Origin of the sequence: Roseateles saccharophilus, assembly GCF_004342485.1 — a bacterium.
In the GTDB taxonomy this organism is placed as follows: Bacteria; Pseudomonadota; Gammaproteobacteria; order Burkholderiales; family Burkholderiaceae_C; genus Pelomonas; species Pelomonas saccharophila.
On record NZ_SMBU01000036.1, the window covers coordinates 1 to 52,900 of the forward strand.

The following is a 52,900-nucleotide window of genomic DNA, read 5'->3' on the forward strand; positions in this document are numbered from 1 at the left end:
GCCATCAATAAATTGATCGACCTCTACCCGCGCTGGCCCGCACACCCCAGTGTCTTCCATCATCCAGGGTGCTCGCCTGGTTCATGCCACTTAGATCGGTGTCGGCAGCGCCTCGCCGCGCTGCAGGGCCTCGACGTTGGCGATGAAGTTCTCCACCGTCGCGCGCACCGACTGCGGCGACCAGCCGGCGATGTGGGGCGTCAGGATGACGTTGCCCAGGCCCAGCAGCTCCTGCGGCGGGCGCGGCTCGCTCTCATAGACGTCCAGGGCCGCGCCAGCGATAAGGCCGGCCGCCAGCGCCGCGGCCAGTGCCGCCGTGTCCACGCAGCTGCCGCGCGCGATGTTGACGACATGGCCGCCGGGGCCGAGGGCCGCCAGCACCTCGGCGTCGACGATGTGCCTGGTGGCCGCGCCGCCCGGCGTCGCGACGACGAGGTCGTCGGCCCATGCGGCCAGGCCCGCCGCGCTGTCGAAATAGGCGCCATCGGCGTCCTCGCGCGGGTGGCGGTTGTGATAGCCGATGAGCATGCCGAAGGCCGTTGCGCGGCGGGCGATCTTGCGGCCTATGGTGCCGAATCCGAGCACCCCGAGGCGCCGGCCGCGGCAGTTGGGGTACAGGGGCAGGTCGTCGCGCCAGATGCCGGCGCGCAGCGCGGCGCCCTGCTGGGGCAGCGCGCGCAGGCTGGACAGCAGCAGGGCCAGCGCATGGTCGGCCACGCAGTCGTCGTTGGTGCCGGCGCCGTTGCAGGTGGCGACGCCCTGGGCTCGGGCGGCGGCCAGGTCGAGGTTCTCGTAGCCGGCGCCCTGGGCGGCCAGCAGTTTCAGCCCGGTGCAGGCGGCGATCTCGTCGGCGCGAAAGCCGGTGCTGCCATTGGTCAGCACCAGGTCGACCTCGGCCGCATGGGCGGCGATGGCCGCGGCGCGCGCGGCGGCGTCGGTGGCCTCGATGACGCGAAAGCGCTCCAGCAGCAGGGCCTTGTGTTCGGCGGCGATGGGGACGAGCAGCAGCAGCGTGAGCATGGCGGAACGGTTGCGAGGCGCGAAAGGCGCCCATCATGGCCGAAGGCCCGGTCCTGCATCTCCGGGAACCTGATTCGGGGGGCATGCCGAATGGCCCCGGGGTGGGCTGCGCCCACAATCGGCGCCACTTCAAATTCCCCTGCCCGCCATGAAACGACTGCTACTGCCGGCCCTGCTGGCCGCTGCGCTCAACGCCCATGCCGCCGAGCCGGCCGCCCCGGAAGGCCCGCTGGACGCGCTGCCCTACACGCCCAGCCTGGACCTCACGGCCATGGACCGCAGCGCCGACCCCTGCGAGGACCTCTACCGCTACGCCTGCGGCGCCTGGAGCCAGCACAACCCCATCCCGGCGGACCAGTCGCGCTGGTCGGTCTACGCCAAGATGGCCAACGAGAACCAGCGCTACCTCTGGGGCGTGCTGAACAAGCTCGGCGACCCCGCGGCCGAGCGCAGCGCGACGCAGGCCAGGCTGGGCGACTACTTCGCCGCCTGCATGGACGAAGGCGCCGTGCAGGCCGCCGGCCTGAAGCCGCTGCAGCCGACGCTGGAGCGCATCGCGGCGCTGGCGGACAAGCAGGCGCTGCCGGCCCTGCTGGCCGAGCTGCAGCTCGCCGCCGGCAATGAGCGCCTGTTCTTCGGCTTCAGCGCCGGCCAGGACTTTGCCGATGCGACGCGCCAGATCGCCTTCGCCAGCGCCGGCGGCCTGGGCCTGCCCGACCGCGACTACTACCTGAAGCGCGACGACAAGACGCTGAAGATCCGCGCCGCCTACGAGGCCCATGTGGCCCGCATGTTCGAGCTGCTGGGCGAGCCCGCAGCCGCCGCCAGGGCCGCCGCGCGCAGCGTGCTGGCCACCGAGACGGTGCTGGCCCGCGCGTCGCTGAGCAAGGTGGACAAGCGCGACCCCTACAAGACCTTCCACGTCGTCGACGCCCGCGGCCTGCAGGCGCTGACGCCCGGCTTCGACTGGGCCGCCTTCCAGGCCGCGCTGGGAACGCCGCCGGCCCAGGCCCGCTACAACGTCACCGAGCCGGCCTTCTTCAAGGCCTTCGCCGCGCGCCTGAAGGCCATGAGCTTGGCCGATGTGAAGACCTATCTGCGCTGGCAGTTGGCGAGCAGCCTGGCCCCGGCGCTGGACAACGGTTTCGTGCAGGCCAACTTCGACTTCTATGGCCAGACGCTGACCGGCCAGCCACAGCTCAAGCCGCGCTGGAAGCGCTGCGTGCAGCTTGTCGACGCGCAGATGGGCGAGGCCCTGGGCCAGGAGTTCGTCGCGCGCAACTTCACGCCCGAGCTCAAGGCCGCCGCCGTGCAGATGACCGATGAGATCGAGGCCGCCATGTCGCGCAGCATCGCGTCCCTGAGCTGGATGAGCGCCGAGACCAAGGCGCGCGCCCAGACCAAGCTCAAGGCCATCGTCAACAAGGTGGGCTACCCCGAGCGCTGGCGCGACTACGCGGCCCTGGCCGTGAAGCGCGGCGACTTCCTCGGCAACGTCGTCGCCGGCAATGTGTTCGAGTCCCGGCGCCGCCTGGCCAAGATCGGCCAGCCGCTGGACCGCGGCGAGTGGAGCATGACGCCGCAGACGGTGAACGCCTACTACGACGCGCAGATGAACGACATCAACTTCCCCGCGGGCGTGCTTCAGGCGCCGCTGTACGACGCGCGCCTGGACGAGGCGCCCAACTACGGCAACACCGGCGGCACCATCGGCCACGAGCTGACCCACGGCTTCGACGACGAGGGCCGCCAGTTCGACGCCCAGGGCAACCTGAAGAACTGGTGGACGAAGAAGGACGGCAAGGAGTTCCAGCGCCGCGCCGCCTGCGTGGTCGGCCAGTACGCCGGCTACACCGTCGTCGACGACATCAAGATCAACGCCAGGCTGACGCTGGGCGAGGACCTCGCCGACCTCGGCGGCCTCATCCTCGCCTGGGAGGCCTGGAAGGTGCACATGAGCGGCAAGACGCTGGAGGCAAATGGCCCCCACGCGGCGGGTACGCCGCTGCCCCCCGAGGGGGCTGAGCCGGCTCGGGGCGGCCCGTCGCCGGCTCTCCGCGACGGCCTGACGCCCGAGCAGCGCTTCTTCGTCGGCTTCGCGCAGTGGGACTGCGCCGATGCCCGACCCGAGGCGCTGCGCGTGCACGCCAGGATCGACCCGCACTCGCCGGCCAAGTGGCGCATCAACGGCGTCGTCGTCAACATGCCGGAGTTCGAGAAGGCCTTTGCCTGCAAGCCCGGCGCCGGGCTCGTGAAGCCGGCGGCGGAGCGCTGCAAGGTCTGGTGAAGGCCGCCGGCCGGCGGGGTTAGCGGCGGCCGGCCCTGCGCTGCGCCGCGGCGGCGGGGCGGCCCTGCCCGCCCGCCAGCTCCTTGCTGCTGAGCACGTATTCCGCGTTGTCGCTGAGCCGCTGCACCGCGAGGTCGATGAAGGCCCGCGCCCGGTCGGGCTGCGAGGTGCGGCTGCCGAAGTAGACGAAGTAGCTGGCGTAGTCCGACATGTGGTCCACCAGCAGGGGCACGAGCTGGCCCGCCCGGATGAAGGGCGCCGCCGTCACGCCCGCGAGCTGGCCCAGCACCTTGCCCGCCAGCACGGCCTGCAGCTCGAACACCTCGTCGTTGCAGCAGATCGCGGGCACCACCGGCTGGTCGGCCGGCTGGCCCCCGAGCTTCACGCGCCAGGGCACGACCTGGCCGGTGCCGGGGCTGCGGTAGGCGCTGCAGCGGTGCGAGGCCAGCGCGGCGAGCGAGTCCGGCCTGCCGTGGCGCTGCAGATAGGACGGCGCCGCGCAGATCACCAGCTGCAGCGGGAACAGGCGGCGCGCGATGACGCCTTCATGCGGCGACGGCCCGATGCGGAAGCCCACGTCGACGCGGTCCTCCACCCAGTTGCCGATGCGGTCGTCCAGCAGCACGTCGGGCTGTATGCCCGGATGCCGCTCGCAGAACTCGTCGACCAGGCGCCACAGGACATGCTGGAAGGCTGTCCGCGGGCCGACGATGCGCAGCGGCCCGGCGAACTCGTCCTTCGCGGACCTGGCCTTCTCCAGCGCCCTCTGCATGCCGAGCACCGCCGGCTGCACATCGTCCAGCAGGCGCTGGCCCGCATCGGTGAGCGACATCACGCGCGTCGTGCGGTGGAACAGCCGCGCGTCGAGGTGGGTTTCGAGCTGCGCCAGCGCCTTGCTCGCCGCCTGCGGGCTGATGCCCAGCGCCAGCGCGGCCTGCCTGAGGCTGCCCAGCTCCGCCGCCTTGATGAAGGTCGAGATCGACCGGAGTTCATTGATCGCCACGCCGGCATTGTCATCAATTCGATGTCAATCCAGCAACCTTGCCGTCACTATCGGGATGCGAGTCGCCTGCCTAGAGTTCGCTGCATCGAACCCGGAGCGGCCACCATGCAGCATGTCACCCTGAACAACGGCATCCAGATGCCCATCGCCGGCTTCGGCGTCTTCCAGATTCCCGACGCCAAGGACTGCGAGCGCAGCGTCATCGACGCCATCGAGGTCGGCTACCGGCTCATCGACACGGCCGCCTCCTACATGAACGAGGAAGCCGTGGGCCGCGGCCTGAAGGCCAGCGGCCTGCCCCGCGAGCAGCTCTTCGTGACCAGCAAGCTCTGGGTGCAGGAGACCGGCTACGAGCGCACGCAGGCGGCCATCGACAAGTCGCTGCGCCGCCTGGGCCTCGACCACCTGGACCTCTACCTCATCCACCAGCCCTTCGGCGACGTGCACGGCTCCTGGCGCGCGATGCAGGACGCCTACCGGGCTGGCAAGCTGCGTGCCATCGGCGTCAGCAACTTCCACCCGGATCGGCTGATGGACATCAAGGTCTTCAACGAGATCGCGCCGGCCGTCAACCAGGTGGAGGTCAACCCCTTTCAGCAGCAGTTGGAGGGCGCCGCCTTCATGAAGGAGATCGGCGTGCAGGCCGAGGCCTGGGCGCCGTTCGCGGAAGGCCGCAACAACCTGTTCCAGAACGAGGTGCTCGCCGGCATCGGCGCGCGCCACGGCAAGTCGGTGGGCCAGGTGGTGCTGAGGTGGCTGGTGCAGCGCGGCATCGTGGCCCTGGCCAAGTCGGTGCGCAAAGAGCGCATGGCCGAGAACATCGCCATCTTCGACTTCGCGCTCGACGACGCCGACATGGCCCGCATCGCCGCGCTCGACACCGACACGAGCAGCTTTTTCTCGCACCGCGACCCGGCCATCGTCAAGTGGATGTCCGAGCGCAGGCTCGACATCTGAGAGATAGCGGCATGGGCAAGTCCGACCGCCACGCGCCGGCCGCTGGAAGCGGCACGGTGCTGGCCATCATCGTGGCCAGCTATCTGATGATCGTGGTGGACATCTCCATCGTCATCACCGGCCTGCCCCGCATCCAGGCCGAGCTGGGCTTCAGCGCGGCCCGGCTCTCCTGGGTCAGCAATGCCTACACCCTGGCCTTCGGCGGCCTGCTGCTGCTGGGGGCCCGCGCGGGCGACATCCTGGGCCGGCGGCGCATGTTCATCGGCGGCCTGTCGCTGTTCACGCTGGCGTCGGTGGCCATCGGCCTGAGCCCGTCGGCGGCCTGGCTGTTGGCGGCGCGCGCCGTGCAGGGGGCGGGCGCCGCCGTGCTGGCGCCGTCCACGCTGGCCCTGCTGTCCACCCATTTCGCCGAGGGGCCGGCGCGCACCCGCGCACTGTCCCTGTACGCCGCTGCGGCCGGCATCGGCGCCACGCTCGGCCTTGTGCTGGGCGGCCTGTTCGCGGACCTGCTGTCCTGGCGCGCCGGCTTCTTCGTCAACCTGCCCATCGGCCTCGCGCTGGTCGCCGCAGCGAGGAAGCACGTCGCCGAGACGCCCGTGCAGGCCGGCCGCTTCGACCTGGCCGGTGCCGCCAGCGCCACGCTGGGCATGACGAGCCTCGTCTACGGCCTGGTGAGGGCCGCGGAAGCCGGCTGGCAGGAGCCGGCGGCGCTGGCCGCCCTGGCCGGCGGCGCACTGATGCTGGCGGCCTTCGTCGCGATCGAGCGGCGTGTCGGCCAGCCAGTGCTGCCGCTGCGCCTGCTGGCCCACCGGGAGCGCGCCGGCGCCTACGCCGCCCGCATGCTCTTCATGGCGGGTGCGGTGGGCTTCTGGTTCTTCTCCACGCAGTTCCTGCAGGGCGTGCTGCAGCTGCGCCCGCTGCAGGCCGGCCTGGCCTTCCTGCCGGTCACGCTGCCCAATTTCGCGTCGGCCATGGCCGTGCCGCGGCTGGCGCGCCGCCATGGCGGTGGCAGCCTGCTGCTGGCGGGCCTGCTCCTCGGCGCCATCGGTCTGCTCTGGCTGGGCCAGGCCGACACCCATGCAAGCTACTGGCTGGACGTGGCGCCGCCGATGGCCCTCATCGGTCTCGGCCAGGGCCTGCTGCTGGGGCCGCTGACCGCAGCCGGCGTCGCCGGCGTCGCGCCGAGGGACGCGGGTGCGGCGTCCGGCCTCGTGAACGTGGCGCACCAGCTGGGCGGCGCGCTGGGCCTCGGCGTGCTGGTGCTGATCGCTGCCGCGGCGGCGCCGGCCACGGCCCCTGGCATCGACGCCCTGGCGCATCGGGTCTCGGCGGTCATGGATGCCGGCGCCCTGCTGCTGGCCCTGGCGCTGCTCGTGGCCTGGGCCTGCATCGTGAGGCCGCGCCGCCGTCCCGCCCATCGACAGGAGACCCTGGCATGAAGACCCTCGTTTGCATGGCGCTCGCCGGCGCGGCCAACGCGACGCAGGCGCAGCTGCCCGCCGTAGCCCGGGTTACGGTCCGCACGGCGGCGTCCTCGCCCGCGGCCATCGGGCCGAGCGAGAACTTCACCGGCACCGTGCGCGTCACCGCGCCCTTCCAGGCCCTGCTGCCGGGCAGGGCCGGCGGCGCGACGGTGAGCTTCGAGCCGCGCGCCCGCACGGCCTGGCACAGCCATCCGCTCGGGCAGACGCTGGTCGTCACGGCCGGGCTGGGCCTGGTCCAGCAGGCAGGGCAGCCGGCGCTGGTGATCCGCCCCGGCGACGTCGTCACCATCCCCGCCAACGTGCGGCATTGGCATGGCGCCGGCCCCGACACGGCGATGACCCATGTGGCCATCGCCGAAAAGGCGGAAGACGGCAACGCGGTGACCTGGCGCGACAAGGTCGGCGACGCCGACTACCAGGCCGCACTGGTCAGCGCCGGCCTCGTCGCGGGCGGCCCTGAACGGCGGCCACAGCTCGGTCAACGCGGCGGCGCTGGCTTCCTTGCGGGCTTCGGTCGCGCGGTCGACGAGGTCCTTGGGGTCGAGATCCATGGCGGGGCGGGCAGCGGTGTTGGCCAGGAGTCTGAACCCCTGTACGCCCGGCTGTGGCAATCTCGCGGCCCGACCGCAACGCTGCTAGCCCGATGAAACCCAAGTCGCCGTCCTGTCTGGCCGCCTGTCTCGCCCTGTCCTGCGCGGCGGGCGTGCAGGCCGATCCCGTCACCTTCGCGATTGCTGGGCCCGCGGCGCGCCAGGTCTTGCTTGCCGGCGAGATGACGGACTGGGACGCGCACAAGCAGGCGATGGTGCGCGGGGCCGACGGCGTCTGGCGCCTGCGCCTGGACCTGGCGCCCGGGCAATGGCTCTACAAGTTCGTCGTCGACGGCCGCTGGCTGCCCGACCCGGCCACGCCCGACCACGATGCCGACGGGCGCGGTGGCGAGCATTCCTTCGTCTTCGTCGGCGAGGGACCGTGGACGCCGCCGGCGGCGGGAGCTGGGCGGGTCGAGACGCAGCAGGTGCCGTCGGCCGCATTCGGCCAGGCGGTCAAGGTCAACGTCTACCTGCCACCCGGCTTCGAACGCGGCCAGGCGCTGCCCGTGCTGACGCTGCTGCACGGCGGCGGCATGGACGCCGACCAGTGGTGGCGCACCGGCCATGTCGAGCGTTATGCCGACCGGCTGATCGCGTCCGGCCGCATGCGGCCCCTGGTCATCGTCATGCCGAGCAGCAACGGCCGCCGCTACGACGGCCCGGCCGAGCGCTTCATCGTGGAGGAGCTGCCGGCCTGGTTGCAGGAGCGCTACGGCCTGGCGCCGTCGCGGGCGCAGTCGGCCATCACGGGCATGTCGATGGGCGGCTATGGCGCGGTCAAGCTGCCGCTGGCCGCGCCGCTGCGCTGGGGCTATGCCTACGCACTGAGCGGCTACTACCCGCCCGAACTGGTCGAGCAGCTGCGTCGTGCCGGCCCGCCGGTCGAGCTGGTGCTGCGCTGCGGCACCGAAGACGAGCTGCTGCCGACCAACCGTGCCCTCGTCGCCGCGCTGCGCGAGCGCGGCCAGTCGCCGGACTACCGCGAGGACGCGGGCGGCCACAGCTTCCACTACTGGAGCCAGGTCACGGCGGAGATGCTGATGGCGGTGGACGCCTTCTTCCGCCGCGCAGACTTCTAGCCCCGCAGCCAGCACAGCAGGCACGGCCAGGCCGGCGGCGCCGGCGACGAGGCGGATGCCCGGCAGGAAGCCGTCGGCCGGCACCTCGCCCTCGCGCACGGCGATGCCGATGCCGGCAGCAGCCGGGTCGTGGCGGTCTGGGCGTGCGTCATCCCTGGACCAGGTTGCGGCCCTGGTGCTTGGCGCGGTAGAGGGCCGCGTCGGCGCGCGCCAGCACGGCGTCGGCACCCGTGTCGCCGCGCTCGGCCTCGGCGATGCCGAAGCTGGCGCTGAGCGGCCAGTCCTGTTCCAGCCAGCGCAGCGGCGCCGCGTCGATGAGGCAGCGCATGCGCTCGGCCACCAGGGCCGCGCCGGCGATGTCGGTGTCGGGCAGCAGCACGCAGAACTCCTCGCCACCCAGGCGCCCGAAGCGGTCCACCTCGCGCAGGCAGGGCTGCAGCTCCTTCACCATCTGGCGCAGCGCGGCGTCGCCGGCGGCGTGGCCCAGGCTGTCGTTGAGCTGCTTGAAGCGGTCCATGTCGATCATGACGAGGGCGTAGCCGCGCCCGCGCGCCAGCCAGGCATGGGCGCTGGCCAGGGCCTGGTCGAAGGCGCGGCGGTTCAGCGTGTCGGTCAGCGGGTCGCGCTCGAGCAGGCGCTCGATGCGCAGGATCAGGCGCATCAGCACGAGGAAGGCCAGCGTCGCGTTCTGCAGCAGCAGCAGCACCAGGCCCGTCCACAGGAAGACGAGGTTGAAGCCGGTGGGCAGGCGCAGGTCGGGCGTGGCGCCGGGATTGGCGAAGCTCTCGGCGCAGCGCAACGCCATCAGCGCCGCGATGAGGAACAGGGGCAGGGCCAGCGGCGCGGGCGTGCGCCGGCCGCTGGCCGAGCGGCCCAGGCTGCGCCAGGCCGTGAGGCCGGCCATCAGCGTGAGGCCGGCGGCGGCCGCGCTGATCAGGCGGGCCTGCCAGCGCAGGTCGCCGCCATAGGGCAGGGCGAGCAGGGCCAGCGCACAGGCGGCGACGGCGGCGGCGGCCGGCTTCCAGGGCAGCTCGCGCGTCGTGATGGCGGGCACGGCCGCGCCGAGCAGGGCGAAGGAAGCCACGGCCAGCACGTCGCTGGGCCAATAGGTGAAGGCGTCGGGCAGGGTGCCGCGCAGCACGTGCAGGGTCAGCGACAGCGCATTGGCGGCGTTGGCGCAGGCCATGGTCAGCGAGGCCCGGGGCGCGATGCGCGCGGTCCAGGCCAGGGCCGTCCAGACCAGCGCGGCCACGCCGGCCACCAGGATGAGGGCGGCCAGCAGGGTCTGGGTCTGGGCGGTGGTGACGCTCACGGGCGCCCTCGGTGCGGCAGTCCGGCGCTCATGCCGCAACGGCCCCGGACAGGTCTGGCGCCACGCAGACGCGGTTGCGGCCCTCGCCCTTGGCGCGGTAGAGCTCGGCATCGGCGCGCGCCAGGCCGACGTCGCCGGCCGCGTCGCCGAGCACCGGCAGGGCCACGCCGAAGCTGGCCGACAGGCGCAGCTCCGCGCCCTTCCAGTGCAGCGGCTCGGCGGCAAGGCTGGCGCGCAGCCGCTCGGCCACGGCGGCAGCGTCGGCCAGGTTGGCGGGGTTGTCGAGCGGCAGCAGCGCGCAGAACTCCTCGCCGCCCAGGCGCCCGAGGCGGTCCACCTCGCGCAGGCCGGCCTGCCAGATGCGCACGCAACGCTGCAGCGCCGCGTCGCCGGCGAGGTGGCCGTGCTCGTCGTTGATGCGCTTGAAGTGGTCGATGTCGATCATCGCGACCGCGAAGCCGTGGCCGCGCCGCAGCTGGGCCTGGGCCTCGGCCAGGGCCTGCTCGAAGGCGCGGCGGTTCAGCGCGCCGGTCAGGGAGTCGCGGTGGGTGAGATGCTGGATGCGGGTGACGAGGCGCCAGATCATCAGCGCGATGAGGCTGAGCGTGATGCTGGCCGTGATGACGAAGCCCAGCACGGCGCGCGCCGGCGAGGGCAGTGCACCGCTGAGGACGTGGTCGCCCCAGCCGGGCACGAGCAGCAGCTCGGCCGCATGGGCCAGGCTCACGACGGCCAGCGTGGCGAAGGGCAGGGTGGTGAGGGCGGTGACGACGGGCGTGAGGTGCCGGCTGACGCCGCGCAGCACCTCGCGCACGGCCAGGGCGGCCAGCAGCGCGACGCTGGCCGTGCCGGCGAGCTGGGGCGCCAGGCCCGAGCCGCTGGCGAGGCCGGCCGTGATGGCCAGCGCGCCCAGGCCGCCCAGCCAGGCGATGTCGCGCGGGTGCCGGCGGTTGCGCAGCATGCGCCGCAGCGCGAGCAACAGCAGCAGCATGCAGGCCAGCTGGCCGAATTCGGGCACGGCCTGGCGCAGCAGCGCGGGCCAGCCGGCCATGCAGTCGCCGCAGTCCTGCGTCGCGATCCGCAGCAGATGCCCCGCCGCCATCAGCTGGCCGGCGCGCGGCGCGATGCGGAACAGTTGGGCGAGCAGCAGCCAGGCCAGCGCCGCCATCGCGTTGAAGAGGGCGCTGACCTTGAGGACGGTGGGGACGTCGATGAAATCCATGCGGTGGGCCGGGTAGGGGCAGATCTTCTCCGACAACGCCACAATGCCGGCCATGACGGCCTGGGTCCTGATCACCGGCGGCTCGCGCGGCATTGGCGCCGCGACGGCCCTGCGCTGTGCGCAGGCGGGCTGGGACGTGGCCATCAACTATGCGCGGGATCATGCCGCTGCCGAGCTGCTGACGTCCAGACTGCGCGCATCCGGCCGGCGCGCGCTGGCGCTGCAGGCCGACGTGGCGGACGAGGCCCAGGTGGCCGCGATGTTCGAGCGCCTGGACGCGGCCGGTGGGCCCGGCGCGAGGCTGGCGGGCCTGGTCAACAACGCCGGCATCGTCGCGCCGGCCGCGCGGCTGGAGGCGATGGACATGGCGCGCTGGCGCCGCCTCTTCGACGTCAACGTCATCGGCACGCTGCTGTGCTGCCAGCAGGCCGCGCGGCGCATGAGCACGGCGCGCGGCGGCGCGGGCGGTGCCATCGTCAACCTGAGCTCGCGTGCGGCCGAGTTCGGCTCGGCCGGCGTCTACGTGGACTACGCGGCCACCAAGGGCGCCGTGGATACGCTGACCAAGGGCCTGGCGCGCGAGCTGATCGCCGAGGGCATACGCGTCAACGGCGTGCGGCCCGGCATCATCGAGACCGACATCCATGCGGCCAGCGGCATGGATGCCGGCGCCGCCGCCGCCGGCATTCCCATCCAGCGCCTGGGCCGCGCCGAGGAGGTGGCCGAGGCCATCGCCTGGCTGCTCAGCGATGCGGCCAGCTACACGGTGGGCGCGCTGCTGGACGTGGCCGGCGGCCGTTAGACGCCTAACGCTTTTCCACCAGGCTGGACTCCAGCCCGCTCTCGGTGCGCAGCTTGTCGGCCATGGAGCGCGCCTCGTCGGCGCTCGGGAAGGGGCCGGCGCGCAGCCGGTTCAGGCCGGCCTCGCGCACGATGGTCAGCAGCGGCAGCAGGCCGAGGTCGGCCTCGGCGACGCGCTGGCGCAGCGCCTCGGCGCCGTCGAGCCGGCCGAAAGCGCCGAACTGCAGCCAGTAGCCCGGGCCGGTGGTGACCGTGGCCGCGACGGTGGCCGTCGTCTCGCGCTGCGGTGAACCGGGCGGCACCTCGGGCACGAAGGTGGGCGGTGGCTCGTTCGCCGGCTTCTGCCAGGCGCCGGCGCGGATCTCGGCATAGGTGATGCGCTTGACCTCCACCGGCGCCACGCCGCGCAGCAGGTCGAGCTTGAGCGCGGCGGTGTAGCTGAGGTCGATGATGCGGCCCTTGTGGAAGGGGCCGCGGTCGTTGATGCGCACGACGACCTCGCGGCCGTTGGCCGGGTTGCGCACGCGGGCATAGCTCGGGATGGGCAGTGTCGCGTGCGCGGCCGTCATCGCATACATGTTGTAGACCTCGCCGCTGGAGGTCGGCCGGCCGTGGAACTTGTTGCCGTACCAGGAGGCCAGGCCGCGCTCGGCATAGGGCGCGTCCGTCGTGATGGGCTCGTAGTGCTCGCCCGCCACCTCGTAGGGCTTGTTCGGGCCGCCGCTGCGGATGGGCTCGACGCGCGGTTCGGCGTCGGGCACCTTGTGCAGCTCGGCCGGCGGGCTGGCCGGCGCGCCGTCACGATCGGCGGCGGGGGCCACCGGGCGCGTCGCGCAGCCGGTCATCAAGGCCAGCATGAGCAGCGCCAGGGCCAGCCCAGTATGCTGCGCGCTGTTCTTCCATCGTCGATGCCATGCCATGAGCAATTTCGTCTTTCCTCCGGCCGAGATTCCCAGCGCCGCCGTGCGCGGCACTGACGCCCGCTACGCGGTCCGCCGCATCTTCTGCGTCGGCCGCAACTATGCCGATCATGCCCGCGAGATGGGCTCGGACCCGAGCCGCGAGGCGCCGTTTTACTTCACGAAACCGACGACGGCCCTGACGCCCTCGGGCAGCACCGTGCCCTACCCGACCGAAACCCGCAACTACCACTACGAGATGGAGCTGGTGCTGGCCATCGGCGCGCCGGTGTTCAAGCTCACGCCCGAGGCCGCCATGGCCGCGATCTGGGGCTATGCCGCGGGCCTGGACATGACGCGCCGCGACCTGCAGGCCGCGGCCAAGGCGGCCGGCAAGCCCTGGGACACGGCCAAGGGCTTCGACCAGTCCGCCATCCTCGGCGACATCGTGCGCGTGTCCGACGTCGGCCGCCTCGAGCGCGGCGCGATCACGCTGGCCGTGAACGGCGTCGAGAAGCAGCGCGGCGACCTGGCCGACATGATCTGGAACCCCGCCGAGATCGTGTCCAACCTGTCCCACCTCTACCGCCTGCATCCGGGCGACCTGATCTACACGGGCACGCCGGCCGGCGTGGGCGCCGTCGTGCCGGGCGACGTGCTGGTCGGCCGCATCGAGGGCCTGGGCGAGATCACGTTGACCGTGGGGCAGGCCGAGTGATGTACACGCAAGAAACCCTGGAGCTGGCCCGCGCGCGCAACATCCACGAGGCCCTGGCCGAGGACATCGGCGGCTGCGACTGGACGGCCCGGCTCGTGCCCGCGGGCCGGCGCGTGGCCGCCCAGGTGCGCGTGCGCGAGCCTGCCGTGCTGTGCGGCCGCGACTGGTTCGACGGCGTGTTCGCCGCGCTGGACGCGTCCAGCCGCATCGAATGGCTCTACGACGAAGGCGCGGCGATGACGGCCGACAGCATCGTCTGCCGCATCGAGGCCGATGGCCGCGCGCTGCTCAGCGCCGAGCGGCCGGCGCTGAACTTCCTGCAGCTGCTGTCGGCCACGGCCACGCTCACGCGCGCCCATGTCGACGCGGTGGCCGGCGCCAGCCCCAACCCGCGCGGCTGCGCCATCCTCGACACGCGCAAGACCATCCCGGGCCTGCGCCTGGCGCAGAAGTACGCGGTGCGCGTCGGCGGCGGCCAGAACCAGCGGCTGGCGCTGTACGACGGCATCCTCATCAAGGAGAACCACATCGCCGCGGCCGGCGGCGTGGGCGAGGCGCTGCGCGCGGCGCAGGCGCTGAACTCGGGCGTGGACATCCAGATCGAGGTCGAGACCATCGCGCAGCTGGACGAGGCGCTGGCGGCCGGCGCGGTCAGCGTGCTGCTGGACAACTTCAGCGAGGCCATGATGCGCGAGGCCGTCGCGATGAATGCCGGCCGTGCCCTGCTGGAGGTGTCGGGCGGCGTCGCGCTGGAGCAGCTGCGCTGGATCGCCGCGACCGGCGTGGACCGCATTTCCATCGGCCGGCTGACCAAGGACGTGCGCGCGGTGGACTACTCGATGCGGGTGCTGGGGCCGGTGTGAGCCGGCTGCCGTAGCGGCGGCAGGCGCTAGCGTGCGTCGTAGCGGGCGGCGATGCGCTGGAGGCTGCCGTCCGCCTGCAGCCTGTCGAGCGCGCTGCGCAGCCGCTCGACGGTGGCTTCCGGCAAGTCCCGGCGGTAGGCGAACAGCGGGCGGTCTTCGTGGAAGACCTGGGGCAGGAGCCGGACCTTGTCCTGGAGCCGCTCGCGCTTGATGTAGTAGTTCAGCTCCATGTCGCTGAAGTAGTAGGCCCGGCCGCGGTGGTTGATCAGCTTGCGAAGGCTGAGGGCCGGGTCGGAAACGCTGGCATCGAGCGGGATGCCGCCGACATCCTGCAGGACCTGCTCATAGAGGCTGCTGCGGTTGACCATGATCGGCTCATCGGGCGGCAGCCGGCGCAGCTCTTCCAGCTTCTCGATGTGCAGGGGGTCGTCGGCCCGCACGGCGAGCCTGTGCCGGGTGACGTAGACGACGTGCGGCAGGAAGCTGATCCTGGCCTCGCGAGCCGGTGTGAGCGCCAGGCCGCAGAAAACATCGACCCGCCCGCTTTCCAGCAGGCCTTCGATGCGCTTGAGGGGCAGGGCCTGGTCGAGGCCCTCGAAGCGCACGGTGGCTTCGGTGGCCTCGATGGCGCGCAGCATCTCCACGCAGTAGCCCGGCCTGTAGGTGTCGCCGGTGTTGAACTTGGGCAGGTTGCCGGACTGGGCCACCGTGCGCAACAGGGTGATGTCCTGCGCCGTGCAGGACAGCGCCACCCCGAGGGCGCAACTGGTCAGGAGCCGGTGCCACTGCATGGTCAGTTGTCGAACCAGGGTTCGTTCGGCAGTTCGTCGAAGACCTTGCGCAGCCCCTTGCTCCAGCCGTCGCGCAGCGACAGGAAATAGGGGTCGTCGCGGCCGATGCGGTGCGGCGGCTTCATCGCCTGCTCGAACTGGTTGGCGCGCAGCATCAGCATGTCGATGGGCAGGCCCACCGACAGGTTGGAGCGGATCGTCGAGTCGAAGCTCACTAGCGTGCACTTGGCGGCCTCGTCCAGCGGCGTCGTCTCGTAGTTGATGACGCGGTCGATGATGGGCTTGCCGTACTTGCTCTCGCCGATCTGGAAGTAGGGCGTGTCCTCGGTGGCCTCGATGAAATTGCCCTGCGGGTAGACGTGGAAGAGGCGCGGGCCCTCGCCCCGGATCTGGCCGCCGAGCAGGAAGTTGGCGCCGAAGTCCACGCCCTGGCTCTGCATGCCGCCGCCGGAGTCGCGCGCGACGACCTCCTTCAGCGTGCGGCCGAGCAGCACGGCGCCGTCGTAGAGGCTGGGCACGTTGAGCAGGTGCTCGCCCTCGCCGTTCAGGCGCGCGTTCAGCAGCGAGAGCACGGACTGCGTCGTCGCCAGGTTGCCGGCCGCCAGGATGACGATCTCGCGCTGGTGCGGGATCTGGAACTGGTACATCTTGCGAAAGCTCGCGATGTGATCCACGCCCGCATTGGTGCGGGTGTCGGAGGCGAACAGCAGGCCCGAGCGCAGGCGCATCGCGACGCAATAGGTCATGGGGAGGTCGTGGCAGACAAGCTGGCTCGATTATCGTGATTGCCTCCGTGGCCGGCATTGCCGCCGGAACTGCGGCCGGCGCAAGGCCTCAGGCAGCCGCCACAATCCGCCCAAACTCACCCCATGCACCATGGCCCAACCGATGCCCACTCCCCGCTATGACCCGATCAGCCGCGCCCTGCACTGGCTGACGGCCATCGCCGCGACCATCGCCTTCATCCTGGGCCCGGGGGGCTTCGGGCGGCTGATGCACGACGGCGTCGACCCGGCCACGCGGCTGGACATCGTCTGGCACGAGTCCTTGGGCCTGCTGGTGTTCGCGATGACGCTGCTGCGCCTGCTGTGGGTGGCCCTGCGCCCGGGCAAGCCGCATTTCGAGATGCCGATGTGGATGCGGGTGCCGGCGCTGCTGGTGCATGGCGCGCTGTGGGCCCTGCTGCTGGTCCTGCCGCTGACGGCCCTGCTGGCCCTGGGTAGCGAAAGCCACCCGCTGACCCTGCTGGGCGGCGTGCGGGTGGACCAACTGCCCTGGATCGCCGGCTCGCCGCTGGGCGAGGCGGCGGACTGGGGCGACGTGCACGGCGTTCTGGGCGACGCGCTGATGTGGCTGGCCGGCCTGCATGCGCTGGCCGCGCTTTATCACCACTTTGCGCGCAAGGATGGCGTGCTGGCGTCCATGCTGCCCTGGCGACTGAAGTGAGCCCCTCGCCCATTCTCGCCGCGCTGGACGCGGGCGAGCCTGGTCGGTCTTGCAGACCGCGCTGCGGCCTGGGCCGCAGCCCTTCGCCAGACACATTCCGCCCACTGGGCGGAATGTGTCCGGGCTCAGCCCCCCGGGGGGCGGCGATGCTTGCGGCATTGAGCCGCAAGCACATCGCCTGCGCGGGCCGGCTTGGGAGCGGCCCGGCGCTCGGCCCGCAATAGCCTCCTACGGTTCGTCAGGCTTCAGAAGAACACGATCCCGCCAAAGGCGAAGCCGTTCATCCTGGCCTCGCTGCCCACGACGGGCTTGGAGGTCGTGCGGCTGATCTCCGTCACCAGCGTCACGCTCTTGGTCAGGCCGTAGTAGAGGCCGGCCGTCACGTTGCTGTTGCTGCGCAGGTCGGTCGTCGCGCCGTCCTTGAGCCGGCTCTCGCCCCAGTTCAGGCCGAGCTTGGCCTTGGGCGTGGCCTGCCAGGTGGCCTGGACCAGCAGATTGGTCTGCTTGCGGTCGCCGCTGTCGCCGTCGGACAGCACGCCCAGGCCCTTGCCGCTCTGCACATTGGCCGCGAGGCCGAAGGCGCCGGCCGTGATGCTGGCGCCCAGCTCGCCGCCGCTCATCGTGAAGCCGGCCGTGTTGTTCGGGCCCTCGAACTTCTGGTGCTTCAGGCCGGCCCAGACCTTGCCGCCGTCGAACTTGGCCGACACCAGGGCCTGCAGCTGGGGTTCGCTGCGGCCGATGAAGCTGGTGCCGCTGGCGTCCACCGGGCTCATCAGCGCGATGGTGGCCGAGAAGCCGCCGCTGGTGGGCAGGCTGTAGGCCATCTGGCCATAGGTGCCGAGGTAGGTGTAGCCGGAGCCGATGTGGCCCAGCGTGACGCGGTTGCGTTGGGTGGCGCTGACGGGCGCGCCGGCGCCGAGCAGGGTCATGTCGCCGAGGATGGCGGACTGGCCGAACAGGCCGTAGTCGCGGCCGAGCTTGACGCTGCCCATGTCGGCATTGCCGATGGTGACGAAGCCCTGGCGCACGTCGACATTGCTGTTGTTGGAGATGGCGTCGCCGGCCGCCACGGCCGCGCCGATCATCAGCGTGGCGCTGATGTCATAGCCCTCCTGGCGGGTCTTGGCCGTCGTGGTCAGCGCATTGGGCAGCAGGCCGTTGCCGATGACGGTGCGGCCTTCGGTGCCGGCGCAGCCCAGCGCCTGGCTGGCCAGGGCCAGGCCGGTGACGGCCTGTGAGCCGCTGCAGCTGGTGTGGGTGTAGTAGGCGTTGACGATGCCGCCGACGCTGAGGTCCCACTCGCCGGCCTTGAAGTCGGCGGCATGGGCGGCGCCTGCGGTGGCGAGCAGGGCGGCGATGAGGATGTGGCTGTGCTTCATGTTGTCTCCAGTGGTTGTGATGTGGCCGCTGCTGCCTGCGCAAGCGCTGTGCCAGTGCCGGCCTGGAGCGGGCGGGGGCGTGGGATGCTGCGGCGCGGCGCAGCGGGCGGGGCAGAACGTGTCGTGCTGGCACGCGGCTGCGGGTCGCACCGGACGCCGGTTGTGGCGCGGGCCGCGTCGCGCGCTGCGCCGCGTTGCAGCGCGGCTGTGGCGGCGCGGAGCAGTGCCCGAGGGGTTTTGCTAGAAGCCGAGCTTCAGGCCGACGGACACGCTGCGCGGCGCGCCCGGCGCGAAGAAGGTCGCGTGGCGCAGCGGGTGGTCGCCGTTGGCGTTGGCCGGGAAGGGCTGGCCCTGGAAATTGCCCGCGGCGTCGAAGCCGGTGGGGCCGAGCTGGGCGGCCGTGCTGTAGGCGCGGTCCAGCAGATTGGCGACCTGGGCGAAGAGCTTGATGCCCTTCGCCGGCTTCCAGGCCGCCGTGACATTGAGCACCGCATGGCCGGCGCTGCGGCCGGGGCCGAGGTAGTAGACGCCGTCGGGCCGGTGCTGGCCGTTCTCGTTGCCGCGCGCGGGCGCGCCGCTCGTCGCGATGGCGTCGGCGCCGAGGCTCCAGGCCTCGCCGAGGTCCAGGTCGGCATAGAGCTTGAGCATGCGGCGCGGCACCAGGGGGATGCGGTCGCCGGGGCGGATGGCGATGTTGCCGTCCACGCCGGGCCGGCCGGCACTGGCCGTGTCGTTGCTGCTGTTGGACGCGCCGTTGACGGTCTCGGCCGAGCGGTAGCTGGCGTCCAGCAGCGTCAGGTTGGCGCCCGCCGTGAGCCCCCGGGCCGGCTGGACGCTCAGGCCCAGCTCAATGCCCTGGCGGCGCGTCCTGCCGAAGTTCTTGAAGTAGCCGAAGCCGGCCGCATCGTCGGCGACGAAGAGCAGGTCGTCGCGGTTGTCGGAGCGGAACAGGCCCAGGTTCCAGGCCAGCGGCGCGCCGGCCGCGCTGCGCAGGCCCGCCTCGACCGTGGTCGTGACGACCTGCTTGAGCGGCGGGTCGCCGGCGAAGGCATTGGGCAGCCGGCAGGGGTTGGCCGGGTCGGCGCAGCCGAGCTCGACGGAGGACGGGTCGCGGCTGCCCTGGCCGATGCCGGCCCAGGCATTGACGCCGGCCACGGGGTCGAAGCTCAGGCCGATGGCCGGGTTGAAGCGGCTGAAGCGCTGCCTGCCGTCCAGCGAGCCGGGGCCGCCGCCGGGGTTGATGGCATCGCGGTTGCGCAGGCGGCTGTCGTTGTAGCGGCCGGACAGGCTCAGGTGGGTGGCCGGGCCGAGCGTCAGCACGCTGCTCGCGAACAGGCTGAGCGTGCGCGTGCGGCCGAGCAAGTCCACGCGGCTATCGGCCGGCATCTCGCCGCTGCCGCTGACGCTGCGGTCGGGGTTGAGGTCGCCCAGCTCGGCGTCCTGCGTGAAATGGCTGGCGCTGAAATCGGCCGCGGCGCCGAGCAGCGATTTGCTCGCCAGCCCGAGCAGCGGGCCGTCGTAGCCGAGCTGGGCATTGAAGCCGGCGTTGCGCTGCTGGGTGCGGCTGCGGTGGATGACGCCGTTGGGGATGCCGGCGTCGCCGGGCTGGCCGAGCGCGTCGTCGTTGAGGTCGCCGTTGAAGCTGCGGCTGAGGATGGCGCGCGCGTAGGCGTTGCCGGCCAGCGTCCAGTGCTCGCCGAGGGCCTGCGACAGCGCGAGATTGACGAGGGCGGCGCGGTTCTTCGTGTTGTCGGGCCGGGTGTAGACGCTGGCGCGGTCGCGGGCCAGCAGGCGCTGCTCCTGCAGGCCGTTGCCGTTGAGGTCGGTGCTGGCCAGCGCGGCGCTCAGCGTCAGCTCGGAGTCGGCGCCGCGGTGGCCGAGCTTGCCGAACAGCTGGTTCACGTCGGAGGGCGAATCCACCCGCCAGCCGTCCTCGCGGAACTTGTTGCCGGCCACGAACCAGTGCCCGCCCTCGTCCGTGCTGCCGCCGTGCTCGAACTCCGCCGTGCGGCGGCCGAAGGCGCCGGCCTGCAGCTGCAGCGCGCTGCCGGCGTTCTTCAGCCCGTCCTTGGTCTGCACGCTGAGGGCGCCGCCCAGCGTGTTGAGGCCGAACAGCGGGTTGGAGCCGGGGTTGAGCGTGACGGAGGCGATGGCCACCTTGGGCACGAGGTCCCAGCTGACGACGTCGCCGAAGGGCTGGTTCAGGCGCACGCCGTCGACGTAGAGCGACAGGCCCTGCTGCGAGCCCAGCAGCGGCGAGGCCGTGTAGCCGCGGAAGTTCACGTCGGGCTGCAGCGGGTTGCCCTGCATCTCGTTGAGGTAGACGCTGCCCAGGCGCCGGTTCATGAAGCTGGTGAGGTCCGCGGCCTGGCTGCGCTCGATGTCGGCCGCGCGGGCGGTCTGCACATTGGCGGCGATCTGGTCGCGCGGCAGGCCCAGGCCGGCGACCGGCGACATGCCGACGACCTCGACCCGCTCGAGCTGGATCTGTGCATTCGCGGCCGATGCCGTGGCCAGGGCCAGCAGGGCCCAGCAGCGCCCGTTGCGGTGCATGGAGTTAAGGCAACGCTGAACGAGTCCCTCGCGCGCAGCGCATCCCTGCTTGGGGCGGTCTGCTGCGTTGCAAATCCTCGCCGTAGCCCCAGCTACGGCTGCGGTTTGCGCCTTGCAGCCCATCCCCAACCAGGGCGCGCTGCATCGCGGGGACTTGTTCAACGTCGCCTCAGTGGATCACGACGCCCCAGGGCAGCTTGCCCACCGCCACGTCGGCCACCTTCTTCTGTGTCTCGGTGTCGATGACCGACACGGCGCCCGAGCGCCCGCAGGCGACATAGAGCTTGCGGCCGTCGGGCGTCAGCGCCATGTTCCAGGGCCGCTGGCCGACCGGGATGGTGGCGATGAAGGCCATGCGGTCCACGTCCAGCACCGAGACGGTGGCGTCGCCGCCGTTGGAGATGAAGACGCGCCGGCCGTCGGGGTGCACGCTGATGCCGTTGCTCTTGGGCCCGGCCATCAGCTTGTCCTGCACCGTGAAGCTCTGCGTGTCGATGACGTAGATCTCGCTGGACATCTCGGAGGCGACGAAGGCACGCCGCCCGTCCGGCGAGAAGCCGATGCCGCGCGGCCGCGTGCCCACCGGGATCTGCGCCACCTGGGCGCGCTTGGCCACGTCGATGACGTCCACCGCGCTGCCCTCCTCGGCACTGACCAGCACCCAGCGCCCGTCGGGGCTGAAGACGGCGTGCTCGGGGTTCTTGCCCTTCACCTTGACGCCGAAGCTGCGCGCCATCGTGCGCGTGTCGACGAAGACCACCTCGTTGCTCTCCTCCACGGCGGCCACCACCCAGCGGCCGTCGGGCGACTGGCCCAGGCCCTCGGGCGATTCGCCGAGCGGGATCTCGCCGGCCTGGCGGCGCGCGGCCAGGTCCAGCACGACGAGGCGGTTGCCGGGCTGGTCGCTGACGTAGGCGCGTCGGCCGTCGGGGCTGACGACGGCACCGCGCGGTTTGGCGCCGGCGGGCAGCTCGTAGAGCACGGCGTCGGTCGCCGTGTCGATGACGCTGAGCGTGCCCGAGCCCTCGTTGGAGACGTAGGCGAGCGGGCCTGCGTGCGCCGAGGCGATGGCCGCGGCGAGCAGGGTGAGGGTGGGCAGGACGCGGCGCATGGCGGTCTCCGGTTCAGAAGCGGTAGGAAGCGTTGGCGCTGGCCAGCCAGCTGCGGCCCGGCGCGGGCTCGAAGAAGCGGCCGTTGCCGTCGTTGACGATGACCGAGCCGGCGTAGCGGCGGTTGGCCAGGTTGTCCACGCGCAGCAGCGCGCCGAAGTCCCAGGCGCCCAGGCTGAGCTGGTAGCCGGCATAGCTGGCCAGCGTCGCGTAGCCGGGTGCGGCGTCGCTGTTCAGGTCGTTGACATAGACCTTGCTCAGAGCCCGGCCTTCGAGGCCCACCCGCCAGCCGCCGCTGGGCAGCCAGGTCAGCGCGCCGTACAGCGCCGTCTTCGCGATGCCGGGGATGTGGTTGCCGGCGGCCACGGCCTGGTTGGCCGTGGCGCAGGGCGTGGCGGTGCAGGTCAGGAAGCCGTCGCGGTAGACGGCGTCCAGCCAGGTCGCGGCGAGCTGGGCCTGCAGCGTGGCGCCGAGCTGGAAGGCGCCCGAGGCCTCCAGCCCGCGGCGGCGGGTGGCGCCGGCGTTCTGGTAGGTGGCGCGGCCGGCCAGGTTGGTCTGCGTGACGATCTCGTGCTCGGTGCCGGTCTCGAACAGGGCCAGCGTGAGTTCGGCGCCCGCCCAGGGCCTGGCCTTGAGGCCGGCCTCGACGCTGTGGCTGAGCGAGGCCTGCAGGCCGAAGTTCAGGCCGGTGGCGCCGCTGGGCCGGTAGGCCAGCTCGTTGAGCGTGGGCGTCTCGAAGCCGCGGCCGGCGCTGGCGTAGGCGTGCAGGGCCTCGCTGAACGCATAGCTCGCGCCCAGCACCGGCAGCGTGGCAGCGTAGTGCGCGCTGCCGCTGTCGTCGGGGTTGGTCTTGGTGATGTAGGCGTCCCTGGAGTTGAAGCCCACGCTGGCGCGGCGCACGCCGGCGCTGAGCAGCCAGGCCGGCGTGGGCTGCCACTGGGCCTGGAGATAGGGGTCGGCGCTGCTGACGTCGTTGGTCTCGTTGCGGCGCAGCGCGCCTTGAACTCCCAATGCAGCACCGAGCGTCGTGCCGATGAAGTTCTGGTAGCCCAGGCGGTGCTCGCGCAGCTCGTCCGCGGCGATGCCGGCGACCAGGCTGGCCGTGCTGCCCTTCCAGCGCCAGCGCAGGTCGGCGCCCTCGTAGTCGCGCGCCAGGTCGATGACGCCGCCCGGGTGCAGCGGGTTGGCCTGGGTCGCGACCGGGATGGACTGGAGCTGCGCCGTCGTGCGGTGGCCGCGGTAGACCATCAGGCGCAGGCTGTTCTGCGCGTCGATACCGTGCTCCAGCACCAGGCCGCCCTGGTCCTGCTTCATCGTCTTGCGGGTGTTGAAGCTGATGGCCGATGGGTCCACGCCGCGCGGGTCGGCCTGCCATTGCGCCCGGCTCAGGCCCAGCGGGTCCTGGGCCTCGGGCAGCTCGACGCTGTTGGCGATGAGGGTCAGCTGGGTGTCGCTGCCCAGCTTCCAGTTCAGCCGTGCATTGCCCAGGCGGCGCTCGGCCTGGCTGTGCTGGCGGTAGCCGTCGGTCTCGAAGCGGCTGGCGCCCAGCGTGTAGGCGAAGCCGCCGGTCTTGCCGCTGGCGGACGCGGCCACGCGGCGCAGGCCGTCGCTGCCGAAGGCCACGCCGGCGTCCACGCGCGGCGGGCCGCTGGGGGTCTCGGAATAGATGCTGATGACGCCGCCCGAGGAGTTGCCGTACAGCGCCGAGAACGGCCCGCGCAGCACCTCCACGCGGCCCACCGTGCCGAGCTCGACATTGGTGATCTGGCCCTGGCCGTCGGGCAGCGTGGCGGGGATGTCGTCCACATAGACGCGCACGCCGCGGATGCCGAAGTTGGCCCGCGCGCCGAAGCCGCGCACCGAGATCTGCACGTCCTGGGCGTAGTTCTGGCGGTCGCGCGCCAGCAGGCCCGGCACGGCGCCCAGGCCCTCGGAGATGTTGACTTGGGGCTTGCCGGCGCGCAGCGCGTCGCCGTCGATGCGGTCGACCGAGGCGGGCAGGTCGTAGGGCGAGGTCTCGGTGCGCGTGGCCGTGACGACGACGGGCTCGAGGACGGCGGGCGTGGCGTGGGCGGAGGCTGCCGTGGCTGCCGCCAGCGCGAGGGCCGTCCTTCGCGCCTGCTGCGCGAATCTGGTGTTCATGGCTGTCTCCGGATGTTTTCTTGTCGGGCGGCTCAGGCGGGGCGCCAGGCCACCTTGTATTTGGCAAAGATCTCGCCCACGCGGCCGGCCTTCTCCAGGTCGTTGAGGGCCTGCTGCAGGGCGTGAGCGAGGTCGGTGGCGTCGCGCTTCACGGCCATGCCGGCGGCCCAGCCGTCGCGCGGCGCGCGTGGCAGGGGCAGGGGCTCGATGCGGTAGGCCGCGTCGCCCGCCAGCACCGTCTCCAGCTCCGAGGCCAGGCCGGCCGCGGCGCTCACCTCGCCGCGCTGCAGCGCGCGCGCGGCCTCGCAGCCGTCCTTCCACTGCGTCAGCAGCTGCTCTCGGTAGGCGCCGCCGTCCGCGCCGATCAGCAGCCAGCCCGCCAGGGTCTGGCCGGCCACGGCGACGCGGCGCTTGCCGAGCTGGGCCAGGCTGTCCAGCACCGGCAGCTCGTCCACGCGGCGCGCCAGCACGACATGCTCGCGGTAGTAGGGGCCGAAGATGCTCGCCTGCGGCGTGGCCTCGATCAGCGGGCGGTCCACCGGCACGTGCATCAGCACGTCGGCGGGGCCGTAGCCGAGGTAGTGGCCCTTCCAGACCATGTTGCGCAGGTCGTCGCCCATGTTCTCGTCGGCATTGAAGGGCAGCGGCGAGAACTTGACGCCGATGGCCTCGGCCAGCGCCTGGCCCAGCTCCACGTCGATGCCCTGGCCCTTCACGTGGAAGGGCGGCATGTCCTCGTACAGGCCCACCAGCAGGCGGCCGCGCTCGCGCACCTGGGCCAGCGTCGTGGCGCCGGCCTGGTTGCCTGCGAGGGCGCCGGCGGCGGCCCAGGCCAGCAAGTGCCGGCGGCTCAGGGAACGGTGCGCCGCGACAGGTTTGGGGGCACCGTGGTTCACAGCGGCTTCTCCCGGCGGGTTTCCAGGTAGGCCTTGATCGCCCACATCGCTTCCTGCGTGAACACGCCCTCGAAGGGCGGCATGTAGACCGCGCCGTTGCGGCTGCGGCCGTGGCGGATGGTGGTCAGGAAGTAGTCGTCGTTCTCCTTCACGCAGGCAGCCTTCTTGGCCTCGTCCTTCAGTGAGGCACAGTCGTTGTCCAGGCGGCGCAGGTCGGGCGCGATGCCGCCGGAGATGGCCTCCAGGCCGTGGCAGCGCGCGCAGTTCTGGTTGAAGGCCGAGGTGCCGACCTTGATCGCGGCCTCGTTGCCGCGGTAGGGGTTCTCGGGCCGCCAGCCCTCGCCGAGCTGGGGCAGGCTGGTGGTGTCCACGGCCTGCGGCGTGACGTTGCCGTGGGCCCAGGCCTGCACGGTGACCATGACGGCGGCGATGCACAGGCTGCCGGCGATGACCAGGGGTTGATTGAACTTCATGGGGCTGTCTCCGTCTTTGTCGATGTCCGAGGGGGCCGCTGCGGGCTCAGCCACTGAACTGCAAGCCACATGCCAGGGCCGGATTGCTCCAAGTTGACACAATGACCGCTCCGCGGTTTGACGGCGCGGATGGACAGGCGAACTGCTTTGGGACACGATGCCCGCCAGACCCCACGAGCGCGGCACCGACCGCGCACCTCCGGAGACAAGCCTGTGGAGGCAGGCCAAGGACAGCCTCTATGCCCACCATCGAGACCGAAGCACCGGGCGGCGCGGCGCCGCTGGCGCCGCCGCGCCAGGCCTTTATCGAGCGCAGCCACCAGCGCAGCGAAGCCCTGGGCCTGAAGCGCCACGAGAAGAGCGGCTTCGATCCGCTGGTCCGCAGCGACCTCAACCTCGCGCGGGAGCGCAACCAGCGCCTCTACACCCATGCCGCGCCGGTGATGCAGCTGCTCTACGAGCAGATCGTCAACACCGAAAGCATGATCGTGCTGACCGACGCCCAGGGCACCATCCTGCATGCCGTCGGCGACGACAGCTTCCTGGCGCGCGCCCACCGCGTCGCGCTGGCGCCGGGCGAGAACTGGGCCGAACATGCCAAGGGCACCAATGCCATCGGCACGGCCCTGTTCGAGGAGGCACCGACGCTGGTCCACGGCGGCGAGCATTTCATGCACGCCAACAGCTTCCTGACCTGCTCGGCCTCGCCCATCTTCGACCCGCGCGGCAACATGCTGGGCGTGCTGGACGTGACCGGCGACCACCGTGGCTACCACCAGCACACCATGGGCCTGGTGCGCATGTCGGCGCGCATGATCGAGAACCACTGGCTCTCGGACGACTACAACAACCGCCTGCGCCTGCACTTCCACACCCGGCCCGAGTTCATCGGCACGCTGCTGGAGGGCATCCTCGTCGTGTCGCCCGAGGGCCGGCTGCTGGGCGCCAACCGCGCCGCGCTGGACCAGCTCGGCATGAGCGGCGCCGAGTTGCGCGTGCGCAGCCTCAGCAGCCTGTTCGGCACGACGCCGGCGGCGATCTACGACCACTTCCGCATGCCGCTGTCGCCGCCCATGCAGCTCAGCCTGCCGACCGGCCAGACCCTGTTCGTCAGCGCCCGCTTCGACTGGCCGTCGCGGCCCGTCGTGGCCGGCCTGCACGCGGCGACCGACACGGTGGACATGCCGGGGGCGCGCGAGCCCGCGCCGGCCGTCCCCGCCGCCGATGCCGTCGCCGATGTCGCGTTGGACGCCACCGGCGCCCAGCGCTTCTCCGGCCTGCAATACCTGCGCACCGGCGACCCGCAGCTCGAGACCGTCATCCAGAAGGTCAAGCGTGTGCTGGACCGCGGCATCCCGCTGCTCGTGCTGGGCGAAACCGGCACCGGCAAGGAGCTGCTGGCCCGCGCTGTGCACCACGACTCCAACCGGGCCCGCCAGCCCTTCGTGGCCGTGAACTGCGCCTCCATCCCCGAGAGCCTGATCGAGGCCGAGCTGTTCGGCTACGAGGAGGGCGCCTTCACCGGCGCGCGCCGCAAGGGGGCGCCCGGGCGGCTGGTGCAGGCCAACGGCGGCACGCTCTTCCTCGACGAGATCGGCGACATGCCGCTGCCGCTGCAGGCGCGGCTGCTGCGCGCGCTGCAGGAGCGCAGCGTGACGCCGCTGGGCAGCACCAAGTCCATTGCGGTGGACATCGCCGTCATCGGCGCCACCCACCGCAATCTGCGCGAGATGATCGCGGCCCAGACCTTCCGCGAGGACCTCTACTACCGCCTCAACGGCCTGGCCCTGCGCCTGCCGGCGCTGCGCGAGCGCACCGACATCGAGGCCATCGTGCGCCGCATCCTGCAGGCCGAACGCCCGCAGGACACACCCGAGCTCAGCCCCCAGGTGCTGGCCATGTTCCGCCGCTACCAGTGGCCGGGCAACATCCGCCAACTGGCCAATGTGCTGCGCACGGCGGCCGTGATGTCGGCCGGCGAGCGCCTGGTGACGACGGCCCACCTGTCCGACGACTTCCTCGAGGACATCCAGCGTGTCGTGGGCGTGCTGACACCGCCGCCTGCGCCTGCCCCCATGCCTGCGTGGCCGGCCTACGAGGCGGCGCCCGCGCTGCCGGCTCCGCCGCCGGTCGCGTTCGCGACCGCCGAGCCCGCCACGGCGCGCACGCTGGGCCAGGCCGAGATCGACATGATCCGCAACACGCTGGATGCGGTGGGCGGCAACATCTCGCTGGCCTCCAAGCAGTTGGGCATCAGCCGCAACACGATCTACCGCAAGCTGCGCTGGAACACATAGGAGCCTGCCCGGCAGAGCGTGACGCCTGCGCCGGGGCGAGTTGCGGGGCCAGGCCAGGCGCCGGCGAGGCGGTGGGTTGGGACCCACAACGAGCCGGCAACACCGCATGGCCCCGCAAATCGCCCCGGCCCTCCGGGTTGGGCCTGGCTGGGGCGCATGCGGCGTTGCTCGTCGTTGCGGGCGCGAGCCCGCGGCCTCGTCGCGCCTTGCCTGCGCCCCAGCCAGGCCCAACGCGGGCGCCACGCTCTGCCGCGCAGGCTCCTCGGGCGAGTGAACGTTGTTCCCGGGCCGCAAAACCGGCCCGGGACTTTCCCGAGGGGGTGGGGGCCAAACCCTGTGCCGATCTGGAGCAAAAACCCCGATTGATGGCGCTACTGCGCAAGGCACGGGTTTTGCACCCGTTGGGGCATCGCCCTGAATCCCTGCTCCCATGTCCCGATTCCTTCTGCGGGGCTTCCCATGAAGCTCCTCGTGCTCGGCTCCGGCGCCGGCGGCGGCTTCCCGCTGTGGAACTGCCATTGCCGGCAGTGCAGCGCCTGGCGTCGCGGCGAACTCGACGCCAGCGCGCGCACGCAAAGCTCCATCGCCATCTCGCAGGACGGCCTGCCCGGCGAGGGCTGGCTGCTCGTCAACGCCAGCCCCGACCTGCCCCAGCAGATCCGCGCCACCAAGGCCCTGCAGCCTGGCCACGCGGGTGACGTACCCATCCGCGCCGTCGTGCTGCTGGACTCGCGGCTGCACCATGTGGCCGGCCTGCTGTCGCTGCGCGAGAGCCGCGAGCTGGAGGTCTATGCCACGCCGCTGGTCTTCGAGGACCTGACGGCCGAGCTGCCACTGCTCAACGTGCTGGAGAGCTACTGCCGCGTGCGCTGGCGCATGCTGCCCATCGCCGGCGACACGCGCAGCGCGAGCTTCGAGATCCCGGGCTTCCCGGCGCTGAGTTTTGCCGCCGTGGCCGTGCCGGCGCAGGCGCCGCGGCATGCGCGGCTGCGCAGCGACGCGGCCGGCGAATGCATTGCGCTGCAGGTGCAGGACAGGCGCACGGGCCGGCGCCTGTTCCTGTCGCCCGCCCTGGCCGGCGTGGGCGAGCCGGAGCTGGCCTGTATGCGCGAGTCCGACTGCGTCGTCGTCGACGGCAGCTTCTGGACCGAGCACGGCCCGCGCGAGGCCGGCGTAGGTCGTGAAAGCGCCAGCGACAAGGGCCATCTGCCGCAGCGCCGCCACGGCGAGCGCCCCGGGATGATCGACGTGCTGCGCTCCAGCGGCGCGCCGCGCAAGGTGCTGACCCACATCCGCCACAGCAACCCCATCCTCGACCGCGGCGGCGCCCAGCGCCGCGAGCTGGCCGAGCAGGGCATCGAGGTGGCGCACGACGGCATGGTGATCGAGCTGTGAGCTACATGGTCCGGCTGGTGTTGCTGCTGCTCATCGCCCTGGCGCCGCAGGCCCGGGCCGGCGTGATGACGCGCGAGGCCTTGCAGGGCCACTTCCCCGCGCCGCTGAGCGTGGGCGAGAAGGACGCCCAGCTGCCTGTCTGGCCCATCTTCAGGCAGGAGCTGACGAGCACCGTGCTGGCCGGCTATGTCTTCGAGTCCATCGATTTCGCGCCCATCCCCGGCTTCTCCGGCACGCCCATCAACCTGCTGGTGGCGCTGGACACCAAGGGGCAGTTCCTGGACGTGAAGGTGCTGTCGCACCACGAGCCGGTCTTCCTCGACGGGCTGGGGCCGGCACCGCTGTTCGCCTTTGCCGGCCAGTACGCGGGCCTGTCGCTGCGGCAGAACATCAAGATCGGTTCCAACAGCAACCGGGGCAGCCAGGCCGGCAGCGCCAACGTCTACATCGACGGCGTCAGCAAGGCCACGGCCTCGGTGCGCATCCTCAACCAGAGCCTGCTGGCCAGCGCGCTGCGGGTGGCGCGCGCCAAGCTGGGCTTTGCCGCCGGCGCCGACCCGGACCGCGTGGCGCGGGTGCGGCAGGACACGTTCAGGCCCATGGACTGGCAGGCCCTCGTCGCAGCCGGGCTGGTGCAGCGGGTGCGCATCACGCGCGGCACCGTCGAGCAGGCCTTCGCGGGCAGCGGCGTGGAGGAGGGCGTCGATGCGGGCCGCGCCCAGGACAGCTTCAGCGAGCTCTACCTGGCCTATCTGAACGACCCGGCCGTGGGCCGCAACCTGCTGAGCGAAGGCGGCTGGCAGCATTTGCTGGGCCGCATCGAGGAAGGCGACCACGCGCTGCTCGTCATCGCCACGGGGGCCTACAGCTTCGTGGACGACAGGTTCGTGCGTGGCGCGGTGCCCGACCGGCTGACGCTGCAGCAGGGCGAGCTGCCGCTGGAGCTGCGCGACCTCGATCTGGACGACCCGCTGAAACTGCCGCCCGCGCTGCAGGGCGCCGACAGCAAGGTCTTGCGCGTCATCGGCCCGGCCGGGCTGGACCCGGCGCGCCGGCTGGACTTCGCGCTGCGCGTGACGCGCCAGAAGGGCATGCTGTTCGGCGAGCGCGTCAGCCGCAGCTTCGCCGTGCCCTACCAGCTGCCGGCCGACCAGGTCATCGTGCCGGAAAGCACCGACAAGGGCTGGCAGGCCATCTGGCGCTCGCGCGCCTGGGAGCTGGCCGTGCTGGCCGCCGCGCTGGCGCTGCTGGCCATGGTGCTGGCGCGGCCGCGCTGGATCGTTGCCACGCCGGCGCGGCTGGCGCGCTTTCGCACCGCCTATCTGGTCTTCACGCTGGGCTTCATCGGCTGGTGGGCGCAGGGGCAGCTGTCCATCGTCAACCTGACGGCCACGATCCAGGCCCTCGTGGCCGGGCGCTCGCTGGACTTCCTGCTCTACGACCCCATCAGCGTGGCGCTGTGGGCCTTCACGGCCGTCACGCTGCTGGTCTGGGGGCGCGGCACTTTCTGCGGCTGGCTGTGTCCCTTCGGTGCGCTGCAGGAGCTGGTGGCGCAGGCCGCCCAGCGCCTGGGCCTGCGGCGCATCCGGCTGCATCGCAGCACCGATGCGCGGCTCAAGCGGCTCAAGTACGTCGTGCTCGTGCTGATCCTGGCGCTGGCCTTCAGCTCGCCGGTGTGGACGGACCGGGCCGTGGAGGTCGAGCCCTTCAAGACCGTCATCACGCTGAACTTCGTGCGCGCCTGGCCCTTCGTGGCCTGGGCGGTCGGCCTGCTGCTGCTCAATGCCTTCGTCTACAAGGGCTTCTGCCGCTATCTGTGCCCGCTGGGTGCGGGGCTGAACCTGCTGGGTCGCGTGCGGCTGCTGCGCTGGATACCGCGCCGCGCCGAATGCGGCACGCCCTGCCAGACCTGCCGCCACCGCTGCGACTACCAGGCCATCCGCCCGGGTGGCGCCATCGTCTACGAGGAGTGCTTTCAATGCCTGGACTGCGTTGCCATCCACGACAGCCCGCAGCGCTGCGCGCCGCTGATCGCACAGGGGCGCCAGCGGGTGATTCCGCTGGCACCGGCGGCATGAAGCGGCGCCAGGCGCTGCGGCTGGCGCTGGGCCTGGGCGCCCTGGCGGCCATGCCCGGGGCTGGCGCTGCCGCGCTGCACTGGGAGCGCCGCAGCCTGCTGGGCTTCGGCACCACGCTGAGCCTGCAGGCCGGGCACGAGAGCGCCGCCACCGCGCAGCGCGCGCTGGACGCCGCCGTGGCCGCGCTGCGCCGCATCGAGGCGCAGATGAACCTTTTCGACGCCGGCAGCGCGCTGGCGCGCCTGAACCGCGACGGCGAACTGCGCGACCCGCCGCCCGAGCTGCTGGCCGTGCTGCGCATCGCGCGGGACGTGTCGCAACGCAGCGGTGGCGCCTTCGACGTGACGGTGCAGCCGCTGTGGGAGGCCTGGGCCAGGGCCCAGCGCGAAGGCCGCCTGCCCGGCCCGCAGGAAGTGGCGGTGGCGCGTGCGCGGGTGGGTTGGCAGGCGCTGGAGCTGGGACCTGAGCGGCTGCGCTTCACCGCGCCCGGCCGGGCCGCCACCCTCAACGGCATCGCGCGCGGCTATGCGGCCGAACGCGTGCGCGAGGTGCTGGCCGCGCAGGGCATAAGGCATGCGCTGGTCGACGTGGACGGCTTCGCGCCACTGGGCCGCAATGCCGAGGGCCGGCCCTGGGCGCTCGGCATCGCCGACCCGCGCGCCGAATCCGCCTTGCTGGCCCGCCTGCTGACCGACGGCCGCTGCGTCTGCACCTCGGCCGACAGCCAGACCTTCTTCAGCCCCGACTACCGCCACCACCACATCTTCGACCCGCGCACCGGCTATTCACCGCCCCAGCTGTCCAGCGTCACCGTGGCTGCGGCCAGCGGCGCGCTGGCCGATGCGCTGACCAAGGTCTTCTTCATGGCCGGCCCCGCTCGGGCGCGCGAGGTGGCGCGGCAGTGGCAGGTCGATGCGCTGTGGGTGGACAAGGCCGGGCGCTGGGCCGCCACGCCCGGCTTGCGCAGCGTGCTGGCTGCTTAGCCCGGCGCCTTGGCCCAGGCGTTGCACCAGCCGTTTTTGGCGACCTGGGCCTTGCGCCCGAACATCGCGCAATTGCTCCACGCGTCGGTCGGCTTGGCCTGCCAGAACTGGCAGTTGGCGCAGTGCTGGCTGGCCTGGTGCTTGGGGAATTTGGCGGGGTCGACCAGCGTCGTGTCGTGCTTGTAGCCCAGCGCGACGGCGGTCTCGCTGGCTTCGTCGACCGGGGTGGTCTGGGCCAGGGCCGGGACGGCCAGGCAGGCCGTGGTGGCCTGGAACATGAAAATGCGGCGGGTGGGGTGGGACATGCTCGTTTCCAGATGCGAAGCGGAACGCGAGCCCCTCGAGCGACCGTCGTGGAACCGGCTTTGCCGGGCCACTGACGGTGCCCCCTGGGGGGCTCGCGAAGCGAGTACGGGGGGTCTTATTTCGGCAGCTTGAAGACCCAGACCATGCCGCCCTGCTCCAGGTAGTTGACCTTCTTGGCCACGTCACCGCCCCACAGCGGCACCGCACCGCCCCAGCCGGACACGACGCTGATGTACTGCTCGCCGTTCTGCTGCCAGGACACCGGCGGCGCGACGACGCCCGAGCCGGTCTGGAATTGCCAGACCACCTTGCCGGTCTTGGCGTCGGCGGCCTTGAGCCAGCCTTCCGGCGTGCCCCAGAACACCAGGTTGCCGGCCGTGGTCAGCACGCCGCCCCACAGCGGCGCGCCGTTCTTGACCTCCCAGACGATCTTGCCGGTCTTGGGGTCCATCGCACGCAGCGCGCCGATGTAGTCGTCGTTGAGCGTCTTGATCGTGAAGCCGGCGCCCAGGTAGGCCGCGCCCTTCTTGTAGGCGATGGGCTCGTTCCAGATCTCCATGCCCCATTCGTTGGCGGGCACATAGAAGAGCTTGGTGTCGGGGCTGTAGGCCATCGGCATCTGGTTCTTGCCGCCCAGGAAGGAGGGCGCCGAGAACACCGAGTTGCCCTTCTTGCCGTCGGCCGCGGCGGTCGGGTCGCCGGGGCGGTTCTCGGCCACGAAGTTCGGGCGGCCGGTCTTCAGGTCGATGCCGGTGGCCCAGGTGATCTTCTTGACGAAGGGGAAGGCATTGGCCAGCTGGCCGTTGTTGGCGTCGATGGAGTAGAAGAAGCCGTTGCGGTCGGCCTTGCCGCCCATGCGCTTGCCGTCCATGTCGAAGGTGACGAACTCGTTCACGCCGTCGAAGTCCCAGCCGTCGTTGGGCGTGCCCTGGTAGTGCCACTTGATCTGGCCGGTCTTCACGTCGATGGCGACGGTGGAGCAGCTGAACAGGTTGTCGCCCTGGCGCAGGTGGCTGTTCCACGGTGCGGGGTTGCCGGCGCCGAAATAGGCCAGGCCGGTCTTGGGGTCGTAGGTGCCGCCCAGCCAGGTGGCCGCGCCGCCGGTCTTCCACAGGTCGCCCGGCCAGCTCTTGCCGGGCGTGCCGGACACGCCGTTCTCGATCTTCTTGCCGTCCTTGTCCCAGCGATAGCCCATGTGGCCTTCCACCGTCGGGCGGGTCCAGACCATCTTGCCGGTGCGCGGGTCGCGCGCCTCGACGCGGCCGACCACGCCGAACTCGCCGCCCGACACGCCGGTCAGCAGCAGGCCGTCCGCGATGATGGGCGCGGCCGTGGCCGAGTAGCCGGCGGCGTAGTCATCGACCTTTTCCTTCCAGACCACGTCGCCGGTGTTCTGGTCCAGCGCCACGAGCTGGGCGTCCAGCGTCGCGAAGATGACGAGGTTGTCGTAGAGCGCCGCGCCGCGGTTGACGACGTCGCAGCAGGGCATGATGCCCTCGGGCAGGCGGTGCTCGTACTTCCAGAGCTTTTTGCCGGTGGCGGCGTCCAGCGCGAAGATGCGCGAGTAGGAGGCCGTCACGAACATCTTGCCGTTGTGGATCAGCGGCTGCGACTCCTGGCCGCGCTGCTTCTCGCCGCCGAAGGAGAAGGCCCAGGCCGGCACCAGCTTGGCGGCGTTGCCGGTGTTGATCTGCTTGAGCGCCGAGTAGCGCTGGCCCTGCGTGCCCAGGCCCCAGGACAGGACTTCCTGGCCGGACTTGGCCGAGGTCTCGATCATCTGGTCGGTCACGGCGGCAGTGGCGCCGCCGGCGGCCGCGAGGCCGAAACTCATGGACAGCAATGCGGCGAGAGGTTTGAGTTGCATGGTGTTGTCTCCTGTGTTGGATGCGATGCACCGCCATGCCGATGCGGCGAGCGGATCACCCGCCAAAGCGCAAGCTCCATGCCAGTCGAAATCGCGGCGAGATGGAGCAGTCCAGGGGCTTGCCGGCCGCCGGCATGCAGGGTTCCACCGGGGCCGCTGTCAGCGCCGTGAGCAGGCTGCGCCGTGCTGTGACAGCGGGGGCGTGGAGCACCGCCGGCCGCGGCGCCGGCGCCGGGCTGTGCCGTCCTGTGCGTCACTGCTCCAGGCTGCAACAGCCGGCGGGTGATTTCCCTTGGCCCGGCGGCCCGCGGCAGGCCCGGAAGCCGTCTTCTGCGGCCTGGCACGGGTTCTGCGAAGAGAGCCTGTCCCAACCCTCATCTGACACCGCAGGAGACAAGCCATGACCGTTTACGCCGCCCCCGGCCAAGCCGGCGCCAAGATCGCCTACAAGCCGCGCTACGACAACTTCATCGGTGGCAAGTTCGTGCCGCCCGTCGAGGGCCAGTACTTCGACGTGATCTCGCCGATCAACGGCCGCGTCTACACCCAGGCCGCGCGCTCCGGCGCCGCCGACATCGACAAGGCCCTCGACGCCGCCCATGCCGCCGCCGCCGGCTGGGCCGCCACGCCGGCCGCCGTGCGCGCCAACATCCTGCTGAAGATTGCCGACCGCATCGACGCCAACCTCGAGCTGCTGGCCTATGCCGAGACCGTCGACAACGGCAAGCCGATCCGCGAGACGCTGAACGCCGACATCCCGCTGAGCAGCGACCACTTCCGCTACTTCGCCGGCTGCGTGCGGGCGCAGGAAGGCGCGCTCAGCGAGATCGACCACGACACCATCGCCTACCACTTCCACGAGCCGCTCGGCGTCGTCGGCCAGATCATTCCCTGGAACTTCCCCATCCTGATGGCGGCCTGGAAGCTGGCCCCCGCCCTGGGCGCCGGCAACTGCGTCGTGCTCAAGCCGGCCGAGAGCACGCCGATCAGCCTGCTGGTGCTGGTCGAGCTGATCGCCGACCTGCTGCCCCCGGGCGTGCTGAACGTCGTCAACGGCTTTGGCCGCGAGGCCGGCATGCCGCTGGCCAACAGCAAGCGCATCGCCAAGATCGCCTTCACGGGCTCCACCGCGACCGGCAAGGTCATCGCCCAGGCCGCGGCCAGCAACCTGATCCCGGCCACGCTGGAGCTGGGCGGCAAAAGCCCCAACATCTTCTTCGAGGATGTGATGGCCCAGGACGACGCCTTCCTCGACAAGGCCATCGAGGGCCTGGTGCTGTTCGCGTTCAACCAGGGTGAGGTCTGCACCTGCCCGAGCCGTGCGCTGATCCAGGAGTCCATCTACGACCGCTTCATGGAGCGCGCGCTGAAGCGCGTCGCCGCGATCAAGCAGGGCAACCCGCTGGACACCGACACGATGATGGGTGCCCAGGCCTCGTCCATGCAGATGGACAAGATCCAGACCTATCTGGCGCTGGGCAAGGAGGAAGGCGCCCAGGTGCTGATCGGCGGCAACCGCGCCGAACTCGGCGGCGACCTGGCCGGCGGCTACTACATCCAGCCGACGCTGTTCAAGGGCAACAACAACATGCGCATCTTCCGCGAGGAGATCTTCGGCCCGGTGCTGGCCGTGACCACCTTCAAGACCGAGGCCGAGGCCCTGCAGATCGCCAACGACACGCCCTACGGCCTGGGCGCCGGCGTGTGGAGCCGCGACGGCAGCGTCGCCTACCGCATGGGCCGCGCCATCCAGGCCGGCCGCGTCTGGACCAACTGCTACCACGCCTACCCGGCGCACGCGGCCTTCGGCGGCTACAAGGAATCCGGCATCGGCCGCGAGACCCACAAGGCCATGCTCGACCACTACCAGCAGACCAAGAACCTGCTGGTCAGCTACAGCCCGAACGCGCTGGGCTTCTTCTGAGCGGTCCGAAGAGAGAACAAGGGCGGCCTCGGCCGCCCTTTTTGGTGCGCCCAGCATGGGCGCACTCTTGCGGGTGCAAGTCCCGCCGTAAGTTGGTCACGACGAACGAAGCAAAGCGCAACTGCACGAGGGCGACCGAGTGTGGGGAGGAAGCGTGGAGCGAAGCTGCGAGCCGATGAACAAGAACTGGATAGAAGGCGCTGTTACGTCCCGCGTAGATTTCGGCTCGCGATCCCAAGCTATTCGAGGTTGAGTCAAGGCTGCTGTCTCGCGAAGAATTGGACGGGACTCGCACCGTGGGCAACGTGGGACGCGATGTGCCTGACACGAAGAACAACGCCGCCAGGAGAGATGGCGGCGTTGGGTGGTTGAGCGCTTGGACGTCGTCGTCAGAACGGCGGATCGTCGGGCGGCTGGTCGAAGTCCGGCTCGATGAGGTTGTGGCGGTCGCGATCGTCGAAGTGACGCCGGATCTGGTTGGCATAGCGCGACTCAACGAGCAGGAACAGGTGCTCGACGAAGAGGTAAAGCTCGACGGCCAATCGTCAAGACTTGTCCCAAACCATTAACGGTGCACTGTGGGGCATCTTCTTTCATGAGCTAGGGCACGCGATCATCGGAGTGAATCGTGTTCCGATCACAGGCCGTGAGGAGGATGTAGCGGACCAGTTTGCGCTCTACTTCTCCACCCACTTCATCGAATCGCAAGGCACGCCAGTGGTGCAACCGACCATCTGGCTTTTCACACAAATGGCCAAGGGGCACGACATTGCGTCTGCCGATCAGGACACCTTGAAGCGGCTCATGTCGAACGAGCACAGTCTGGACCAGCAACGCGTATACAACCTCGCTTGCTGGGCGCTCGGCGCGAATGCCAGCCGTGGATACGCGAGTGCTCAATACGTCGGACTTCCGCAGGACAGGGCAAGCCGATGCTCAAGCGAATTCGACACGCTGGACAGGGGTGTGAGGAAGCAGTTTCAGAAATATCTGAAGATCAAGCCGCAGCAGTCCTAGAGGATGCACCGGCGGTCAGATCGTCCTTGTCGCTCTGACCGCGCCGTGTTCATTTGTCGGCTCAAGCGTCTTCGAGCTTGCTCAAATCCCTCACCGCCCCCTTGTCCGCCGACGTCGCCAGCAGCGCATAGGCCTTCAGCGCCGCCGACACCTTGCGCGGACGCGCCTCGACCGGCTTCCAGCCCTTCGCATCCTGCTCGGCGCGGCGCTTCGCCAGTTCCTCATCGCTGAGCAGCACGTCGATCGTCCGGTTGGGGATGTCGATGCGGATGCGGTCGCCGTTGCGCACCAGGCCGATCGCGCCGCCCGCCGCCGCCTCGGGCGAGCAGTGGCCGATGGACAGGCCCGAGGTGCCGCCGGAGAAGCGGCCGTCGGTCAGCAACGCGCAGGCCTTGCCCAGGCCCTTGCTCTTGATGTAGCTGGTCGGGTAGAGCATCTCCTGCATGCCGGGGCCGCCCTTGGGGCCTTCGTAGCGCACCACCACCACGTCGCCGGCCTTGACCTTGTCGTCCAGGATGTTGGCGACCGCCTCGTCCTGGCTCTCGACCACATGGGCCGGGCCTTCGAAGACCATCAGGCTGTCGTCCACACCCGCGGTCTTCACGACGCAGCCGTCCAGCGCGATATTGCCGCGCAGCACGGCCAGGCCGCCTTCCAGTGAGAACGCGTGCTTCACCGCGCGGATGCAGCCCTCGGCGCGGTCCACGTCAAGGCTGGGCCAGCGGCTGTTCTGGCTGAACGCCACCTGCGTGGGGATGCCGGCCGGGCCGGCCATGTAGAAGGTCTTGACGGCTTCGCTCGGCGCGCGGGCGATGTCCCACTGGTCCAGCGCGTCCTTCATCGTCGGGGCGTGCACGGTGGGCACGTCGGTGTGCAGCTTGCCGGCGCGGTCCAGCTCGCCCAGGATGGCCATGATGCCGCCGGCGCGGTGCACGTCCTCGATGTGGTACTTGTTGGTGTTGGGCGCCACCTTGCACAGCTGCGGCACGTCGCGCGACAGACGGTCGATGTCCGTCATGTCGAAGGCGATGCCGGCCTCCTGGGCCGTGGCCAGGATGTGCAGGATGGTGTTGGTGGAGCCGCCCATCGCGATGTCCAGCGTCATCGCGTTCTCGAAGGCCTTCTTGCCGATGGCACGCGGCAGCACGCTCTCCTCGCCCTGCTCGTAGTAGCGGCGGCACAGCTCGACGGCCGTGCGGCCGGCGCGCTTGAACAGGGCCTCGCGGTCCGCATGCGTGGCGACCACCGTGCCGTTGCCGGGCAGCGAAAGGCCCAGCGCCTCGGTCAGGCAGTTCATGGAGTTGGCCGTGAACATGCCCGAGCAGCTGCCGCAGGTGGGGCAGGCCGAGCGCTCGACCTCGGCGAGGTCGGCGTCGCTGACCTTGCTGTCCGCGGCCATGACCATCGCGTCGATCAGGTCCAGCTTCTTGATCTCGATCTTGCTCGTGCCGGGCACGGCCAGCCTCACCTTGCCGGCCTCCATCGGGCCACCGCTGATGAACACGACGGGGATGTTGAGCCGCATCGCGGCCATCAGCATGCCGGGGGTGATCTTGTCGCAGTTGGAGATGCACACCAGCGCGTCGGCGCAGTGGGCGTTGACCATGTACTCGACCGAGTCGGCAATGATGTCGCGGCTGGGCAGCGAATACAGCATGCCGTCATGGCCCATCGCGATGCCGTCGTCCACGGCGATGGTGTTGAACTCCTTGGCCACGCCGCCGGCGGCCTCGATCTCGCGCGCGACGAGCTGGCCCAGGTCCTTCAGGTGCACATGGCCGGGCACGAACTGGGTGAAGGAGTTGGCGATGGCGATGATGGGCTTGGAGAAGTCATCGTCCTTCATGCCGGTGGCGCGCCACAGCGAGCGGGCGCCGGCCATGTTGCGGCCGGCGGTGGAGGTCTTGGAGCGGTAGGCGGGCATGGCGGGCGATGCGGAATCCGGAAGCCGCCGATTTTCCGGCAGGCCGCGCCCGGCGTCTCGGCCGCGAGGGCTTTCCGGGGTCGCCCCGAAAGCTCGGTTGCGGCATGCCGAACGCTCAGCGCGCCCGCACGGGTCACAGCTGCAGGACCGCCCAGGCCAGTTCCGGGACGAGGAAGAGCGCCAGCACGGGCAGCCCGCCCTGCGCCCAGGCCCAGCCCATCCAAAGGCTGAACAGCAGCCGGCCGGCGGCGTCGTAGCGGCCGAGGCGCAGCGTCGCCCCGCGCAGCCGCAGCACGGCCCAGACCAGCACGAGGCTGCCCATCAGCAGCGCAAACAGCGTCTGCACGGTGGCGAAGCCGGGCAGCGCCGGCCCGCCCAGCGACTGGTTGACGGCGCTGAGCTGGGCCCGGCTCAGCTCGAAGGTCCAGGGCGTGGCAAAGGGCGCGGTGACGACGAGGTCATAGAGCGCACTGAGCCAGACGACGCGCAGGAAACGGGCGGTGCTGAAGGAGGGCATGGAGGGGCCTGGACAAGGATAGTGACGAAGGCCGTCATGCTCGACCCTCGACTACGCTCCAGGGTCAAGCCCCGGATTCATCATTGCCCATGCGAATCGGCACCCTCGCCTCCCTGACCGGCCTCAGCCGCGACAGCCTGCGCTTCTACGAGAAGCGCGGCCTGTTGCAGGCGCGCCGTGCCAGCAACGGCTACCGCGACTACCCCGAGGAGGCGGTGCAATGGCTGGGCTATGTGCGCACGGCCCAGCAGCTGGGCTTCACGCTGGCCGAGATCGCGGCCGACCTGCCCCTGCTGGCCGAAGGGCAGGACGCCGGCCCCGCGCTGCGCGCCACGCTGGCGCGCAAGCTGGCGGACATCGACGCGCGCATTGCCGCGCTGCAAAGCCTGCGCACAGGGTTGGCCGCACGCCTGGCAGAAACGCCGGAGACTGGCGCGAGCTGCCCGCTGCGGCCCACTTGAGATGGCGGATTTGCGGGCCGAGCGCCGGGCCGCTCCCAAGCCGGCCCGCGTAGGCGATGTGCCTGCGGCTCAATGGCGCAGGCATCGCCGTCCCCCCGGGGGACCGACTGGGCTTGCCCGCGTTCAGCGGGGCAAGACCGGGCGAGGGGCTGATCTATGCCACCGCGCTGCGCACCGCCTCGCGCACGAGGCCGTCGAGCTTGCCGGTGATCTGCGTGAACTCGCCCGACACGACGGCGAACTCGCGGCCCGACACGCCGGCGCGGGCCGCCACGACCTGGGCGTTGAAGGACACGATGCGGGCGTGCCTGGCAATCAGCTCGATGTCGCCCATGACGGCCGTCAGCTGCTTCCTGGCCGAGGCAGCCTGCCGACGGGCGAGGTCTTCATAGACCTGGGTCAGCTTGTTCAGCGTGGCCAGCAGCGGCGTGGCGCTTTCCACCAGGGCCTCGAGCAGATCCGGCGTGCCCTGGGCCTGGGAGGCTATGGCATCGAGCCCGCGCTGCGCCAGTTCGATGAAGTGGGCGATGCGCTCGTCGGCGCGGTCGGGTCCGAAATAGGCCTGCTTGAGCTCGCCCCCGAGCGCGGCCGGCGAGAGCTCGCCGTCGAGCAGGGTGCGATGGGCGTCGCGAAAGGTCGCGAGCGCGTCGCGCGCCGTGGCCAGGGCGCCTTCGCGGCCCTGCGAGGCCAGCAGCGCATACAGCACGAGGCGCTGCGACGTGAAGCGGCGGCGGCCGGACAGGTTGATGCTCCTGCCGTACAGCTCGCCCGCCGTCTGCCGCGGTGCAGAGGGCGCTCGCTTTGGTGCATCGTCGAGGGCACGCGATTGGTGCAGCATGGGTGTCTCCGTGAGCTGGGTCACGACCGACGCCTCCCCAGGCGGGGCCGTCGGTCCTGTCACCCTAGGGTTAGCACGGGGCGTGCCAACCCCCTCGCTCAGCCAGCCAGGCCGCGCCGCAGCCGCCGTGCGGCCTCGGCCAGCGTGTCATCCCGCTTCGCGAAGCAGAACCTCACATGGCGGCGCTCCTGGGGCCGCTGGTAGAAGACCGACAGCGGGATGGCGGCGACGCCGATCTCGGTGGTCAGCCATTTCGCGAAGTCCAGTTCGGGCAGGTCGCTGATCGCGCCGTAGTCCACGGTCTGGAAGTAGGTGCCATCGCAGGGCAGCAGCCTCAGCTTGGTGCCCGCCAGCGCGGCACGGAAGCCGTCGCGCTTGGCCTGGTAGAAGTCGCCCAGGCCCTGCCATGGCGCCGGGTGGGCCAGATAGGCGGCGAGCGCATGCTGGGTCGGCGTGTGCACGGTGAACACCGTGTACTGGTGCAGGCGCCGGAAGGCCGCGGAGAGCGCCGCCGGCGCGGCGACATAACCCACCTTCCAGCCGGTGACGTGGAAGGTCTTGCCGAAGCTGCCGACGAGGAAGCTGCGCGCCGCCAGGCCGGGATGGCGCGCCACGCTCTGGTGGCGCTCGCCGTCGAAGACCATGTGCTCGTAGACCTCGTCGCTGATGACGAAGAGGTCGTGCTGCTCGGCGATGCGCTCCAGTTCGCGCAGGTCGTCCTCCGTGGCGACGCGACCGCTGGGGTTGTGCGGCGTGTTCAGCACGAGGGCTCGCGTGCGCGGCGTGACGGCGGCGCGCACGGCCGTCCAGTCCAGCCGATAGTCCGCCGTCATCGGCACGCCCACCGGCACCGCGCCGGCCAGGCGGATGGCGGGGTCGTAGCTGTCATAGGCCGGCTCGATGATGATGACCTCGTCGCCCGTGCCCACGCAGCACTGCAGGGCCGTGAACAGGGCCTGCGTGCCGCCGGCCGTGATGGTGATGTCGCGGTCCGCGTCGTAGGCCGACCCGTAGAGGGCATTGAGCTTGGCCGCCACCGCCTGGCGCAGCGCCGGCACGCCGGTCATCGGCGGGTATTGGTTGTGGCCGGCGGCCATCGCATCGGTAACGGCCTGCAGCAGGGCCGGGTCGGCGCCGAAGTCCGGGAAGCCCTGGCCGAGGTTGACGGCGCCATGCTCGGCGGCCAGCGCCGACATGACGGTGAAGATGGTGGTGCCGGCGTTGGGCAGCTTGGAGGGCAGGACAGGCATGGCCCGATTTTGCAGGCCAGCCCTGCCGCTCAATGGGCGGACCCGATGGGGTCGTAGCGCTGGCCGCGCAGCAGCGCCAGCGGCGAGCGCCAGTAGATGTCGATGTTGTGCAGCGGGTCGGTCAGGATCTTGACGACCCAGGCCAGGCCCCAGCCCGGCCCGCGCAGCACGGCCAGTTGCAGGCCGCGCAGCACCAGGCCCGAGGCGCCGAGCATCAGCCAGGCCAGGCCCACGTCGTGCGCCCAGCCGGCCAGGCCCTGGGCCGGCGCTATGAGGCCGAACAGGCTGGGGCTGAGGGCCAGCAGCACCGGCAGCGTCAGCCAGACGCCGATCAGCACGGCCTTGCGGCGCATGTTGTAGCCGGCCTTGATGGACTCCTTGTGTTCGTCCGTGGCCTGGTTGACATGGTCGTAGCCACGCGGCTCGAAGAAGATGTGGCCGCTCTGGCGCGTGACCATGCCGACGCACCAGCCCACCCAGGCCGCCGCGGCGGGGTCGACGAAGAGCAGGCCGTAGGCGACCAGGAAGCTGATCGCGCTGACGAGGTGCAGCGTCTGGTTGATGCGGCACTGGTGGTAGTAGCGGTGGTCGTCCCAGCGCAGGGTGCGGACCTGGTCCCAGAACTTGGCCATGATGGTGAAGCCTTCTCGATCACGCGCAACGCGTGGCGACAGCCTGACCGGCCTGCATGAAATTCCGGTTACGCGCCGGGTGCCGAATCGCCGCGGCTTGACCCAGCGCAAGAGCGGGCCGCGCGCGGCGCGGCTGTCATGACGCCGTCACCGGGGCTCGTGCTCGCCGCCGTATTGCTCGAACGCATCGAAGGCATGGGCCGCGTACATCAGCGCCGGGCCGCCGCCCATGTAGACGCAGACGGCCAGCATCTCCTCCAGCTCGGCCCGCGTGCAGCCGAGCTTGACGAGGGCCTCGGCGTGGAAGGCCAGGCAGGGGTCGCAGCGCGCCGCGACGCCGAGGGCCATCGCGATGAGCTCCTTGGTCTTGCGGTCGAGGACGCCGTCGCGCATCGCGGCCTGGGACAGCGAGCCGAAGCCGCGGGTCGTGTCGGGGATGTCGGCGCGCAGCTGCGCGAGCGTCGCCGAGACGTCGCCGGCAAGGGCGCGGTAGTTGGTGCTCATCGGGGGCTCCTGGCCATCTGTGCCGTGCCCATGCTGGCGGCAACGCGTGCCGCCAGCATTGATCTGAGGCAAAGGCCGGCTTCAGAGCTGGCCGGCGGCCGGGCCCTTGAGCTCGACGACATTGCCCTCGGGGTCGCTGACGTAGAGGGACGGCCCCTCGCCCTCGGCGCCGTAGCGGCTCTCGACCCCGCCGGCGTCGATGCCGTGCGACGCCAGATGGGCGCGGATGGCGGCCGCGTCGAAGGGCTCGACGCGCAGGCAGAAGTGGTCGAGGTTGCGGCCCTCGGCGCCCGGTGCCGCGCCGCCCATGCGGCCGAGCTTGCCGGCCACGGGCACGAGGTCGATCAGCGAGCGCCCCGCGCGCAGCTGCACGAGGCCGATCTCGTCTTGGCGGCGCTCGACGGTGCAGCCCAGGGTGTCGACGTAGAAGCGCAGCATCGCGTCGAGGTCGACGACGCGCAGCACGAGATGGTCCAGGCCTTGGAGCTTGAGCATGAGGGTGTCGTCAGCGCAGGCCCGCCCCCGCCGCGTTCAGGCGGCATCGAGCATCTGGCTGAAGAACTTCTCGCCGCTGGCCCGCGGCTTGTAGGCCGACACGGCCTTGGCGATGGCCGCGATATGGTCGGGCGTGGTGCCGCAGCAGCCGCCGGCGATGTTCAGGAAGCCGGCCTGGGCAAACTCGCCGACCAGGCGGGCCGTCACGTCCGGCGTCTCGTCGAAGCCGGTGTCGCTCATCGGGTTGGGCAGGCCGGCATTGGGGTAGCAGCTCACCGCCACCTCGCCCGCCACCTTGGACAGCTCCTCGATATAGGGCCGCATCAGCGTGGCGCCCAGCGCGCAGTTCAGGCCGATGGCGATGGGCCGCGCGTGGCGCACCGAGTGCCAGAAGGCGGTGACCGTCTGGCCGGACAGGATGCGGCCGGAGGCGTCGGTCACCGTGCCCGAGATGATGACGGGCAGGCGTTCGCCGGTGTCTTCCATCAGCTCGTCCAGCGCGAAGATGGCGGCCTTGGCGTTCAGCGTGTCGAAGATGGTTTCGACGAGGAAGAGGTCGGCGCCGCCATCCAGCAGGCCCTTGGCCTGCTCGTAGTAGGCGGCGCGCAGCGTGTCGAAGTCGATGTTGCGGGCGCCGGGGTCGTTCACGTCGGGGCTGATGGACGCGGTGCGCGGCGTCGGGCCCAGGGCGCCGGCGACATAGCGGGGCTTGTCGGGCGTCGAGTATTTGTCGCAGGCGGCACGGGCAATCTGCGCGGCGACGAGGTTCATCTCGTAGGCCAGCCCGGCCAGGTCGTAGTCTTCCTGAGCGACGGAGGTGGCGCCGAAGGTGTTGGTCTCGATGAGGTCGGCGCCGGCCGCGAGGTATTGCTCGTGGATCTCGCGGATGACGTCGGGCCGCGTGAACAGCAGCAGCTCGTTGTTGCCCTTCAGGTCCTTGCCATGGTCCTTGAAGCGCTCGCCGCGGTAGTCGGCCTCGGTGAGCTTGTAGCGCTGGATCATCGTGCCCATCGCGCCGTCGAGCACGGCGATGCGTTGCTGGAGCAGGGCCGGCAGGCCCTGGGCACGGGTGTAGGCGATGGGCTTCATGATCGGGCGATTCTCGCAGCCCGGGCAATGGCCTCGCCCAGTTGGGCACATGAGGCCGTGCCACCCAGGTCGGGCGTCCGGGGCGCGGCGGGGTCGGCCAGCACCGCCTCGATGGCCGCCATGACGGCGTCGTGGGCGGCGCGGTGGCCGAGGAAGTCCAGCATCATCGCGCCGGCCCAGATCTGGCCGATGGGGTTGGCGATGCCCTTCCCGGCAATGTCCGGCGCCGAGCCGTGCACCGGCTCGAACAGGCTGGGCCATTCGCGCGTCGGGTTCAGGTTGGCCGAGGGCGCGACGGCGATGGTGCCGGTGCAGGCGGGGCCGAGGTCGGACAGGATGTCGCCGAACAGGTTGCTCGCGACGACGACGTCGAAGTGCTGCGGCCGCTGCACGAAGTGGGCGCAGAGGATGTCGATGTGGAATTTGTCGACGGCCACGCCGGGGTACTGCGCGGCCATGGCCTCGACGCGCTCGTCCCAGTAGGGCATGGTGATGGCGATGCCGTTGCTCTTGGTGGCCGACGTGAGCCTGGCGCGCGGGCGCGAGGCGGCCAGCTCGAAGGCGAAGTGCAGCACGCGGTCCACGCCGACGCGGCTCATCACCGTCTCCTGGATGACGATCTCGCGCTCCGTGCCGGCATACATGCGCCCGCCGACGCTGGAGTATTCGCCCTCGGTGTTCTCGCGCACGATCCACATGTCGATGTCGCCGGGGCCGCGCCCCGCCAGCGGCGAACGCACGCCGGGCAGCAGGCGCGCCGGGCGCAGGTTCACGAACTGGTCGAACTCGCGGCGGAACTTCAGCAGCGAGCCCCACAGCGAGACATGGTCGGGCACCGTGGCCGGCCAGCCGACCGCGCCGAAGAAGATGGCGTCGTGGCCGCCGATCCGGTCCTTCCAGTCGTCGGGCAGCATCTGGCCATGCTGCTCGTAATAGCGGCAATGCGCGAAGTCGAACTCGTCGAAGCGCAAAGCCAGGCCGAAGCGCTCCGCCACCGCACGCAGCACGCGCAGGCCCTCGGGCATGACCTCGGTACCGATGCCGTCACCGGCGATGACTGCGATCTTCTGCATCGGGAATCCTCGTTGAGAACGTGGCGGCCTCGGACCGCATGGACGGATTCTGATTCAGGCGGTACGCAGGAAATAGAGGTTGGCGCTGCTGCGGGCCAGTAGCACGATGCCGCGCAGGGCCGGCACATAGCGCATGCGGTTCTGCATGCCGCTGCCGCCGCTCGGCGAGCCCGGGACCCTCACGCTGCCGGCGCGGAGGATGCCCATGTCCCAGGTATCGCCATCGTTGGGCTGGATCAGATAGACCCGGCCCGCCGCGTCGCCCTGGCCGGCGTAGAAAAGGAAACGATCGTTGTCCGGGTCGTAATCCATCGCGGCGTAGGCGGGCTTGTCGGCCAGCCACTGGGTCAGCGCCGGGCTCGAATTGAAGCTGACCGTGATCTGCTGATCACTGCCCAGCGGCACGCGGCTGGCGAACAGCCGGAAGGGGTCGTAGCCCTGGCCGTCGCCCCATTGCAGACAGAAGAGCTGCCCCCGGCGCGAATCGAAGGCGACCGGCCAACGTACCCTGTCGCCCTTGGTACTGGTGACGAGATCCGTCCATTTACGGTCCACCGGCGACCACTTCTTCAGGCCGTTGCTGATGACTTCGCCGGTGGCTCGGATCTGGCCCGCGCCGTACACGCCGACCGGCATGTCGACGAAACTGCCCTTGGCATCCCACTTGTTCGTGTCGAGGTTGAAGGCGTCGACCCTGGGGAAGTTCACGGCGGCGCCGTAAGCCGCGCGCACGCCGAACAGGATCAGGCGGTTGACCTGAGGCACGAAATGCAGCGAGCTGTAGATGTGGCGCGACGTGGGCTTGCCATCGCTGTAGTAGTCGACGTCCCGTGCGAAGGACGTGCTGGGTGCCTGGCGCTGCGTCCAGCTCGGCGTGTCGGCCGCCAGGCTCAGGGAGACGACACGGTTGTCGGCGGAGTCGTTGTGACCTCCCGCGGCCGCGATGAGGATCTCGCTGGTCAGCTCGTTGATGGCCATGCCGCTGTAGGCCTCGACCGCCGCCCCGCCGGCACCCGCCGTGCCCGGGATCTCGAACCATTCGCCGACGGGCTTGCCCGCCATCCAGGCCGGCGTGATGCGGGCCGGCGCAACGGACCAGACCGGTGCGCCATGGAAGGCGTCGCGCAGCGCGGGATAGTTGCTCGCCGTCGTCAGGCGCTGGTAGGCCGCCACGGCGCCGCTGACGCCGTGGCGGACCGCGTAGGCCAGCGCCGTCGCCAGATTGCCCCAGGCGGCCCGGTCGCCCGGCATGATCTCGCCGGCCAGCCGGCCTTCGACGCTGCCGAACCAGCTCGGCGCGCTGGCATAGGTCGCCGCATAGACGGCGGCATCGGTCGGATACCAGGGGCCCTTGCCGCCCTGGAAGTCGGGCACACGCACCGGCGAAATGCTCACCGTGTACTGGGCCGCGTTGACATACCAGAAGCCGGAGGCCGGCCCCAGGCGCATGACGGCACTGCGCGCCTTCCAGCGGAAGAAGGCCTCGTGCTTGGCCGCCACAGCCGGGGAGACCGGCAGGCCCATCGCCAGCGAATAGCCGAAGGCTGCGGTGACGAAGTCCTGCTGCCAGGACGCACCGAACTGCATGGCATTCTGGTAGCCCTCGCCGGGCTGGACCCAGCCATAGGGATTGTTCGGCTGGGCGACGTAGACGGCGTGGAAGCTCTCGATGTTGGACTGCACGCAGTCGATGAACTCCTGCCGCAGCACGGTGTCGCTGTCCGGCGTCACGTTCAGCGCCTGAGTCAGCGTGCGCCACTGCCAGGCGCAGGCCCGGGTCTGCCAGCCGCCAAAGCAGGACTGCACCAGGCCCTGGGCGCCGCGGCGCATATTGGGCTCGTCGGTCTTGGTCAGGTAGTTCAGCGTCGCGGCGAACTGCACCTGCTCCATGAAGTACCAGCGCCCGGTCAGCAGATAGGCCATATAGCCCACCGAGGGGCTGTGGGCACAGTCCCACTTGGGGGACTGCGTGCCCGCAGGCTTGGGCGTGTACTGGCTGCGCGTCGAGCCGCCGAGGTCGCTGACGCGGCTATCGCGGTTCAGCACGAGGTTGGGGTGGTCGGAGAAGCGCACCGGGCGCTGCGTCTTCTCGTCGCGGTAGTACAGCGGATAGCGGCCGGCGGCGAAGCCGTTGCGCACGACGGCGGCATAGGTGTTGGCGCTGTCGCAGGTCAGGTAGAGGGCGTCGTGCTGCGGCAGCAGGCCGATGGATTCCTGGTAGCCCGAGGCCGGCATGGAGTCGCCGTCATAGCTGAAATTGGCCTTGTCCATCGGCACAAAGCTCTTCACCAGGCCCTGCGCGGCAACGGCAGTGGGCGGCACCCGGGCGCTATAGGTCGGCACCTGCTCGGTCGCCTGCAGGTAGGCGACGTCGTGGCGCAGCGTGACGCCGGGGTCTTCGCCCAGCCAGTAGGACAGTTCCGGGCCGCTGATCAGCGGCGTGCGGCAATGGTGGGGCAGATCGATGGCCGCGTTGAATCGTTCGCTGCCGCCGAGCTTGAAGCCGTAGGTCGCGGCCTTGTTCACCGGGCCGGCCACCATCAGATAGCCGTTCTCGATCCAGGGCAGCACCTCGACGGCACCATTGGCGAAAAGCCGTACCTCGAGCCAGGCGACGAGGTGGGCATCGCTGCCAATCGGCTTGCGATAGACCCAGGACGACATCTGCGGGCCGCTGACCCAGGTCTGGAAGGGGGTGTCCCAATCGGATGCCCCGAAGCTGGCCGTGCCCAGCGCACCGGCCACGAATTCGGCCGTCACATGGGTCTTCTTCAGATCGGCCAGGCCCAACGCGGCAACCGTGCCGGCGCCTGGCGCGGCGCGGCGCAGTCGCACCGTCAGCATCGTATCGGCCGTCAGGTCGGCAAGCCCGGCCAGCTGCGCGAACTTCAGCGAGCCGTCCGGCCAGCTCGTGCGCGCAGTGACCTGCAGCGTGCCCAGGCTGCCGGCCACCGTCGAGCCGGCCGGAATGTCGCCACGCTTGAATGCGAAGCCGAGGGCAAACGGGGATCTGGCCTGCGTCTTCGCGCCGATGAGGCTGAACTGCATCGCACCGGTTCTGAAACCCAGCACAGCGGCCGACACGGCGGGCACGGAAGCAGGGGGGGGCCGTCGCGAAGCAGCCCCGCCTTCCGTGGCGGGCAACGCCGTTGCGGCGTCGCCGCAGCGCCCACCCCAGGGCAGGCCAGCGCTCATGGCGGTCGAATACTGGAGGAATCTGCGACGTTGGAAGCCGTTCATGGCAATTGAATCCTTTGTAGCCGCATGGGCTACAAACAGAACGAGACGGCTGCAGCGGCAGCGCGAAATTCTCTCTCCGGCCCTCGCCAACATCGTGGCGAGTTGTTACCGGGGCAGGATTGCCCAACGTATAACTTTGCGTTATCGAATCAAATGACCGGAGCGCTTGCCCTGAAGGGGCCCGCTCCGAACAATCCCGGCTCCTGCCTCGCCCGCGCCATGTTTCCCCTCCTGATGAAGTCCCTCGCTCCCGTCCTGCTGACCGCCTTCGCCCTTGCCGCCGTCACGCCGGCAGCACAGGCCCAGGGCAAGCCCCTGGTCTATTGCGCCGACGCCAGCCCCGAGGGCTTCGACCCCGGCATGTGGGACGGCGCCAGCACCAATATCGTCAGCGCCCAGATGTTCGACGGCCTGCTGGGCTTCAAGCGGCCGACGACGGAGCTGGCGCCCAAGCTCGCCGAGAGCTGGGAGATCTCGCCCGATGCGAAGAGCTTCACCTTCAAGCTGCGCCGCGGCGTGAAGTTCCACAGCACGGCCTGGTTCAAGCCCACGCGTGACCTCAACGCCGACGATGTGATCTTCACCTTCACGCGCTTCATCGATCCAACTACGCCGTTCAACAAAGCCTTCCCGGCCACCTTCGTCTACCCGCAAAACCTCGGCCTGGCCAAGCTGATCGACGGCATCGACAAGGTCGATGACATGACGGTGCGCTTCCGCCTGAAGCAGCCCAATGTGACCTTCGTCGCGAACTTCGCCTTCGCCTGGGCGGGCATCCAGTCCGCCGAGTACGCGGCCCAGTTGCTGAAGCAGGGCAAGGCCTCGCAGATCAATGTGCAGCCGGTCGGCACCGGGCCCTTCATGTTCAAGAGCTATGCGAAGGACGACGTACTGCGCATGACCGCTAACCCCGACTACTGGGGCGGCAGGCAGCCCACGCAGGCCCTGGTGTTCAGCATCAGCCGCGAGCCCAATGTGCGGGTGCAGAAGATCGCGTTGGGCGAATGCCATGTGGCGGCGGCGCTGCGCGACGTGGACGTCGGCACGCTGGCCGGCAACCCCAACATCAGCATCGAGAAGATCCAGGCGCTGAACGTCTCCTACCTGAGCTTCAACCTGAAGAAGCCGCCCACCGACAGGCGCGAGGTGCGCGAGGCGCTGGACATCGCCATCGACCGCGACGCCATCTTCAAGGCGCTGTTCCCGCGCGGCGACGCGATGCAGGCCGTCAGCGCCTTCCCGCCCTCCATCCCCGGCTACAACAAGAAGCTGAAGAACGAGTTCGACCCGGCCAGGGCCAAGGCCCTGCTGGCCAAGGCGGGCTTCCCCAACGGCTTCGACATCGACCTCTGGGCCCTGCCCGTGCAACGCCCCACCAACCCCAACGGCCAGCTGATGGCCCAGCTCATCCAGCAGGACTGGGCCAGGATAGGCGTCAGGGCCCACATCAAGACCTATGAATGGGGCGAGTACCTGAAGCGCGCCAACAACGGCGAGCACAACGTCTACATGAGCGGCTGGAGCGGCGAGACCGGCGACGCCGACGACTTCCTGACGCCCAACCTCAGCTGCGCGGCCAACAAAAGCGGCATCAAGTTCTGCAACGCCGAGTTCGAGAAGCTGATCGACGAGGCCCGCGCCACGCCCGATCCGAAGAAGCGCATCGCCCTCTACGAAAAGGCCCAGGAGATCTTCAAGCGCGAACGGCCGTGGATCACGATGGCCCACTCCACCGTCTACATCCCGATCCGCAAGGATGTCGTCGGCTTCAAGATGGCGCCCAACGGCAGCGTCGACTTCGAAGGGGTGTATCGCAAGTGAGGCTCAGACACATCGAGGTCTTCCACGCCATCATGCAGGCCGGCACCATCAGCGGCGCGGCCCAACTGCTGCACATCTCGCAACCCGCCGTGACCAAGGTGCTGCAGCACTGCGAGTTGCAGCTCGGCATGCCGCTGTTCGACCGCGTGCGCGGCAAGCTCTACCCGACGCCCGAGGCCCAGCGCCTCTTCGTCGAGATCGACAAGCTCAACCGCGACCTCGTCGGCATCCGCCGCCTGGCCGCCAACCTGAAGAGCGGCGAGAGCGAGCAGGTGCGCCTGGTCGTCACGCCGGCCCTGGCCCTGGCCATCGTGCCCGCCGCGATGACGCCCTGGTGCAAGGCCTTCCCGCACGCCAGCTGCTCGCTGGCCACCCATCACACGCGCGAGATCGTGTCCGCGCTGCTGCTCGGCGAGGCCGACCTGGCCCTGTCGCTGCAGGACCCGCGCCACCCCGGCATCAAGGCCGAGGCCATCGCCGGCGGGCCTATGGTCGCGCTCTGCCCCTTAAACAGCCCCGAGGCCAGGGGCGAAGGCCCGCTGGGCCTGGCCGACATCCGCACCGAGATCGTCGGCCTGCAGAGCGACGACCCGCTGGCCGGCCTGCTCCACCATGCCGGCGAGGCGCTGGGCCAACCGCTCGCCAGCCGCATCACCGTGCAAACCTACCAGCTCGCCCGCGCGCTGGTGGAGGCCGGTGTCGGCATGACGCTGGTGGACCCCTTCACCGCTGCCAGCGCCGACCCCGGCCGCGTGCGCGTGCGCCCGCTGAACCCGGCCGTCAACGTCAACCTCTACCTGCTCAGCGCCGCCAGCGCGCCGCTGGGCCAGGCCTCGCGCCGCCTCGTCAAGTTCATCACCGCCGCCGCTCAAGAGCATCTGGCAAGACTGCCTTGAACTCCATCCGCATCGAAGACATCGCCAGCCACCCTGACTTCCGCCGCCTGGCCACGCTGCAGCACGGCATCGCCGTGGACCTGCGCTATGCGACGCCCGACAATTTCGTCGGCCACTCGGTCTATGCCGGCATAGCCTGCGACTGGCTGCGCCGCGAAGCCGCCGACGCGCTGGAGCAGGCCGCCGCCTGGCTGGCCGGGCGCCGGCCCGGCTACCGCCTGCTCGTGCTGGACGCGCTGCGCCCCCAGCGCGTCCAGCAGCGTCTGTGGGACGAACTGCAGGGCACGCCGCTGACCCTCTACCTCGCCCATCCGGAGCGCGGCTCCATCCACAGCTACGGCATGGCCGTGGACATCACGCTGCTGGACCCGGCCGGCCGCGAGGTCGACATGGGCAGCGGCTTCGACGAGATGACGCTGGCCTCCCACCCCGACCACGAGGCCGAGCACCTGGCCCTGGGCGCGCTGACGGCCCGGCACCTCGTCGAGCGCGGCTGGCTGCGCGCGGCCATGCGCGAGGCGGGCTTTCACGGCATCCCGACCGAGTGGTGGCATTTCGACTTCGGCGACCGCGTGGCGGTGCGGCGGGACCTGCCAAGGGTGCTGTGAGGGCGGGGCTGGGGACTGATGGGCTGCTTGCGGCCAGCACCGGAGGCGGGCAGGCGCCTGCTTGGCGACGCTCAAACGTCGGGCACGAATCGCCAGCGATCAGTCCGAATCGGGGCGGCGACAAGCGTCTCAACTGAACCGGCTTGTGACTAGAGCCCGTTCGTAGTCAGGGAGGCCCTAGACGGGCACGATCGGCGCCAGCCGCGGCAACTCCTCGTCCGTCCACAGCCTGAAGTGGGCGACGAAATGCTGGCCCGAGCCGTCCTCCAGGCCGAAGCTGCCGCTGTTGCCCGGCGCCACGTCCAACGTCATCTGCAGGCCGGCCAGGTAGTCGCACTGGGCCAGGCTGGCGTAGACGGGCACACCGTCCACCGCGCCGAGGCGGCGGTCGTCGGCATTGAGCTTGAGCTCGTGCACGGCGAAGCACATCGGCGCGCTGCCGGCGCAGCAGCCGTGGGATTGGTAGAACAGCAGCTCGCCGTGCCGGGCCTGCAGTTGCCGGATCAGCGCCTGCGCGGCCTCGCTGGCCCGCACGCGGGGGATGGAAGTGCTCATGACGGGTTCCAATCGGGATAGGGGCCGGCCATTGACGGCCGAACCCCTCCCACACCACCCGGCATGCGGGTCCGCACCGGGCGGTTCGAGAAGTTGAGGTCATGAG

General features: G+C 70.6%; 46 protein-coding genes. 19 read left to right on the top strand and 27 right to left on the bottom strand.

Annotation, left to right across the window (positions count from 1 at the left end; all coding sequences use genetic code 11):
* Positions 1–90 precede the first annotated feature (90 nt).
* Positions 91–1,020, bottom strand: coding sequence for an NAD(P)-dependent oxidoreductase (locus EV671_RS21560; RefSeq protein WP_132575656.1), 930 nt, complete (start codon positions 1,018–1,020; stop codon positions 91–93).
* A 148-nt stretch (positions 1,021–1,168) separates the two neighbouring features.
* On the opposite strand from EV671_RS21560, the gene EV671_RS21565 reads away from it, so the two are divergent.
* Entirely contained in the window at positions 1,169–3,307 is a 2,139-nt protein-coding gene (locus EV671_RS21565; protein ID WP_132575658.1) for a M13 family metallopeptidase, read from the top strand.
* A 19-nt stretch (positions 3,308–3,326) separates the two neighbouring features.
* Here the strand turns inward: EV671_RS21565 and EV671_RS21570 are convergent, their stop codons facing one another.
* Entirely contained in the window at positions 3,327–4,310 is a 984-nt protein-coding gene (locus EV671_RS21570; RefSeq protein ID WP_132575660.1) for a LysR family transcriptional regulator, read from the bottom strand.
* 105 nt (positions 4,311–4,415) lie between these two features.
* On the opposite strand from EV671_RS21570, the gene EV671_RS21575 reads away from it, so the two are divergent.
* Genes EV671_RS21575 through EV671_RS21590 form a run of 4 tightly spaced genes read left to right on the top strand, consistent with a single transcriptional unit; the run spans position 4,416 to position 8,423 of the window.
* A complete protein-coding gene (locus EV671_RS21575) occupies positions 4,416–5,267 on the top strand; it encodes an aldo/keto reductase (protein ID WP_132575662.1) in 852 nt (283 codons plus the stop codon).
* An 11-nt stretch (positions 5,268–5,278) separates the two neighbouring features.
* Complete coding sequence (locus EV671_RS21580) at positions 5,279–6,706, top strand: MFS transporter (protein ID WP_132575664.1); 1,428 nt, start codon at positions 5,279–5,281, stop codon at positions 6,704–6,706.
* On the top strand, positions 6,703–7,398 hold the full coding sequence (locus tag EV671_RS27545; protein WP_132575666.1) for a (R)-mandelonitrile lyase: 696 nt from the start codon (positions 6,703–6,705) through the stop codon (positions 7,396–7,398). The genes EV671_RS21580 and EV671_RS27545 overlap by 4 nt, the downstream gene beginning before the upstream one ends.
* Positions 7,395–8,423 carry an alpha/beta hydrolase-fold protein gene (locus tag EV671_RS21590; protein ID WP_132575668.1) on the top strand — a complete coding sequence of 343 codons (1,029 nt, stop codon included), beginning with the start codon at positions 7,395–7,397 and terminating at the stop codon, positions 8,421–8,423. The genes EV671_RS27545 and EV671_RS21590 overlap by 4 nt, the downstream gene beginning before the upstream one ends.
* 148 nt (positions 8,424–8,571) lie before the next feature.
* Here EV671_RS21590 and EV671_RS21595 read toward each other — a convergent pair whose 3' ends face one another.
* Positions 8,572–9,735 (bottom strand): GGDEF domain-containing protein, encoded by a 1,164-nt coding sequence (locus tag EV671_RS21595; protein WP_165917673.1) that lies wholly within the window; start codon positions 9,733–9,735, stop codon positions 8,572–8,574.
* Positions 9,736–9,763: 28 nt separating this feature from the next.
* Positions 9,764–11,011, bottom strand: coding sequence for a GGDEF domain-containing protein (locus EV671_RS21600; protein ID WP_165917674.1), 1,248 nt, complete (start codon positions 11,009–11,011; stop codon positions 9,764–9,766).
* Between EV671_RS21600 and EV671_RS21605 the strand changes: the two genes are divergently transcribed.
* Complete coding sequence (locus EV671_RS21605; protein ID WP_415840544.1) at positions 11,001–11,759, top strand: SDR family oxidoreductase; 759 nt, start codon at positions 11,001–11,003, stop codon at positions 11,757–11,759. The genes EV671_RS21600 and EV671_RS21605 overlap by 11 nt on opposite strands.
* Positions 11,760–11,763: 4 nt before the next feature.
* Here the strand turns inward: EV671_RS21605 and EV671_RS21610 are convergent, their stop codons facing one another.
* Entirely contained in the window at positions 11,764–12,615 is an 852-nt protein-coding gene (locus EV671_RS21610; protein WP_243655837.1) for a septal ring lytic transglycosylase RlpA family protein, read from the bottom strand.
* A 61-nt stretch (positions 12,616–12,676) separates the two neighbouring features.
* Here EV671_RS21610 and EV671_RS21615 point away from each other — a divergent pair, with 61 nt between their 5' ends.
* Positions 12,677–13,375, top strand: a complete 699-nt coding sequence (locus tag EV671_RS21615; RefSeq protein ID WP_132575678.1) for a fumarylacetoacetate hydrolase family protein — start codon at positions 12,677–12,679, stop codon at positions 13,373–13,375.
* Positions 13,375–14,238 (top strand): carboxylating nicotinate-nucleotide diphosphorylase, encoded by an 864-nt coding sequence (gene nadC, locus EV671_RS21620; RefSeq protein ID WP_132575680.1) that lies wholly within the window; start codon positions 13,375–13,377, stop codon positions 14,236–14,238. The genes EV671_RS21615 and nadC overlap by 1 nt, the downstream gene beginning before the upstream one ends.
* Before the next feature lie 26 nt (positions 14,239–14,264).
* On the opposite strand, the gene EV671_RS21625 is transcribed toward nadC, so the two are convergent.
* Positions 14,265–15,029: a substrate-binding periplasmic protein gene (locus EV671_RS21625; protein WP_132575682.1), complete on the bottom strand. Its 765-nt coding sequence runs from the start codon at positions 15,027–15,029 to the stop codon at positions 14,265–14,267.
* Positions 15,030–15,031: 2 nt separating this feature from the next.
* Positions 15,032–15,775, bottom strand: a complete 744-nt coding sequence (locus EV671_RS21630) for a proteasome-type protease (protein ID WP_132575684.1) — start codon at positions 15,773–15,775, stop codon at positions 15,032–15,034.
* A 142-nt stretch (positions 15,776–15,917) separates the two neighbouring features.
* Between EV671_RS21630 and EV671_RS21635 the strand changes: the two genes are divergently transcribed.
* Entirely contained in the window at positions 15,918–16,475 is a 558-nt protein-coding gene (locus tag EV671_RS21635; RefSeq protein WP_132575686.1) for a cytochrome b, read from the top strand.
* A gap of 245 nt (positions 16,476–16,720) precedes the next feature.
* Here the strand turns inward: EV671_RS21635 and EV671_RS21640 are convergent, their stop codons facing one another.
* The 6 genes from EV671_RS21640 to pedF all read right to left on the bottom strand — a co-directional run bounded on the left by EV671_RS21640 (position 16,721) and on the right by pedF (position 24,973).
* Positions 16,721–17,854, bottom strand: coding sequence for a porin (locus tag EV671_RS21640; protein WP_132575688.1), 1,134 nt, complete (start codon positions 17,852–17,854; stop codon positions 16,721–16,723).
* 240 nt (positions 17,855–18,094) lie between these two features.
* Positions 18,095–20,407, bottom strand: a complete 2,313-nt coding sequence (locus EV671_RS21645) for a TonB-dependent receptor (RefSeq protein WP_132575690.1) — start codon at positions 20,405–20,407, stop codon at positions 18,095–18,097.
* Between the two features lie 169 nt (positions 20,408–20,576).
* Positions 20,577–21,518, bottom strand: coding sequence for a beta-propeller fold lactonase family protein (locus EV671_RS21650; protein ID WP_132575692.1), 942 nt, complete (start codon positions 21,516–21,518; stop codon positions 20,577–20,579).
* 13 nt (positions 21,519–21,531) lie between these two features.
* Positions 21,532–23,658: a TonB-dependent receptor family protein gene (locus EV671_RS21655; protein WP_132575694.1), complete on the bottom strand. Its 2,127-nt coding sequence runs from the start codon at positions 23,656–23,658 to the stop codon at positions 21,532–21,534.
* 32 nt (positions 23,659–23,690) lie between these two features.
* Complete coding sequence (locus EV671_RS21660; RefSeq protein ID WP_243655838.1) at positions 23,691–24,497, bottom strand: substrate-binding periplasmic protein; 807 nt, start codon at positions 24,495–24,497, stop codon at positions 23,691–23,693.
* Positions 24,498–24,550: 53 nt separating this feature from the next.
* Complete coding sequence (pedF, locus tag EV671_RS21665; RefSeq protein ID WP_415840545.1) at positions 24,551–24,973, bottom strand: cytochrome c-550 PedF; 423 nt, start codon at positions 24,971–24,973, stop codon at positions 24,551–24,553.
* A gap of 293 nt (positions 24,974–25,266) precedes the next feature.
* On the opposite strand from pedF, the gene EV671_RS21670 reads away from it, so the two are divergent.
* The 4 genes from EV671_RS21670 to EV671_RS21685 all read left to right on the top strand — a co-directional run bounded on the left by EV671_RS21670 (position 25,267) and on the right by EV671_RS21685 (position 31,780).
* A complete protein-coding gene (locus tag EV671_RS21670; RefSeq protein WP_132575700.1) occupies positions 25,267–27,324 on the top strand; it encodes a sigma-54-dependent Fis family transcriptional regulator in 2,058 nt (685 codons plus the stop codon).
* Between the two features lie 459 nt (positions 27,325–27,783).
* On the top strand, positions 27,784–28,719 hold the full coding sequence (pqqB, locus tag EV671_RS21675) for a pyrroloquinoline quinone biosynthesis protein PqqB (RefSeq protein WP_132575702.1): 936 nt from the start codon (positions 27,784–27,786) through the stop codon (positions 28,717–28,719).
* A gap of 5 nt (positions 28,720–28,724) precedes the next feature.
* Positions 28,725–30,797, top strand: a complete 2,073-nt coding sequence (locus EV671_RS21680; RefSeq protein WP_132575756.1) for a 4Fe-4S binding protein — start codon at positions 28,725–28,727, stop codon at positions 30,795–30,797.
* On the top strand, positions 30,794–31,780 hold the full coding sequence (locus tag EV671_RS21685) for an FAD:protein FMN transferase (protein WP_132575704.1): 987 nt from the start codon (positions 30,794–30,796) through the stop codon (positions 31,778–31,780). The genes EV671_RS21680 and EV671_RS21685 overlap by 4 nt, the downstream gene beginning before the upstream one ends.
* Here the strand turns inward: EV671_RS21685 and EV671_RS21690 are convergent.
* Together EV671_RS21690 and EV671_RS21695 are read right to left on the bottom strand one after the other, a co-directional pair.
* Positions 31,777–32,085 carry a high-potential iron-sulfur protein gene (locus EV671_RS21690; protein ID WP_132575706.1) on the bottom strand — a complete coding sequence of 103 codons (309 nt, stop codon included), beginning with the start codon at positions 32,083–32,085 and terminating at the stop codon, positions 31,777–31,779. The genes EV671_RS21685 and EV671_RS21690 overlap by 4 nt on opposite strands.
* A gap of 116 nt (positions 32,086–32,201) precedes the next feature.
* The gene (locus EV671_RS21695) at positions 32,202–33,950 is read right to left on the bottom strand and encodes a PQQ-dependent methanol/ethanol family dehydrogenase (RefSeq protein ID WP_132575708.1); all 1,749 of its coding nucleotides are present in this window, start codon (positions 33,948–33,950) and stop codon (positions 32,202–32,204) included.
* Between the two features lie 400 nt (positions 33,951–34,350).
* On the opposite strand from EV671_RS21695, the gene exaC reads away from it, so the two are divergent.
* Entirely contained in the window at positions 34,351–35,874 is a 1,524-nt protein-coding gene (exaC, locus tag EV671_RS21700; RefSeq protein ID WP_132575710.1) for an acetaldehyde dehydrogenase ExaC, read from the top strand.
* Positions 35,875–36,263: 389 nt separating this feature from the next.
* Here the strand turns inward: exaC and EV671_RS26860 are convergent, their stop codons facing one another.
* Entirely contained in the window at positions 36,264–36,416 is a 153-nt protein-coding gene (locus tag EV671_RS26860; RefSeq protein ID WP_165917675.1) for a hypothetical protein, read from the bottom strand.
* 10 nt (positions 36,417–36,426) lie between these two features.
* Here EV671_RS26860 and EV671_RS21705 point away from each other — a divergent pair, with 10 nt between their 5' ends.
* A complete protein-coding gene (locus EV671_RS21705) occupies positions 36,427–36,891 on the top strand; it encodes a DUF4344 domain-containing metallopeptidase (RefSeq protein WP_132575712.1) in 465 nt (154 codons plus the stop codon).
* Between the two features lie 61 nt (positions 36,892–36,952).
* Here EV671_RS21705 and ilvD read toward each other — a convergent pair whose 3' ends face one another.
* Both ilvD and EV671_RS21715 read right to left on the bottom strand, forming a co-directional pair.
* On the bottom strand, positions 36,953–38,815 hold the full coding sequence (gene ilvD, locus EV671_RS21710) for a dihydroxy-acid dehydratase (RefSeq protein WP_132575726.1): 1,863 nt from the start codon (positions 38,813–38,815) through the stop codon (positions 36,953–36,955).
* A gap of 133 nt (positions 38,816–38,948) precedes the next feature.
* Complete coding sequence (locus EV671_RS21715) at positions 38,949–39,332, bottom strand: hypothetical protein (RefSeq protein WP_132575728.1); 384 nt, start codon at positions 39,330–39,332, stop codon at positions 38,949–38,951.
* A gap of 89 nt (positions 39,333–39,421) precedes the next feature.
* Here EV671_RS21715 and EV671_RS21720 point away from each other — a divergent pair, with 89 nt between their 5' ends.
* Positions 39,422–39,793 carry a MerR family transcriptional regulator gene (locus EV671_RS21720; RefSeq protein WP_132575730.1) on the top strand — a complete coding sequence of 124 codons (372 nt, stop codon included), beginning with the start codon at positions 39,422–39,424 and terminating at the stop codon, positions 39,791–39,793.
* A gap of 154 nt (positions 39,794–39,947) precedes the next feature.
* On the opposite strand, the gene EV671_RS21725 is transcribed toward EV671_RS21720, so the two are convergent.
* The 8 genes from EV671_RS21725 to EV671_RS21760 form a co-directional block, all read right to left on the bottom strand.
* Positions 39,948–40,631: a type IV pili methyl-accepting chemotaxis transducer N-terminal domain-containing protein gene (locus EV671_RS21725; RefSeq protein WP_132575732.1), complete on the bottom strand. Its 684-nt coding sequence runs from the start codon at positions 40,629–40,631 to the stop codon at positions 39,948–39,950.
* Between the two features lie 98 nt (positions 40,632–40,729).
* Positions 40,730–41,881, bottom strand: a complete 1,152-nt coding sequence (locus EV671_RS21730; protein ID WP_132575734.1) for a methionine aminotransferase — start codon at positions 41,879–41,881, stop codon at positions 40,730–40,732.
* Positions 41,882–41,910: 29 nt separating this feature from the next.
* Positions 41,911–42,513, bottom strand: a complete 603-nt coding sequence (locus tag EV671_RS21735; RefSeq protein WP_132575736.1) for a hypothetical protein — start codon at positions 42,511–42,513, stop codon at positions 41,911–41,913.
* 147 nt (positions 42,514–42,660) lie between these two features.
* Positions 42,661–43,017 (bottom strand): carboxymuconolactone decarboxylase family protein, encoded by a 357-nt coding sequence (locus EV671_RS21740; RefSeq protein WP_132575738.1) that lies wholly within the window; start codon positions 43,015–43,017, stop codon positions 42,661–42,663.
* Between the two features lie 81 nt (positions 43,018–43,098).
* Positions 43,099–43,512 carry a VOC family protein gene (locus tag EV671_RS21745; protein ID WP_132575740.1) on the bottom strand — a complete coding sequence of 138 codons (414 nt, stop codon included), beginning with the start codon at positions 43,510–43,512 and terminating at the stop codon, positions 43,099–43,101.
* 36 nt (positions 43,513–43,548) lie between these two features.
* On the bottom strand, positions 43,549–44,601 hold the full coding sequence (locus tag EV671_RS21750; protein WP_132575742.1) for a homocysteine S-methyltransferase family protein: 1,053 nt from the start codon (positions 44,599–44,601) through the stop codon (positions 43,549–43,551).
* Positions 44,598–45,674, bottom strand: coding sequence for a tartrate dehydrogenase (locus EV671_RS21755; RefSeq protein WP_132575744.1), 1,077 nt, complete (start codon positions 45,672–45,674; stop codon positions 44,598–44,600). The genes EV671_RS21750 and EV671_RS21755 overlap by 4 nt, the downstream gene beginning before the upstream one ends.
* Positions 45,675–45,728: 54 nt before the next feature.
* Complete coding sequence (locus EV671_RS21760; protein WP_132575746.1) at positions 45,729–48,758, bottom strand: hypothetical protein; 3,030 nt, start codon at positions 48,756–48,758, stop codon at positions 45,729–45,731.
* Positions 48,759–49,148: 390 nt separating this feature from the next.
* Here EV671_RS21760 and EV671_RS21765 point away from each other — a divergent pair, with 390 nt between their 5' ends.
* Genes EV671_RS21765 through EV671_RS21775 form a run of 3 tightly spaced genes read left to right on the top strand, consistent with a single transcriptional unit; the run spans position 49,149 to position 52,239 of the window.
* Entirely contained in the window at positions 49,149–50,735 is a 1,587-nt protein-coding gene (locus EV671_RS21765) for an ABC transporter substrate-binding protein (RefSeq protein ID WP_132575748.1), read from the top strand.
* Positions 50,732–51,631, top strand: coding sequence for a LysR family transcriptional regulator (locus tag EV671_RS21770; RefSeq protein WP_132575750.1), 900 nt, complete (start codon positions 50,732–50,734; stop codon positions 51,629–51,631). Before EV671_RS21765 ends, EV671_RS21770 begins: the two co-directional genes overlap by 4 nt.
* Positions 51,628–52,239: a M15 family metallopeptidase gene (locus EV671_RS21775; protein ID WP_132575752.1), complete on the top strand. Its 612-nt coding sequence runs from the start codon at positions 51,628–51,630 to the stop codon at positions 52,237–52,239. Before EV671_RS21770 ends, EV671_RS21775 begins: the two co-directional genes overlap by 4 nt.
* A 177-nt stretch (positions 52,240–52,416) precedes the next feature.
* Here the strand turns inward: EV671_RS21775 and EV671_RS21780 are convergent, their stop codons facing one another.
* The gene (locus EV671_RS21780) at positions 52,417–52,794 is read right to left on the bottom strand and encodes a DUF779 domain-containing protein (protein WP_132575754.1); all 378 of its coding nucleotides are present in this window, start codon (positions 52,792–52,794) and stop codon (positions 52,417–52,419) included.
* Positions 52,795–52,900: the final 106 nt, after the last annotated feature.

What these genes read in the sequence shown, in the direction of transcription:
- EV671_RS21560 (WP_132575656.1), bottom strand. Translation starts at nt 1,020, where the DNA reads ATGCTCACGCTGCTGCTGCTCGTCCCCATCGCCGCCGAACACAAGGCC.
- EV671_RS21565 (WP_132575658.1), top strand. Translation starts at nt 1,169, where the DNA reads ATGAAACGACTGCTACTGCCGGCCCTGCTGGCCGCTGCGCTCAACGCC.
- EV671_RS21575 (WP_132575662.1), top strand. Translation starts at nt 4,416, where the DNA reads ATGCAGCATGTCACCCTGAACAACGGCATCCAGATGCCCATCGCCGGC.
- EV671_RS21580 (WP_132575664.1), top strand. Translation starts at nt 5,279, where the DNA reads ATGGGCAAGTCCGACCGCCACGCGCCGGCCGCTGGAAGCGGCACGGTG.
- EV671_RS27545 (WP_132575666.1), top strand. Translation starts at nt 6,703, where the DNA reads ATGAAGACCCTCGTTTGCATGGCGCTCGCCGGCGCGGCCAACGCGACG.
- EV671_RS21590 (WP_132575668.1), top strand. Translation starts at nt 7,395, where the DNA reads ATGAAACCCAAGTCGCCGTCCTGTCTGGCCGCCTGTCTCGCCCTGTCC.
- EV671_RS21605 (WP_415840544.1), top strand. Translation starts at nt 11,001, where the DNA reads ATGCCGGCCATGACGGCCTGGGTCCTGATCACCGGCGGCTCGCGCGGC.
- EV671_RS21600 (WP_165917674.1), bottom strand. Translation starts at nt 11,011, where the DNA reads ATGGCCGGCATTGTGGCGTTGTCGGAGAAGATCTGCCCCTACCCGGCC.
- EV671_RS21610 (WP_243655837.1), bottom strand. Translation starts at nt 12,615, where the DNA reads ATGCTGGCCTTGATGACCGGCTGCGCGACGCGCCCGGTGGCCCCCGCC.
- EV671_RS21615 (WP_132575678.1), top strand. Translation starts at nt 12,677, where the DNA reads ATGAGCAATTTCGTCTTTCCTCCGGCCGAGATTCCCAGCGCCGCCGTG.
- nadC (WP_132575680.1), top strand. Translation starts at nt 13,375, where the DNA reads ATGTACACGCAAGAAACCCTGGAGCTGGCCCGCGCGCGCAACATCCAC.
- EV671_RS21625 (WP_132575682.1), bottom strand. Translation starts at nt 15,029, where the DNA reads ATGCAGTGGCACCGGCTCCTGACCAGTTGCGCCCTCGGGGTGGCGCTG.
- EV671_RS21630 (WP_132575684.1), bottom strand. Translation starts at nt 15,775, where the DNA reads ATGACCTATTGCGTCGCGATGCGCCTGCGCTCGGGCCTGCTGTTCGCC.
- EV671_RS21635 (WP_132575686.1), top strand. Translation starts at nt 15,918, where the DNA reads ATGCCCACTCCCCGCTATGACCCGATCAGCCGCGCCCTGCACTGGCTG.
- EV671_RS21640 (WP_132575688.1), bottom strand. Translation starts at nt 17,854, where the DNA reads ATGAAGCACAGCCACATCCTCATCGCCGCCCTGCTCGCCACCGCAGGC.
- EV671_RS21645 (WP_132575690.1), bottom strand. Translation starts at nt 20,407, where the DNA reads ATGCACCGCAACGGGCGCTGCTGGGCCCTGCTGGCCCTGGCCACGGCA.
- EV671_RS21650 (WP_132575692.1), bottom strand. Translation starts at nt 21,518, where the DNA reads ATGCGCCGCGTCCTGCCCACCCTCACCCTGCTCGCCGCGGCCATCGCC.
- EV671_RS21655 (WP_132575694.1), bottom strand. Translation starts at nt 23,658, where the DNA reads ATGAACACCAGATTCGCGCAGCAGGCGCGAAGGACGGCCCTCGCGCTG.
- pedF (WP_415840545.1), bottom strand. Translation starts at nt 24,973, where the DNA reads ATGGTCACCGTGCAGGCCTGGGCCCACGGCAACGTCACGCCGCAGGCC.
- EV671_RS21670 (WP_132575700.1), top strand. Translation starts at nt 25,267, where the DNA reads ATGCCCACCATCGAGACCGAAGCACCGGGCGGCGCGGCGCCGCTGGCG.
- pqqB (WP_132575702.1), top strand. Translation starts at nt 27,784, where the DNA reads ATGAAGCTCCTCGTGCTCGGCTCCGGCGCCGGCGGCGGCTTCCCGCTG.
- EV671_RS21680 (WP_132575756.1), top strand. Translation starts at nt 28,725, where the DNA reads ATGGTCCGGCTGGTGTTGCTGCTGCTCATCGCCCTGGCGCCGCAGGCC.
- EV671_RS21685 (WP_132575704.1), top strand. Translation starts at nt 30,794, where the DNA reads ATGAAGCGGCGCCAGGCGCTGCGGCTGGCGCTGGGCCTGGGCGCCCTG.
- EV671_RS21690 (WP_132575706.1), bottom strand. Translation starts at nt 32,085, where the DNA reads ATGTCCCACCCCACCCGCCGCATTTTCATGTTCCAGGCCACCACGGCC.
- EV671_RS21695 (WP_132575708.1), bottom strand. Translation starts at nt 33,950, where the DNA reads ATGCAACTCAAACCTCTCGCCGCATTGCTGTCCATGAGTTTCGGCCTC.
- exaC (WP_132575710.1), top strand. Translation starts at nt 34,351, where the DNA reads ATGACCGTTTACGCCGCCCCCGGCCAAGCCGGCGCCAAGATCGCCTAC.
- ilvD (WP_132575726.1), bottom strand. Translation starts at nt 38,815, where the DNA reads ATGCCCGCCTACCGCTCCAAGACCTCCACCGCCGGCCGCAACATGGCC.
- EV671_RS21715 (WP_132575728.1), bottom strand. Translation starts at nt 39,332, where the DNA reads ATGCCCTCCTTCAGCACCGCCCGTTTCCTGCGCGTCGTCTGGCTCAGT.
- EV671_RS21720 (WP_132575730.1), top strand. Translation starts at nt 39,422, where the DNA reads ATGCGAATCGGCACCCTCGCCTCCCTGACCGGCCTCAGCCGCGACAGC.
- EV671_RS21725 (WP_132575732.1), bottom strand. Translation starts at nt 40,631, where the DNA reads ATGCTGCACCAATCGCGTGCCCTCGACGATGCACCAAAGCGAGCGCCC.
- EV671_RS21730 (WP_132575734.1), bottom strand. Translation starts at nt 41,881, where the DNA reads ATGCCTGTCCTGCCCTCCAAGCTGCCCAACGCCGGCACCACCATCTTC.
- EV671_RS21735 (WP_132575736.1), bottom strand. Translation starts at nt 42,513, where the DNA reads ATGGCCAAGTTCTGGGACCAGGTCCGCACCCTGCGCTGGGACGACCAC.
- EV671_RS21740 (WP_132575738.1), bottom strand. Translation starts at nt 43,017, where the DNA reads ATGAGCACCAACTACCGCGCCCTTGCCGGCGACGTCTCGGCGACGCTC.
- EV671_RS21745 (WP_132575740.1), bottom strand. Translation starts at nt 43,512, where the DNA reads ATGCTCAAGCTCCAAGGCCTGGACCATCTCGTGCTGCGCGTCGTCGAC.
- EV671_RS21750 (WP_132575742.1), bottom strand. Translation starts at nt 44,601, where the DNA reads ATGAAGCCCATCGCCTACACCCGTGCCCAGGGCCTGCCGGCCCTGCTC.
- EV671_RS21755 (WP_132575744.1), bottom strand. Translation starts at nt 45,674, where the DNA reads ATGCAGAAGATCGCAGTCATCGCCGGTGACGGCATCGGTACCGAGGTC.
- EV671_RS21765 (WP_132575748.1), top strand. Translation starts at nt 49,149, where the DNA reads ATGAAGTCCCTCGCTCCCGTCCTGCTGACCGCCTTCGCCCTTGCCGCC.
- EV671_RS21780 (WP_132575754.1), bottom strand. Translation starts at nt 52,794, where the DNA reads ATGAGCACTTCCATCCCCCGCGTGCGGGCCAGCGAGGCCGCGCAGGCG.